Raw genomic sequence first — 55,267 nt, forward strand, 5'->3', positions numbered from 1 at the left:
GCTAAGGGCTGTCCCGTAATCCCTGGCGGGCGCGCAACGACGGCTACGGCACCTCGGGGCGCTGTCGGAATGTCCGGATACGTCCGGTGGCTGCTCGCCGGGTCGCTGAAGGGTGGCTACTCGCCCGGCCACTGCGGGCTGCGCTTCTCGTTGAACGCCGCCACTCCCTCCGCCCGGTCCCCGGAGAACGCCACCGAGCGCCATGCCGCGTCCTCGACCTCGAGACCGGCGCGCAGGTCCAGGCCGTGCCCCAGCCGCAGGGCGCGCTTCGCGGCGCGCAGGCCCACGGGGGAGTTCGCAGCGATACGGGCCGCCAGGGCGAGCGCCTCGGCGCGGTCCTGGCCCTCCGCCACGAGGTCGTCGACCAGGCCCAGCTCCCGCGCCTCCGCGGCCTCCAGGCGCCGCGCGGTGAAGATCAGCTCCGCCGCGCGCGCCGCGCCCACCCGGCGGGGCAGCAACTGCGTGCCCCCGCCGCCAGGGATCACGCCGACGGACACCTCGGGCAGCCCGACCACCGCCGTGCGGTCCGCCACGATCAGGTCGCAGGAGAGCGCCAGTTCGAAGCCGCCGCCGAGGGCGAAGCCGTGCACGGCGGCGAGCGTCGGCATCGGCAGCTCCAGGACGCCGGTGTAGGCGGCGCGCGCGAGGGGCCGCTGGCGCATCAGGTCGGCGTCCGTGAAGGAGTTGCGCTCCTTCAGGTCGGCGCCCACGCAGAAGGCCCGCTCGTGCGTCGACGTCAGCACGGTCACCCGGGCGTCCCGGTCGGCGGCCAGATGCGCGCACGCCTCCGTCAGCGAGCGCGCCATCTGCGTGGACACCGCGTTCATCGCCTTGGGCCGGTCGAGCGCCAGCTCCGCGACGTACCCGTGCCGTCGTACGACGACGTGTTCGCCGAACCGCCGCTCGTCGCCCTGCTCCGCCATGACACCCTCCCGGTTAACGCGGGTTAACAACCTGTGCGTCGATCATCGCAGCCGAAGCCGCCCCGGCGGAAGCCTCATGGAGTTCCCGTGAGAGGGAACCGCACACCCCCGTTCGGGTGACATCCGGGCCGTCTCCGCCTCCCTGGCCGCCCCCGGCCCATAGCCTGCGCACCGTCATGACCCACATGACCCATGGGGGGAGTGCGGACACATCGGGGAAGGGCGACCATGACGGACACGGCCACCACGCCGACGACGCACGACGCTGCCCTTCGCCGCCGGTCCGCGGGCCGACACCGCAAGCCCCGGCCCCGGCGCATGGCCCGCACCGTCGGGGGGCTGGCGCTCGCCGCCGGGGCGTTGAGCCTCGTACGCCTCGCCTCCCCGTCGGCGACGGGCGGCAGTCAGACCGTCGAGACCGAGCCCAGGATCGACCCCACCGGGGTCGCCACCAGCGCGGCGGACCCGCTCGCCGCCACACCGCGCCCGCGGCCCGCGAGCCGCTCGGCGACCGCCGTACCGGGCGAGGCGAGCGCGCGCCCGAGCCCGAGGGCGCGCACCACACAGCGCCCCGCCTTGTCGGCCCCACGCCTGAGCGACCCCGCGACCGGTATCCCCGAGGCACCCTCGACCCCCACGGCCGCACGGACCCGCGGCCTCCCGAGCCCGACGGCACCCGCGCCGCCGCGCCCCGCCCCCGTACCGTCCCCCACCACGACCACCCGCGCCCCGGCCCCGACCCCCGCCCCGCACCCGAGCGCCTCGGACCTGTGCGTCCCGGTCATCGGGCTGTGCGTCACCGACCTGTCCCCGTCGAACGGTTGAGGCAGCGAGAGCGAGGAGGCAGGACGGGCTACGACGGCGTTCCGTCGCGCCGCGCCAGCAGCCAGGGTTCGATCACGCCGAGACCGCGCACCGGGCGCTGCCACATGGGCTGGAGCGCGAACCGGTAGGAGGGCGGCTCCTCGCCTTCCTTCTCCGCGGTGGTCACGGCCTCGGCGGCCTCCGCCTCGGAGGCGGGCGCCTCGGCCGTACGGATCAGCTCCTCCGCGAACGCGCCGTCGACCAGGACGGCGTCCCGCGGGGCTATCGAGGTGAGCCGGCTCGCCAGGTTCACCGTCGTACCGAAGACATCGCCCATGCGGGTGGTCACCGTGCCGAAGGCTATGCCCACGCGCAGCTCCGGCATGGTCTCGTCGTGCGCCATCGTCTCGATGAGCCGCAGGGCGATCTCCCCGGCCGTACCGGCGTCGTCCGCCACGTACAGCACCTCGTCGCCCAGGGTCTTGATCAGCCGTCCGCCGTGCGCGGCGACCAGATCGGCCGCGGTCGTCTCGAACGCCTCGACGAGTTCGCCGAGTTCCTCTTCCTCCAGGCGACGGGTCAGCCGCGTGAACCCCACGAGGTCCGCGAAGCCGACCGCGAGCCGGCGGTCGACCATCTCCTCGTCGTCCGCGGCCTGGACGACCCTGCCGGTCGACGCGGCGAGCTGGCGCCGCCAGACGTAGACGAGGAACTCCTCCAGCTCCGGCAGGAGCAGTTCGACCAGGGGGTACGTCACCTCGGTACGGGTCATGCCGGGCTCGGGGGGCTCGGTGAGGCCCTCCAGAAAGGAGTCGATCTGCCACTCGGCCAGCCGGGCGGTGGTCTGCCCCGTCGAACGGGCCACCTGCACCGCCATCGCCTCGCTCAGCAGGCCCGCCTCGACCAGACCGGCGAGGCGGCGCAGCGCCAGCACGTCGGCCTCCGTGAGCGCCTTGGCCTGGCCGATGTCCGCGAAGCCCATCGCCCGCCAGAACCGGGACGCCAGCTCCATCGAGACGCCCGCGCTGCGGGCCGCCTGGAAGGGGGTGTAGCGGCGCTCGGCGCCCAGGATGAGCTGTTCCAGGCGGAGCGCGAGAGGGTTCTCGTCGGATTCGGCCTCTGCGTCCCGCTCCGGCTCACCGTCGGGGGCGAGGGGTCCGCCCGTGCCCGAGCCCGTGTCGTCGACGGTCACGCGTGCTGCCCTTCCGATCTGCCGCGGTCAGGTATCGACCGCGGTCAACTCTACGGCAGGTGTGCGGTAGCTCACTCCTCAACCGGTTGCTTCCGGCGGCCCGACGCCTCCCGGGCGCTCGGCCCCGTTTGCCGAGGTGACCGCGTTCCGGGGCCGCGCCGCCGCCTCGCTAGGCCAGTCGCAGATGCACGATGTCCCCCGCGCCCACCGGTTCCTGCACCCCGTCCGCCGTCGCGAGCACCAGGCGGCCGTCGCCGTCGATCGCGACCGCCTCTCCGGTGAGGAAGCGGTCGCCGGGCAGTTCCGCCCGCACCTGGCGGCCCAGGGTCGCGCTGCCCGCCGCGTACGTCTCCTGGAGGCCGCTGGCCACCGGGTCGCCGCCCGCCGCGACCCAGCGGCCGTACCAGTCCTCCAGGGAGCGCAGCAGGGCCCGCAGCAGCGGGTCGCGGTCCGTGGTGCGGGCGCCCGCCAGGGCCAGCGAGCCCGCCGTGGGCACCGCGAGTTCCTCCGCGCGGACGGAGACGTTGATGCCGATGCCGATCACGATCCCGTGCTCGCCCGCGCGCTCGGCGAGGATCCCGCCCGCCTTGCGCTCCTCCCCGCCCACGGTGACGAGGAGGTCGTTGGGCCACTTGAGTGCCGTGTCCACGCCCGCGGCCCGCGTGAGCCCGGTCGCCACCGCCACCCCGGTCAGCAGCGGCAGCCAGCCCCAGCGGGCGACGGGCACCCCGGCCGGTTCGAGGAGCACCGAGAAGAACAGACCGGAGCGGGGCGGCGCCGTCCAGACGCGGTCGAGCCGGCCGCGGGCGGCGTTCTGCTCCTCGGCGACCAGGACCGTGCCCTCGGCGGCGCCACCGGACGCGGCGAGGGCGACGAGATCGGTGTTGGTGGAGCCCGTGCGGGGCACCACCTCGATACGGGTCCACAGCCCGCCCTCCCGCACCAGCGCCCGGCGCAGCGCGGTGGCGTTCAGGGGCGGTCGGTCCAGGTCGGACCAGCGGCCGGGGCCGCCGGATTCGTTCGCGTCAGAGGCGTCTCGGGGCGTCATGCAAGCCACCCTAGGTGTGTTGAACACCGCACTGCTGATCGGTAGGCACAGCACTACGCTACGGATGAGTAACCGTTCGCCCTTCTGAGCATCCTCCTAGCACCTCACCCCCCTCGTCCCCCATGAGCAAGCAGGGAGCCGCATCCCGATGGCAGAGCCGGAAGAGATCGACATCCACACCACCGCGGGCAAGCTGGCGGACCTCCAGCGCCGGGTCCAGGAAGCTACGCACGCCGGCTCTCAGCGCGCCGTCGAGAAGCAGCACGCCAAGGGCAAGCTGACGGCCCGTGAGCGGATCGAACTGCTCCTCGACGAAGGCTCGTTCGTCGAACTGGACGAGTTCGCCCGGCACCGTACGACCAACTTCGGGCTGGAGAAGAACCGGCCGTACGGCGACGGGGTCGTGACCGGTTACGGCACGGTCGACGGCCGTCCGGTCGCCGTGTTCTCCCAGGACTTCACGGTCTTCGGCGGCGCCCTCGGCGAGGTCTACGGCCAGAAGATCGTCAAGGTCATGGACTTCGCGCTGAAGACGGGCTGCCCGGTCATCGGCATCAACGACTCCGGTGGCGCGCGGATCCAGGAGGGCGTCGCCTCCCTCGGCGCGTACGGCGAGATCTTCCGCCGCAACACCCATGCCTCCGGTGTGATCCCGCAGATCAGCCTGGTGGTCGGGCCGTGCGCGGGCGGCGCGGTCTACTCCCCCGCCATCACCGACTTCACGGTGATGGTCGACCAGACCTCGCACATGTTCATCACCGGCCCCGACGTGATCAAGACGGTCACCGGTGAGGACGTCGGCTTCGAGGAGCTGGGCGGCGCCCGCACCCACAACACCGCCTCCGGCGTGGCCCATCACATGGCCGGGGACGAGAAGGACGCCATCGACTACGTCAAGCAGTTGCTGTCGTACCTGCCGTCCAACAACCTCAGCGAGCCTCTGGTCTTCCCGGAGGAGGCGGACCTGTCGGTCACCGACGAGGACCGCGAGCTGGACGCGCTCGTCCCGGACAGCGCGAACCAGCCGTACAACATGCACACGGTGATCGAGCACGTCCTGGACGACGCCGAGTTCTTCGAGACGCAGCCGCTGTTCGCGCCGAACATCGTCACCGGCTTCGGCCGGGTCGAGGGGCACCCCGTGGGCATCGTCGCCAACCAGCCGATGCAGTTCGCCGGGTGCCTCGACATCGACGCCAGCGAGAAGGCCGCGCGCTTCGTGCGGACCTGCGACGCGTTCAACGTGCCCGTGCTCACCTTCGTCGACGTGCCCGGGTTCCTGCCCGGCGTCGGCCAGGAGCACACCGGCATCATCCGCCGCGGCGCCAAGCTGATCTTCGCCTACGCCGAGGCGACGGTCCCGCTGATCACGGTCATCACCCGCAAGGCCTTCGGCGGCGCCTACGACGTCATGGGCTCCAAGCACCTGGGCGCGGACCTCAACCTGGCCTGGCCGACCGCCCAGATCGCCGTCATGGGCGCGCAGGGCGCGGTCAACATCCTGCACCGCCGCGCGATCGGCGAGGCGGACGAGCCGGAGGCCACCCGCGCCCGGCTGATCCAGGAGTACGAGGACACGCTGCTCAACCCGTACATCGCGGCCGAGCGCGGCTACATCGACGCGGTGATCATGCCGTCCGACACCCGGCGCCACATCGTCCGCGGGCTGCGCCAACTGCGGACGAAGCGCGAGAACCTGCCCCCGAAGAAGCACGGCAACATCCCCCTGTAGGCCCCCTGAGCTGTGGGAGCTGAGATGACGATCAAGGTCGTACGGGGCAACCCGACCCCGGAGGAGCTGGCCGCCGCACTGGCGGTGGTCCGAGCGCGCGCCGCGGCGGCGGCCTCCGTGCCGCCGGGCGCGGCGCGCGCACAGGACGCCTGGGCCGACCCGGCCCGCATCGCGGGCCACCGACTGCCCCAGCCGGGACCGGCGTCCTGGTCACGCACCTACTGGCCGGGCTAGCGCACCCAAGGGGGCGTGGGCGTGATCGTCCGCGCCCCCTGCGCGCGCTCGGGCGCAGGTCAAGTTGAGTACGCGTACTCAGGCGCCGGAGCACCTCGCCGCGTCACGATCGACGGCATGCTGTGGTCCGACCCCGAGAACGAGCCGCCCGACGAACTCCGTCGCGCTCAGGACATGTTGCGGCGGCTGGGGGTCCTCATGGCGCTGGCCATGGTGCTGGCGATGATCGTCATCGGCGCCCGATGAGGGGCGCGCGACCGAGGGGCGCCGATACGCTGAGCACATGACCGTTCAGCCCCGCCGCCGTCTCGTCCTCGCGTCCCAGTCCCCCGCCCGGCTCGGACTCCTCCGTCAGGCCGGATTCCGGCCCGACGTCGTGGTGAGCGGGGTCGACGAGGACGCCGTCACCGCCCCCACCCCCGCGGAACTCGCGCTCGCGCTGGCCGAGGCGAAGGCCTCCGTCGTGGCGGCGAAGCCCGAGCTCATGGGCGCGCTGGTGATCGGCTGCGACTCCGTGCTCGAACTGGACGGCGAGGCCCTCGGCAAGCCCGCGGACGCGGAGGAGGCGACGGCCCGCTGGAAGGCGATGCGCGGCCGTGCGGGCACGCTCCAGACCGGCCACTGCGTCTACGACACGGTCAGCGGCCGGTACGCGTCCGCCACCGCGTCCACCGTGGTCCGCTTCGGCGAGCCGACGGACGAGGAGATCGCCGCGTACGTCGCCTCCGGTGAACCCCTGTACGTGGCCGGGGCGTTCACGCTCGACGGCCGCTCGGCGCCCTTCATCGACGGCATCGACGGCGACCACGGCAACGTCATCGGCATCTCGCTGCCGATGGTGCGCCGACTCCTCGCCCAACTGGGCGTCCAGATCACGGAGTTGTGGGCGACCGACGAGGAGTGAGCCGGGCGGCGGTCAGGAGGCGACCGCCTCGGTGCCGCCGTTCTCCGGGGTCTTCGGGGCGTCGCTGTCGCCCGGCCCGTCGGTGCGCGCCGGGCGGTCGTACGTCATCAGGGTGAGCAGGATCAGCCCGAGCACGAGCATCATGCACGCGAACACGCCCCAGCCGAGCGGGCCGATCGCGAAGGCCCCGAGCAGCGCGTGCACCACGGCGGCGGTGACCAGCAGCACGCGCCAGAAGCCGGACGGAGCGCGGTCACGCACGGCGACCAGCAGCGCGGCCAGGGCGCACAGCGCGAAGTAGAGCCCGAAGACGACACCGGCCGCCTTCGACGACACGGACATCGTGTGCGGGTCGAGCCCGGCCAGGGACATGTCCTGCCGGTCGACGACCACACCGAGGAACCAGTTCACGAACGCGAGGCCGAGCGCCTCCACGAAGAGGACGGCCGCCACGACCCCCGCCACCGGCCTGCGGACCACCGACCCCACCCACCTTCGCGCGCGCCACGTGTTACCGCGAGTAGTTTTGAGATGCCCCGAACGCTACTCATGGGTAAACCACGGGGCAAGGGGTTCGGCGGAGGCAAAGAATCGTTGGGCCATTAGTAGGGACTCCACAAAGAAACACGAGCTGCGGCGGGACTAGTTCATAGAGACCTCGACCACGTCGGAGGGCTAGGGTTTTCCGGTGGATCCCCATGTGCGGCGGCGCGACAAGGGATTTCACAGCTTGAGTGAGCCTGGTTTCACGCTCCGTGTGGGCAAGCTCACCACTGGGGACGGGTCGAAACCTCGTGTCGGCAGTCCCTAAACTCGGCTTGTTTCAAGGAGAGGGAGCCATCGTGCGCAAGGTGTTGATCGCCAACCGTGGCGAAATCGCTGTCCGTGTCGCTCGGGCCTGCCGTGACGCGGGGATCGCGAGCGTGGCCGTGTACGCCGACCCGGACCGGGACGCCCTGCACGTCCGTGCCGCGGACGAGGCGTTCGCCCTGGGCGGTGACACCCCGGCCACCAGCTACCTGGACATCGAGAAGGTCCTTCAGGCCGCCAAGGACTCCGGAGCGGACGCCATCCACCCCGGCTACGGCTTCCTCTCCGAGAACGCGCACTTCGCCCAGGCGGTGCTGGACGCCGGGCTGATCTGGATCGGCCCGCCGCCGCAGGCCATCCGGGACCTCGGTGACAAGGTGGCCGCCCGGCACATCGCCCAGCGCGCCGGTGCCCCGCTGGTCGCCGGTACGCCCGACCCGGTCTCCGGCGCCGACGAGGTCGTGGCGTTCGCCGAGGAGAACGGCCTGCCGATCGCCATCAAGGCCGCCTTCGGCGGCGGCGGGCGCGGTCTGAAGGTCGCCCGCTCACTGGAAGAGGTTCCGGAGCTGTACGAGTCGGCGGTCCGCGAGGCCGTCGCCGCCTTCGGCCGCGGTGAGTGCTTCGTCGAGCGCTACCTCGACAAGCCCCGCCATGTGGAGACCCAGTGCCTGGCCGACCAGCACGGCAACGTGGTCGTCGTCTCCACCCGTGACTGCTCGCTCCAGCGCCGCCACCAGAAGCTGGTCGAGGAGGCCCCGGCGCCGTTCCTCTCCGAGGCGCAGACCGCCGAGCTGTACCGCGCGTCGAAGGCCATCCTCAAGGAGGCCGGCTATGTGGGCGCGGGCACCGTGGAGTTCCTCGTCGGCGTGGACGGCACGATCTCCTTCCTGGAGGTCAACACCCGGCTCCAGGTCGAGCACCCGGTCACCGAGGAGGTCGCCGGTATCGACCTCGTCCGCGAGATGTTCCGCATCGCCGACGGCGAGGAACTCGGCTACGGCGACCCCGAACTGCGCGGCCACTCCTTCGAGTTCCGCATCAACGGTGAGGACCCGGGCCGTAACTTCCTGCCCGCCCCCGGCACCGTGACCACCTTCGCCCCGCCGACCGGGCCCGGCGTGCGCCTGGACGCCGGCGTGGAGTCGGGTTCCGTCATCGGCCCGGCCTGGGACTCGCTCCTCGCCAAGCTGATCGTGACCGGCCGTACCCGCGAGGAGGCCCTCCAGCGGGCCTCCCGCGCCCTGGAGGAGTTCCAGGTCGAGGGCATGGCCACCGCCATCCCGTTCCACCGCGCGGTCGTCAAGGACCCGGCCTTCGCACCGGAACTGACCGGCTCCGCCGAGCCGTTCACGATCCACACCCGCTGGATCGAGACCGAGTTCGTCAACGAGATCAAGGCCTTCACGGCGCCCGCGGAGGCGGAGGCCGAGGAAGAGGCGGGCCGCGAGACGGTCGTCGTCGAGGTCGGCGGCAAGCGGCTGGAGGTGTCCCTGCCCTCGTCGCTCGGTATGTCCCTGGCGCGTACGGGGCTGGCTGCGGGCGCCAAGCCGAAGCGGCGGGCGGCCAAGAAGTCCGGCCCCCTCGCCTCCGGTGACGCCCTCGCCTCGCCCATGCAGGGCACGATCGTCAAGGTCGCCGTGGAGGAGGGCCAGGAGGTCAAGGAGGGCGACCTGGTCGTCGTCCTTGAGGCGATGAAGATGGAGCAGCCGCTGAACGCGCACAAGGCGGGCACCATCAAGGGCCTGGGCGCCGAGGTCGGCGCGTCCCTCACCTCCGGCGCCGTCATCTGCGAGATCAAGGACTGACGCAGGCGTAGGTAGTACGAGGCGCCCGGCGGACCCGCACAGAGCGGGTGCGCCGGGCGCCTCGCGTGGTCCCGTGGCTCAGCGGCGGCGCAGATCCGCCACGCGCGCGCGTTCTCCCGTGGGCGGCTCCCCCAGGACCGTCGCGCTGCGCAACTGCGGACCGCCCCCGGGACCCTGGCTGCGGCGCTGGCCGGGCAGGGGCACGTCCCGGCGCTGACGGCGCTCCGTGGGGGCGGGGTCGCCGCCGACCGTACCGCCGCCCGCGGCCCCGGCGACCGCGATCTGGACGCCCTGGTCGGCCAGGGCCTGGAGTTCGGTGGCCGCACGGTCGTCGTGCGCGGGCGGGTCGTCCGTCACCAGATGCGTGATGACGTCCGTGGGCACGGTCTGGAACATCGTGTCCGCGCCGAGCTTGGTGTGGTCGGCGAGGACGACGACCTCCGCGGCGGCCTGCACCAGCGCGCGGTCGACGGACGCCGAGAGCATGTTGGACGTGGACAGGCCGCGCTCGGCGGTGAGCCCGCTCCCGGACAGGAAGGCTCTGGAGACCCTCAGCCCCTGGAGGGACTGCTCCGCACCGCTGCCGACCAGGGCGTAGTTGGAACCGCGCAGGGTGCCGCCGGTCATCACGACCTCCACGCGGTTGGCATGGGCCAACGCCTGGGCCACCAGGAGGGAGTTGGTGACCACGGTCAGCCCCGGCACCCGGGCGAGCCGGCGTGCCAGTTCCTGCGTGGTGGTACCGGCCCCGACCACGACGGCCTCGCCTTCTTCGACGAGGCTCGCGGCGAGGTCGGCGATGGCCGTCTTCTCGGCGGTCGCGAGATGCGATTTCTGCGGAAAGCCGGACTCTCGCGTGAACCCGCCCGGCAGTACCGCACCGCCATGCCGGCGGTCGAGGAGTCCTTCTGCCTCCAGTGCGCGCACGTCCCGCCGTACGGTCACTTCGGAGGTCTGGACGACGCGGGCGAGCTCACGGAGCGACACGGCACCGTTCGCTCGCACCATTTCGAGGATCAATTGGCGACGTTCTGCAGCGAACACGAAACTGACAGTAACGCCGACGACCGTCTGGTTTCAGCAGTTTGCGCCGAATAACAGAAGTTGTTCGCAGCGGAGGGCGGGAGATGGTATAGGGGCCTGTCCCGCCCTCGACGCCGGTGATGTCAGGACTCGGCCGTGAGCTTCCGGGTGTGCAACTGCCGTGCCACCTCGGCGATCGAGCCCGACAGGGACGGGTACACGGTGAAGGCGTTCGCGATCTGTTCGACCGTCAGGTTGTTGTCGACCGCGATCGAGATGGGGTGGATCAGCTCGGACGCGCGCGGCGCGACGACCACGCCACCGACCACGATCCCGGTGCCGGGGCGGCAGAAGATCTTGACGAAGCCGTCGCGGATGCCCTGCATCTTGGCGCGCGGGTTACGCAGCAGCGGCAGCTTGACGACCCGGGCGTCGATCTTGCCCGCGTCGACGTCCGCCTGGGTGTAGCCGACGGTCGCGATCTCGGGGTCGGTGAAGACGTTCGAGGAGACGGCCTTCAGGTCGAGCGGGGCCACCGCGTCGCCCAGGAAGTGGTACATGGCGATACGGCCCTGCATGGCGGCGACGGACGCGAGGGCGAAGACGCCGGTGACGTCACCGGCCGCGTACACGCCCGGAGCCGTCGTACGGGAGACCTTGTCGGTGTAGATGTGCCCGGACTCGCGCAGCTTGACCCCGGCCTCCTCCAGGCCCATCCCGCTGCTGTTGGGGATGGCGCCGACGGCCATGAGGCAGTGCGAGCCCGTGATCACGCGGCCGTCGGAGAGGGTGACCTCGACCCGGTCGCCGACGCGCTTGGCGGACTGGGCGCGCGAGCGGGCCATCACGTTCATGCCGCGCCGCCGGAAGACGTCCTCGAGGACGGCGGCGGCGTCGGGGTCCTCACCGGGCAGCACGCGGTCGCGCGAGGAGACGAGGGTGACCTTGGAGCCGAGGGCCTGGTACGCCCCGGCGAACTCGGCGCCCGTGACACCGGATCCGACGACGATGAGTTCCTCGGGCAGCTCGTCGAGGTCGTAGACCTGGGTCCAGTTGAGGATGCGCTCGCCGTCGGGCTGGGCGTCGGGCAGTTCGCGCGGGTGACCGCCGGTCGCGATGAGCACGGCGTCGGCGGTGAGGGTCTCCTCGCTGCCGTCCGCCGCCCGGACGACGACCTTGCGCGAGCCGTCCAGGCCCTGCATGCCCTCCAGCCGGCCACGGCCGCGCAGGACCCGGGCGCCGGCGCGCGTGACGGACGCGGTGATGTCGTGGGACTGGGCGAGCGCGAGCCGCTTCACCCGGCGGTTGACCTTCCCGAGGTCCACCCCGACGACACGCGCGGTCTGCTCCAGCGGCGGGGTGTCGTCGGCGACCAGGATGCCCAGCTCTTCGTACGACGAATCGAAGGTGGTCATCACCTCGGCCGTGGCGATGAGGGTCTTCGAGGGCACGCAGTCGGTGAGCACCGACGCGCCGCCCAGACCGTCGCAGTCGACGACGGTCACCTCCGCCCCGAGCTGCGCGGCCACCAGCGCCGCTTCATATCCGCCGGGTCCGCCACCGATGATCACGATCCGAGTCACGTACCCCATTGTCCCGCACGTCCGGCGCAGTGCTCCCCCGGGGGAGGAGAGCGCCGGTTCCGACACCCCGGGGACGGGCGGGGTGCTGTCGTACCCTCGTCTCCATGTCGCTCTATGCCGCGTACGCCGGCAACCTCGACGCCCGGCTGATGTCCCGCCGCGCACCCCACTCCCCGCTGCGCGCCACCGGCTGGCTGAACGGCTGGCGGCTGACCTTCGGGGGCGAGCAGTGGGGCCTGCCCAGCTCGACCGCGGCCGAGGGCGCCGGGACCGGCTGGGACGGCGCGCTCGCGACGATCGTCGAGGACCCGCTCACCCAGGTCTTCGTCGCGCTGTACGACATCGCCCCCATGGACGAGGACTCCATGGACCGCGCGGAGGGCGTGAGCCTCGGCGTCTACCGCCGCCTGCGCGTCCGCGTGCACACGCTGGACGGCGAGGAGACGGCCTGGACGTACGCCCTGAACGGCTACGAGGGCGGCCTGCCCTCGGCCAGCTATCTGGGCGAGATCGCCGACGCCGCCGAGTCCGCCGGGGCGCCCCACGACTACGTGATGGAGCTGCGCAAGCGGCCCTGCTGACGGCCGGTCACCGGTGAGCCGAAGTGGCGCCGGAAGCGCACGGCGCGCGGTGGCGCCGGAAACGACAACACAACGATCGCGTTGCCGTCACCGCCCTCATCTACGCGCGTAGGCACCGACCGGTTACTCTCGTGCGCGTGAACGCATCTCTTCTTCCGGACGACATCCAGGGCGACCCCTACGCCGCCGCCGACACCGCCGCCGCGCGCCTGCGCGAGCTGACGGGCGTCGAGACCCACGACGTCGCCCTCGTGATGGGCTCCGGCTGGGCTCCGGCCGTCGACGCCCTCGGCGCACCCGAGGCCGAGTTCCAGGTCACCGAGCTGCCCGGCTTCCCGCCGCCGGCCGTCGAGGGTCACGGCGGCAAGATCCGCTCGTACCGGATCGGTGAGAAGCGGGCCCTGGTCTTCCTCGGGCGTACGCACTACTACGAGGGCCGCGGGGTCGCCGCCGTCGCGCACGGCGTCCGTACCGCCGTCGCCGCCGGGGCCAAGACCATCGTCCTCACCAACGGCTGCGGCGGTCTGGGCGAGACCATGCGCCCCGGCCAGCCGGTCCTGATCAGCGACCACCTCAACCTGACCGCGACCTCCCCGATCGTGGGCGCCAACTTCGTCGACCTGACGAACCTGTACTCGCCGCGCCTGCGCGCCCTGTGCAAGGAGGTCGACCCTTCCCTGGAGGAGGGCGTCTACGCGCAGTTCACCGGCCCGCACTACGAGACCCCGGCGGAGATCCGCATGGCCCGGGTCCTCGGCGCCGACCTGGTGGGCATGTCGACGGTCCTGGAGGCGATCGCCGCACGCGAGGCGGGCGCCGAGGTCCTCGGCATCTCCCTGGTGACGAACCTGGCCGCCGGGATGACCGGTGAGCCGCTGAACCACGAGGAGGTCCTCCAGGCGGGCCGCGACAGCGCGACGCGGATGGGCGGGCTGCTGGCGCAGGTGCTGGAGCGGATCTAGACCTGTCCTACGAGGCCGCCGACAACAGGTGACAGGCCTCGAAGACCTGTGACGGGCCTCGAAGACATCGAGCGTCTCTGACCACACAAGGAGAGGTTGACCCACGTGCACGACGAACTCATCGCACGGGCCAAGGCGTGGCTGGCCGAGGACCCCGACGCGGAGACCCGTGAGGAACTCGCCGAGCTCCTCGCCGCCGGGGACCACGAGGAGCTCGCCGCGCGCTTCGGCGGCACCCTCCAGTTCGGCACCGCCGGGCTGCGCGGCGAACTCGGCGCCGGGCCCATGCGGATGAACCGCTCCGTGGTCATCCGTGCCGCCGCCGGGCTCGCCGCGTATCTGAAGGCGAAGGGCCAGGGCGCGGGCCTCGTGGTCATCGGCTACGACGCCCGCCACAAGTCGGCCGACTTCGCGCGGGACACCGCCGCCGTGATGACCGGCGCGGGCCTCAAGGCCGCCGTCCTCCCGCGCCCCCTGCCCACGCCCGTCCTCGCCTTCGCCATCCGGCACCTCGGCGCGGTCGCCGGTGTGGAGGTCACCGCCAGCCACAACCCGCCCCAGGACAACGGCTACAAGGTCTACCTCGGCGACGGCAGCCAGATCGTGCCCCCCGCGGACGCCGAGATCGCGGCCGAGATCGACGCCCTCACCACCCTCGACGCGATCCCCCGCCCGGACTCCGGCTGGGAGCCGCTGGACGACAGCGTGCTCGACGCGTACCTCACGCGGACGGACACGGTCCTCGCGCCGGGCTCCCCGCGCACCGCGCGCACCGTCTACACGGCGATGCACGGGGTCGGCAAGGACGTCCTCCTCGCCGCCTTCGCCCGCGCCGGGTTCCCGGAGCCGGTCCTGGTCCCCGAACAGGCCGAGCCGGACCCCGACTTCCCCACCGTCGCCTTCCCCAACCCGGAAGAGCCCGGCGCCATGGACCTCGCCTTCGCGACGGCCCGTGCGTCGGACCCCGACCTGGTGATCGCCAACGACCCGGACGCCGACCGCTGTGCGGTGGCCGTCAAGGACGGCGAGAGCTGGCGGATGCTGCGGGGCGACGAGGTCGGCGCGCTGCTCGCCGCGCACCTGGTCGGGCGCGGTGCGCAGGGCACCTTCGCCGAGTCGATCGTCTCCTCCTCCCTCCTCGGCCGGATCGCCGAGAAGGCGGGCCTGCCGTACGAGGAGACCCTGACCGGCTTCAAGTGGATCGCCCGGGTCGAGGGGCTGCGCTACGGCTACGAGGAGGCCCTCGGCTACTGCGTCGACCCCGAGGGGGTGCGCGACAAGGACGGCATCACGGCCGCGCTGCTGATCACCGAACTCGCCTCCGTACTCAAGGAGTCGGGCACGCCGGGCTCCGCAGAGGGCGGCCGTACTCTTCTCGATCTCCTCGACGACCTCGCCGTGGAGCACGGGCTGCACGCCACGGACCAGCTCTCGGTGCGGGTCGAGGACCTGTCGGTCATCGCGAACGCGATGCGCCGCCTGCGCGAGCAGTCCCCGGCCCGGCTCGCGGGCCTGGCGGTCACCCGCTGCGAGGATCTCAGCGCGGGCACGGACAAGCTGCCGCCCACGGACGGGCTGCGCTACACGCTCGACGGCGCCCGTGTGATCGTCCGCCCCAGCGGTACGGAGCCGAAGCTGAAGTGCTACCTGGAGGTCGTGCTCCCGGTCGCCTCGCACGCCGACCTCCCGGCGGCCCGCGCGCGGGCGACCGAACTGCTGGCGGCGATCAAGCGCGACCTGTCGTCGGCGGCGGGCATCTGACCGAACGACCGAGGCCGCCGTACCCATGCCCTTGCCGGGCTCCGGGTACGGCGGCCTCGGTCGTCTCTTGAGCGGACTTCCTTCGAGGGGACGCCTGTTGCGGCTGGCGCGGGCGGTTCAGCCCACTATCAGCAGGATCGCCAGCAGCACCGCGCCCGCCACCGCGGGCGCCATCACCTCGTACGCCCAGCGCACCGTCGGCTCGCCCTGGGCGCGCTCGGACTTCTCGTGGCGGTCGGCCAGTTCGCGCAGGTCGTGCATGATCTTGTCGCTCTGCGCGCGGATGGGCGCCTCCGAGGCCGCGGCGGACGAGCCCGAACGGCCCTTCTTACCCGCCTGGGCGGCCTCCACGGTGGCCTTGGCCTGCCGCCGCGCCGCCTTCTTGCGGGCGCGCAGCGAGACGGGGACCGCCCAGATCTGGAACTTGGTGCCGGTCGTCACGATGACTTCGTTCGAGTAGCCCGAGCGGAGCGAGCCGACCGAGGACCAGGGCAGCACGATCACACGGAACGGGTTGCGGATGCGCAGCCGCTCCTCGTTCGCGTACACCGCCGGGCGCACGGTGAAGGCCATGATCAGCGGGATGAGCAGGATCAGCCCGGCGAGCGCCAGCCAGGGGGTACGGCCGTGCCCCGTGACCAGCGCGTCGATGCCGAGCCAGAGCACGAGGCCGAGCAGCAGCACGCCGCCCACGATTCCGGCGGGCGACCGGTAGATACGGTCCCGGGACTCGGGTGCCGAGGTGTCCGGCGCGGGCGACTGGCGATCGGGGGTCGTCATGGACTGATTCTGCACGACGGGTGTGAGGCACTCCCCGGCCGGTCCCGGCTGGTACGCAACCGTGGCCCGCGCGCCGCCCGGCCGTGTCCGGTCGCGAAGGCGGCGACCCACGCCCCCGGGCGGCCCCGGCGGGAGACCCTCCCCGGGGTGTACAGCCGCTACGCGCGTAGATATGCTCGCCTGGTGACCATGCCCCCTTCTGCACCCACTGCTGCACACGCACTCACGGACGTCACCGCGTCCGACAGCTCGCTGCGCCGCTTCCTCCATGGGCTGCCCGGCGTCGATGCGGTCGGCCTGGAGGCGCGCGCCGCCTCCCTCGGTACCCGTTCCATCAAGACCACCGCGAAGGCGTACGCCATCGACCTCGCCATCTCGATGGTCGACCTGACGACGCTGGAAGGCGCGGACACCCCGGGCAAGGTCCGGGCGCTCGGCGCCAAGGCGGTGCACCCCGACCCGACGGACCGTACGACCCCGACGACCGCGGCCGTCTGCGTCTACCCCGACATGGTGGCCGTCGCCAAGGAGGCCGTCGCGGGCTCCGGCGTGAAGGTCGCCTCGGTCGCCACCGCCTTCCCGGCGGGCCGCGTCGCGCTCGACGTGAAGCTGGCCGACGTGCGGGACGCCGTGGCCGCGGGCGCCGACGAGATCGACATGGTCATCGACCGCGGGGCGTTCCTCGCGGGCAGGTACATGAAGGTGTACGACGAGATCGTCGCCGTCAAGGAGTCCTGCGGGTCGGCCCGGCTGAAGGTCATCTTCGAGACGGGCGAGCTGTCGACGTACGACAACATCCGGCGCGCGAGCTGGCTCGGCATGCTGGCGGGCGCCGACTTCATCAAGACCTCGACGGGCAAGGTCGCCGTCAACGCGACCCCGGCCAACACCCTGCTCATGCTGGAGGCCGTGCGTGACTTCCGCGCGCAGACCGGCATCCAGATCGGTGTGAAGCCCGCGGGCGGTATCCGTACCTCCAAGGACGCCGTGAAGTTCCTGGTCCTCGTCAACGAGACGGCGGGCGAGGACTGGCTGGACAACCACTGGTTCCGCTTCGGCGCCTCCTCGCTGCTGAACGATCTGCTGATGCAGCGTCAGAAGCTGGCCACCGGCCGCTACTCCGGCCCCGACTACGTGACGGTGGACTGAGACCCCATGGACATGGAAATGCTGACATCCGCATTCGAGTACGCCCCCGCGCCCGAGTCCCGCTCGGTCGTCGACATCGCGCCCTCCTACGGCCTCTTCATCGACGGCGAGTTCACCGAGGCGGCGGGCGGCAAGGTCTTCAAGACGGTCAGCCCGTCCACCGAGGAGGTGCTCTCCGAGGTCGCCCAGGCCACCGCTGAGGACGTCGACCGCGCGGTGAAGGCCGCCCGCAAGGCGTTCGAGAAGTGGTCGGCGCTGCCCGGCTCCGAGCGCGCCAAGTACCTGTTCCGTATCGCCCGCATCATCCAGGAGCGCAGCCGTGAGCTGGCCGTCCTGGAGACGCTGGACAACGGCAAGCCGATCAGGGAGACCCGCGACGCGGATCTCCCGCTGGTCGCCGCGCACTTCTTCTACTACGCGGGCTGGGCCGACAAGCTGGATCACGCCGGGTTCGGCGCGAACCCCCGGCCGCTGGGTGTCGCGGGCCAGGTCATCCCGTGGAACTTCCCGCTGCTGATGCTGGCGTGGAAGATCGCCCCGGCGCTCGCGACCGGCAACACGGTCGTCCTCAAGCCCGCCGAGACCACGCCCCTGTCGGCGCTCTTCTTCGCGGACATCTGCCGCCAGGCGGGCCTGCCCAAGGGCGTCGTCAACATCCTTCCCGGCTACGGCGACGCGGGTGCCGCGCTCGTCGCGCACCCGGACGTGAACAAGGTCGCCTTCACCGGCTCGACCGCCGTGGGCAAGGAGATCGCCCGTACGGTCGCGGGGACGCGGAAGAAGCTCACGCTCGAACTGGGCGGCAAGGGCGCGAACATCGTCTTCGACGACGCACCCGTGGACCAGGCCGTCGAGGGCATCGTGACCGGCATCTTCTTCAACCAGGGCCAGGTCTGCTGCGCGGGCTCCCGGCTGCTGGTCCAGGAGTCGATCCAGGACGAGCTGCTGGACGCCCTGAAGCGGCGGCTCGGCACGCTCCGCCTGGGCGATCCGCTCGACAAGAACACGGACATCGGCGCGATCAACTCCGCCGAACAGTTGGCCCGGATCACCGCGCTCGCCGACCAGGGCGAGGCGGAGGGCGCCGAGCGCTGGTCGCCGGCCTGTGAACTGCCCACGTCCGGCTACTGGTTCGCGCCGACGCTGTTCACGAACGTCACACAGGCGCACACCATCGCCCGTGACGAGATCTTCGGCCCCGTCCTTTCGGTCCTCACCTTCCGCACGCCGGAGGAGGCCGTCGCCAAGGCCAACAACACCCAGTACGGCCTGTCGGCGGGCATCTGGACGGAGAAGGGCTCCCGCATCCTGGCGGTGGCGAACAAGCTTCGCGCGGGTGTCGTCTGGTCCAACACGTTCAACAAGTTCGACCCGACCTCGCCGTTCGGCGGCTACAAGGAGTCGGGCTTCGGCCGCGAGGGCGGTCGCCACGGCCTGGAGGCGTACCTCGATGTCTGAGAAGACCGAAACCACTGAGCGACTCTCCGTCTTCAAGACCTACAAGCTGTACGTGGGCGGGAAGTTCCCGCGTTCCGAGAGCGGCCGGGTGTACGAGGTGACCGACGCAAAGGGCAAGTGGCTGGCGAACGCGCCCCTCTCCTCCCGCAAGGACGCCCGGGACGCCGTGGTCGCGGCGCGCAAGGCGTTCGGCGGCTGGTCGGGGGCGACGGCGTACAACCGCGGTCAGATCCTCTACCGCGTAGCCGAGATGCTGGAGGGGCGGCGCGAGCAGTTCGTGCGCGAGGTCGCCGACGCGGAGGGCCTGTCGAAGGCGAAGGCCGCGGCGCAGGTGTCCGCGACGATCGACCGCTGGGTCTGGTACGCGGGCTGGACCGACAAGATCGCCCAGGTGGTCGGCGGCGGCAACCCGGTCGCGGGCCCGTTCTTCAACCTGTCGTCGCCCGAGCCGACGGGCGTGGTCGCGGTCCTGGCCCCCCAGGAGTCGTCGTTCCTGGGCCTGGTCTCGGTGATCGCCCCCGTGATCGCGACCGGCAACACGGCGGTCGTGGTGGCGTCGGAGCGGGCTCCGCTCCCCGCGCTCTCCCTGGGCGAGGTGCTGGCCACCTCCGACCTGCCGGGCGGCGTAGTGAACGTCCTCTCCGGCCGTACGGCGGAGATCGCGGCCCCCCTGGCCGCCCACCAGGACGTCAACGCGATCGACCTGGCCGGGGCCGACGAGTCCCTGGCGAAGGAGCTGGAGATCGCGGCGGCGGACAACCTGAAGCGCGTCCTTCGTCCACAGCCTGTGGACTACGCCGCGACGCCGGGCATCGACCGCCTGACGGCGTTCCTGGAGACGAAGACGGTCTGGCACCCGACGGGGTCGCTGGGCGCGTCGGGTTCGTCGTACTGACGCCCGCCTCTGTCAGCGGGCCGTGACTCTCTCCGTACGGAGGGGCCACGGCCCCGCTGCTTCGGTGCCGTGGGCTCAGTGCAGCGAGCCCAGCAGTCGGCCGACCAACGGCACGCTGCCGATGGACGGGGCCTGGGCCACCGGGCGGGTGAGGGCCTGGGAGGTCAGGGGCTTGAAGTCGGAGAGCTGGGTGCCGACTCCGTTGTCGAGCGGGTCGACTCCCGTGCCCGCCAAGGGATTCGGCTTGAGGTTCGCGAGCGGGCCGGTGACGTAGCCCACGGTTCCCGTCAGCGCCTTCAGCCCCGCCTGCGGGTCGGCCTGGCCGAGCGACGTGGGCCCGCTCCGCGGCGCGGTGCGGACGGTTCCGGTGTCCGCCGAGGCGGCGCCCGCGCCCACTCCCAGGGCGACGCCCGTGGTCGCGAGGGCCACGAGGACGCGTCGGGCGGTGGGGGCGTGGGGGGAGGCGTGTCGTGCCATGACTGCTGCCACCTTCTGGTCGCTGAGAGTAATACGTGCAACGCGTAGGGTAGTTGAGGTGTGATGTCCGCTCCAACGTCGACCCGCAGGGTCGGCTCGGGGCGCGCGATACGTCAGACTGGTGACTCGTGAGTTCCCAACCCTCAACCCCGGGCCCGGCCCGCGTCGTGCTGCTCTGCGGCCCCTCCGGATCCGGCAAGTCCCTTGTCGCCGCGCACTCAGGGCTGCCCGTGCTGCGGCTCGACGACTTCTACAAGGAGGGCGACGACCCCACGCTGCCGCTGGTGGCGGGGAGTTCGGACATCGACTGGGACCACCCGGAGTCATGGGACGCGGACGCCGCCCTCGCGGCCATCACCGAACTGTGCGCCAAGGGCCGTACGACGGTGCCCGTGTACGACATCTCGCTGAGCGCGCGGACGGGCGAGGAGGCCCTGGACATCGACCGCTCGCCCGTCTTCATCGCGGAGGGCATCTTCGCCGCCGAGATCGTGCGGCGCTGTCGTGAACTGGGCGTCCTGGCCGACGCGTTGTGCCTGTCGCGGGGGCCCTTCACCACGTTCCGCCGCCGCTTCGTGCGCGATCTCAAGGAGGGCCGCAAGTCGGTCCCGTTCCTGCTGCGCCGCGGCTGGCGGCTGATGCGTACGGAGCGGTCGATCATCGCCCGGCAGACGGCGCTCGGCGCGTACGCCTGCGACCGGGACGAGGCGCTGGCCCGGCTGGCGGCGGCGACCGCGGGGCGGCACATACCGCCGGTGAGCACCAGCGCGTAGGCACGGGAAGCGGGGCTGGACGGACCCCCCGGCCCTCCAGCCCCGCTGTGTTGCTCCCCCGTACTTCCCCCGTGTTCCCCGTTGTTCCCCCGCGAGCGCTCCCCCGCGCCCCCGTGGTCCCTCGCACTTCCCCCCGGTAGTGCTCCCCCGTGTTTCCCCCGTACCCCCGTACTTCCCCCGTGTCCCCCCGATCCCTCAGGCGACCAACTCCCCGAAGGACTCCTCCTCGTCACGGCCGAAGCTGAGGATCTCGTCCCCGCGCAGCCGGCGGAGCGACCGCCAGATGCTCGACTTCACCGTGCCGACACTGATGTCGAGGATCTCCGCGATCTCCGGGTCCGTGCGGCCCTCGTAGTAGCGCAGGACCAGCATGGTGCGCTGGAGTTCCGGCAGCCGGGCGAGCGCCTGCCACAGGACGGCGCGCAGTTCGGTGCCGCGCATCGCGTCCGTGTCGCCGACGGTCTCCGGCAGCTCCTCGGTCGGGTACTCGTTCAGCTTGCGGCGGCGCCACGCGCTGATGTGCAGATTGGTCATCGTCCGCCGCAGGTAGCCCCCCACGGCGGCCTTGTCCGTGATCCGGTCCCATGCCCGGTAGGTCGAGAACAGCGCGCTCTGGAGCAGGTCCTCGGCCTCGAAGCGGTCACCGGTCAGGTGGTAGGCGGTCGCGTACAGGGAGGCGCGGCGCTCCTCGACGTAGGCGGTGAACTCCGCCTCCGCCGCCGAGCGACGCTCCCCGTTGCCCTCCCCGTACGCGGCTCCCCCGTGAGCCTCTCCCCCGAGCGCGTCAACCACCGTCATGTAGGGCGGACGCCCTTGCACGGATCCGGTGTGCTGACGCCCGGTACCGCGAGCGCACCCCCGCCCGCTCACGGCACCGGACTTCTCGTGCCGGGTCACATCATGCAGACGCGTGACAACTGCGCTCGTGCTGGTGCCGTGCAGCGTGTTCATCTCGCGCCCCCCGTCATGGAGTCCCGGTCTGACTGCCGCCCTGCGGAGGCGGCCTTGCTCATGTCGAAAAGCTTGCCGAAGCGACTTCATGGCGATGTCCGGCGACTGTCACAGGGCTGTCACAGAGGGCGTTCCAGGTCACGTCGGAGCGTCACACTGAGGAGTTGAACGGCTACGGAGACGAGCCATCGGGCCCCGCTCTGTGCGCGGGATGTGAGGGAGCGCTCAGGCAGTCGATACATGTCCGTGGTTTGAGCCAGAATGGCCCTCGTGCCTTCCCTGTTGCTGATCGAGGACGACGACGCCATCCGAACGGCCCTGGAGCTCTCTTTGACGCGCCAGGGTCATCGCGTGGCCACTGCTGCCACCGGCGAGGACGGTCTCAAGCTGCTGCGTGAGCAGCGCCCGGACCTGATCGTGCTGGATGTGATGCTGCCCGGCATCGACGGCTTCGAGGTGTGCCGGCGCATCCGGCGCACCGACCAGTTGCCGATCATCCTGCTGACCGCGCGCAGCGACGACATCGACGTGGTGGTCGGGCTGGAGTCCGGCGCCGACGACTATGTCGTCAAGCCGGTGCAGGGGCGGGTGCTGGACGCCCGGATCCGGGCCGTGCTGCGGCGCGGTGAGCGCGAGGCCAGCGACTCGGCGACGTTCGGCAGCCTGGTCATCGACCGGGCGGCGATGACCGTCACGAAGAACGGCGACGATCTCCAACTGACGCCCACCGAGCTGCGGTTGCTCCTCGAGCTGAGCAGGCGGCCCGGTCAGGCGCTGTCGCGGCAGCAACTGCTGCGGCTGGTGTGGGAGCACGACTACCTGGGCGACTCGCGGCTCGTCGACGCGTGTGTGCAGCGGCTGCGCGCCAAGGTCGAGGACGTACCGTCGTCCCCCACGTTGATCCGTACGGTCCGTGGGGTCGGCTACCGGCTGGACGCTCCTCAGTGACGGACGCGCACGTGACGGATTCGCAAGTGACCGATCCGCAAGGAGCCGATGCGCACGTGGCCGATGCGCACGGAGCGCCCCGCGGCTGGGCGGCGGCCCGCAGGGTCCTGGCGTCCCGGCTGCGCTTCACGAGTCTCCGGCTGCGCCTGGTCGTGGTGTTCGGGCTCGTCGCGCTGACCGCCGCCGTGTCGGCGTCCGGCATCGCCTACTGGCTCAACCGCGAGGCCGTGCTCACCCGTACCCAGGACGCGGTGCTGCACGACTTCCAGCAGGAGATGCAGAACCGGGCGAGCGCGCTGCCCGCGCACCCGACGCGGGACGAACTCCAGCACACCGCCGGGCAGATGGCGGGCAGCGGGCAGCGCTTCAGCGTGCTGCTGGTCGCGCAGGACGAGCGCGGCAAGGCGGTGGTCGGCAACTCCGAGCTGGGCACGTTCACGCTGCAGAACGTGCCGAAGTCCCTTCAGCGGGCGGTGAACGAGCAGCAGCCGGTGTCCTCGTCCAACAAGGACGCCTACCACCTGTACTGGCAGCGCATCGACGACCACGGCAAGCCGTATCTGGTCGGCGGCACGAAGGTCATCGGCGGCGGCCCCACCGGCTACATGCTCAAGTCCCTCGAACCGGAGGCCAAGGACCTCAACTCCCTTGCCTGGTCGCTCGGTGTCGCCACCGCTCTCGCGCTGATCGGCTCGGCGCTGCTCGCGCAGGCCGCCGCGACGACCGTCCTGCGGCCGGTGCACCGCCTCGGCAGCGCGGCCCGGCGGCTCGGCGAGGGCAAGCTGGACACCCGGCTGCGCGTGTCCGGCACGGACGAACTGGCCGATCTGTCACGGACGTTCAACCGCGCGGCCGAGTCGCTGGAGAAGAAGGTCGCGGACATGAGCGGTCGCGAGGAGGCATCCCGTCGCTTCGTCGCCGACATGTCCCATGAACTGCGTACTCCGCTCACGGCGATCACCGCGGTCACCGAGGTGCTGGAGGAGGAGCTGGACGCCGAGACGGGCAGCGTCGACCCGATGATCGAGCCGGCCGTGCGCCTGGTGGTCAGCGAGACCCGGCGGCTGAACGACCTGGTCGAGAACCTGATGGAGGTCACCCGCTTCGACGCGGGCACGGCCCGGCTGGTCGTGGACGACGTGGACATCGCCGACCAGATCACCGCCTGCATCGACGCCCGCGCCTGGCTGGACGCCGTCGAACTGGACGCCGAGCGCGGCATCATCGTCCGCCTCGACCCGCGCCGCCTCGACGTGATCCTGGCGAACCTGATCGGCAACGCGCTCAAGCACGGCGGTTCGCCGGTACGGGTCCGCGTGCGCGAGGAGGGCGAGGACCTCCTCATCGCGGTGCGCGACCACGGTCCCGGTATCCCCGAGGACGTCCTGCCCCATGTCTTCGACCGCTTCTACAAGGCGAGCGCCTCGCGCCCGCGCTCCGAGGGCAGCGGCCTCGGCCTGTCCATCGCGCTGGAGAACGCGCACATCCACGGCGGCCGGATCACGGCCGCCAACTCGCCCGAGGGCGGGGCGGTGTTCACACTGCGCCTGCCGCGCGACGCCTCGCCGCTCATCGAGGACGGGACGCGGGAGGCGAACGGCACCGAGGAGAACGCCCGATGACGCTACGCGGCGCCCATGCCTGGCTCGCCGTCCCGCTGCTGGCCGTCCTGTTGGCCGGCTGCGGCATCCGCCCGACCCAGGTGCCGACGGAGTTCGGTCCCGCGCCCTCCCGGGTGCCCTGCGCGCTGTCGGGCACGGATCTGTCCGCGCAGAGCGCCGGCGGCCTGCCGGTCCAGGTCTTCCTGCTGTGCTCCTCGCAACTGGTGGCCACGGACCGCTCCGTACGCATCCCGGACGGACCGGCCGAGGGCCAGCGCCGGGTGCAGGTGGCCCAGGGGCTGCTCGACCAGCTCGCCGCGCAGCCGCCGGCCGGGGAGGCGCAGGCGGGCTACTCGACGGACGTGCTCGGCGGGATCCGGGTGAGCGGCCCACGCGACAAGGACCCGGAGGACACGTTCCGGCTGAGCACCCCGCCGGAGGACCTCGGCTCGTACGCCCTCGCGCAGATCGTCTGCACCTTCGCGGGCTCCGAGGCGACCGCCGCCGAGGACGGGTCCGTCGTGCTCGGCGGCCCCGGCCGGCCGCTGCGCCGCTACGAGTGCACCACTCAGGTGCGCTCGCGGCCGGGCGCGGTGACGCCGCCCTCCGGCAAGGTCGCCTGAGTCACACGCGCCCCGGCGCATCCGCCGGGGCGCGCACGGCTCGTACGTGCGCCGCGCCACTCACCCGTCCCGGTGCATTCCGGAACCGATCCCCCTGAGGCCCGCGTCTAGGGGGGCGTGCAGCGTCAAGGCTCAAACGGCGGCAGCGCCGCGAACCGCGTCCGTGTGGCAGGGGGTGTCCTCCTCGTCGCACACCTCGCGCTCGTCGCCTGGATCATGTTGCGCCCGCTGGACGTCCCGTGGGTCAGGCCCGCCAATCTGCATCCGTTCGCCGGGATCAGGGCCGATCTCGCGCTCGGCTGGCCGCAGGCGACCCGTCGCGTAGGGAAGGGGCTCGCGCTGCTGGCGCCGCTCGGGGTGCTGCTGCCCATGGCCGGGGGGCGGCTCGACGTCTCGCCGCTCGCCTCGCTGGCCCGTACGGTCGGCGCGGGCACCCTGATCTCCCTGGGGTTCGAGCTGCTGCAGACCGGGGTGCCCGGTCAGGTCGTGGACATCGACGCGGTCCTGCTCAACACGGTCGGCGTGGCCCTCGCGCATCTGCTGGTCGTGCCCGCGGGCCGCGCCCGGCTGCGCCGCCGGGCCCGGGGCCGGCAGCGGACCGCCGTGCTCCACTCGGAGGAGCCGTCTCAGGGGCGCACCCCGACGATTCCCAGGGTGGGAATCGCTCCTTAGAGGGACGCTTGCCCCCCTTCGTCCTCGTAGCGTGGACGATGTCGAGTTCACGCTACGGTTCGCGAAGGAGCCCTCCCATGGCCGCACTTGCCCGCCCCACGCACGGACGGATGATCGGCGGAGTGTGCGCAGCGCTGGCACGGCGCTTCGGCACCTCCGCGACGACGATGCGCGTGATCTTCCTGGTGTCCTGTCTGCTGCCCGGCCCGCAGTGCCTGCTCTATCTGGCGCTGTGGATGCTGTTCCCGTCGGAGGAGCGCGCGGCGGCGGACAGCCTGCGCTGGTGACGCCTCGTCCGCGTCCCGACCTGCCGACATGCCGATGGGCGCCCCGGATCGGGGCGCCCATCGGCATGTCGTACGAGCGGGTGGCCTCAGCCGACCGGGATGCCGTTCACCGGCAGGCCGTGCGTCGGCAGCCCCTTGACGGGCAGGCCGCCGAGCAGGCCGGTCACCGGCGCGGCCGGGCCGTCGGCGAGAACTCGCTGGGTGGCGGGCTGAGTAGCGGTCAGCGCCATGCCGAGCGCCCGCTGCCCCTGGCCGAGCGCCTCACCGGCGCCCGGCAGCGACTGGGTGAGCTTGCCCGTCGGCAGCGCCTGGGTGGCGTTGACCGGCCCTGCGGCGGGCGGCGCGGCCGGGGCGGCGCTCGCGACGCCCGCGCCCGCGGCGGCGAAGGCGGCACCGAGAGCGGCGACACCGAGGGTCTTGGCAGCAGACTGCTTCATGCGATGCGTCCTTGGATCCGATGACGGGGAGCTGAGCGGTCCAAGACCGTAGACACCCCGGGGCGGGGGCCGCAAACACCTCGTGGCGGCCGGACACCACGCTCCAGGCCGCCACGGACAGGGTGCTTCTCAGCCCTCGGAGCCCACAGAACCGCTGGTCGAAGCGGTCTGCTGGAACAGCCATGCGGACTTCAGCTCGGCGTAACCGGGCTTGATGACGTCATTGATCATCGCCAGTCGTTCATCGAAAGGAATGAACGCCGACTTCATCGCATTGACGGTGAACCACTGAAGGTCGTCGAACGTGTAGCCGAAGGCGTCGACCAGGTGCACGAACTCCTGGGTCATGCTGGTGCCGGACATCAGCCGGTTGTCGGTGTTGACCGTGGCCCGGAAGTGCAGCCGCCGCAGCAGCCCGATGGGGTGGTCGGCGTACGAGGCGGCGGCGCCGGTCTGGAGGTTGGAGCTGGGGCACATCTCCAGCGGGATCCGCTTGTCCCGTACGTACGAGGCCAGGCGCCCGAGCCGCACCGAGCCGTCCTCGGCCACCTGGATGTCGTCGATGATGCGCACCCCGTGCCCGAGCCGGTCGGCGCCGCACCACTGCAGGGCCTGCCAGATCGAGGGCAGCCCGAAGGCCTCGCCCGCGTGGATGGTGAAGTGGTTGTTCTCGCGCTTGAGGTACTCGAACGCGTCGAGGTGCCGGGTGGGAGGGTAACCGGCCTCGGCACCGGCGATGTCGAAGCCGACGACCCCGAGGTCCCGGTAGCGGTTGGCGAGTTCGGCGATCTCCAGGGCGCGGGCCGCGTGCCGCATGGCGGTGAGCAGAGCGCCCACGCGGATGCGGTGGCCGTTCGCCCGCGCGCGCCGCTCGCCTTCCCGGAAGCCCTCGTTGACCGCCTCGACGACCTCTTCGAGGGTGAGCCCGCCCTCGAGGTGCTGCTCGGGCGCGTAGCGCACCTCGGCGTAGACGACGCCGTCCGCGGCGAGGTCCTCCGCGCACTCGGCCGCCACGCGCACGAGCGCCTCGCGGGTCTGCATCACGCCGACGGTGTGGGAGAAGGTCTCCAGATACCGCTCCAGGGAGCCGGAGTCGGCGGCCTCCCGGAACCAGATGCCGAGCTTCTCCGGGTCGGTCTCGGGGAGTTGCGTGTAGCCGGTCTGCCGCGCGAGTTCGACGATCGTGGCGGGGCGCAGGCCGCCGTCCAGATGGTCGTGCAGCAGGACCTTGGGTGCCCGGAGGATCTGATCCCGGTTCGGGGTGTTCTGGTGCTGACTCGTCATTTTCGCACCCTAGCCCCTACGCGCGTAGATGTTCAGACAGGGGGTTGTGTCGATATCCAAAGGTGATCCACCGGACGGTTCCGTACCCGAGCGCTTCTGACACTGTCGCTTCTGACACTGTTCTGGACGACTCCGCTCCCGTACGTCCGCTCCGGTGGGGCCGTCCAGCACGTCCGCACCAGTACGTCCGCTCCCGTACGACAGGCCAGGGAAGCATTCCCCCACCGGCCGACGCCGGTGGTCCCTCACTAGGAGACTGATGGCACAGCAAGCGACGCCGGTTCGCAGAGCCCGGCTGGGCAGAGCGCTCGGTCCGGAGCCGAGGGCGGTGAGCGGCGCGGTGCTGCTGCTGCCGGGCGGCGAGGAGGCCTCCACGCGCGGCCCGTCCCCCTGGACGGCGACCGCCCCCGTGCGCGGGCTCGGCCGCCGTCTCGCGCGCGCGGGGCACCGCGACGGTCTCGTCAGCCACGCGGTGCACTACCGCTACCGGGGGTGGAACGACGCCGAGGCACATCTGGCGCAGGACGCCACCTGGGCTGCGGACGAGGTCGTACGGCGCTACGGGGACGTACCGGTCTGTCTCGTCGGCCTCGCCATGGGCGGCCGGGCGGCGCTGCGCGCGGCCGGGCACACGGCCGTCACCTCGGTGCTGGCGCTCGCGCCCTGGCTGCCCGAGGACGGCAGGACGGCGACGCTCGAACCGGTCAAGCAGCTCGTCGGGCGACGGGTGATGATCGTCCACGGCACCAGCGACACCCGGGCGGACCCGGAGCTGTCGTTCCGGCTCGCGGCGCGCGCGAAGAAGGCGAACCGCGACATCTGCCGCTTCGAGGTGCACTCCGACGGGCACGGGCTGCGCCACTACCGGTCCGAAGTGCACGCGCTGGCCGAGAACTTCGTGCTGGGCGCGCTGTTCGGGCGGGCCTTCGCCCGGCCGGTGGAGGACGCCCTCGCGGCCCCGCCGCCGCTGGGGCTGCGGATGCCGCTCGCGGCGGGGTTCGGGCGGACGCTCAAGAAGTGAGGACCCCGGATCCCCTTCGTCAGCCCGGCAGCAGCCGTCCCCTCCGCGACAGCAGGAACTTCTTGAACGCCGCGACCGGCGGGGTGTCGACATGTCCCTCCAGCCACGCCACCCCGATCTCCCGCACCGCCCGCGGCGCGGTGACCGTCAGCTCCACGACGCCGGGGCGCGGCACCGCGGGCGGCGGCAGCAGCGCCACGCCGAGCCCCGCCGCGACCAGCCCGCGCAGCGTCTCCGCCTCCTCGCCCTCGAAGGCGACCCGAGGGGCGAACCCGGCCTGGCGGCACAGGTCGTCGGTGATGCGCCGTAGTCCGTAGCCGGGTTCGAGGGTCACGAAGGCCTCCTCGGCGGCCTCGGCGAGACGGATGCGCTTGCGGCCCGCGAGCCGGTGGTCGGCGGGGACCACGAGTCGCAGCTTCTGCTCGTCGATACGGCGGGCGACCAGGCCGGGGGCGTCGGGCACCGGGGAGGTCAGGCACAGGTCCAACTCGCCCGCGCGCAGGCGTTCGAGCATCGCCTCGCCGTAGTTCTGCACGAGGCTGAAGCGCACGCGCGGGTGGTCGGCGCGGAAGGCGTGGATCAGCGAGGGCACGGTCTCGGCGCCCATCGTGTGCAGGAAGCCGAAGGCGACCTTCCCGGCGGCCGGGTCGGTGTCCGCGCGTGCCTCCTCGGCGGCCCGCTCGATCTCCGCGAGGGCGCGCTCGACGGCGGCGAGGAACGTCCGGCCGACCGGGGTGAGCGCGACCGTACGGCCCCGGCGGGCGAACAGCTCGACGCCCAGGTCCTCTTCGAGCCGGACGAGCGCGCGGGACAGCGTGGACTGCGGGACCTGCATCTCCTGCGCGGCACGCGTGACGTGCTCGGTCCGGGCCACTCCGGCGAAGTACGCCAGGCGTGGCGCGAGGAGCGCGACGATGTCTTCTGTGTCACCGGACGGTGACAGGCGAGCCGCTGGCCTCTGCTGATGCACCATGGGAATGATTATGCGGATTCTGTGCATTGGACGCATGAGCGGCGGGTCCGTACGTTCGAAGCATGCCTGCCGCTGATACCAAGGCGTCCACTCCCGTGGGCGCCGACCCCGTCCCCGCCGTCGACTCCCGTATGACCCCGGGCGGCCCCGGTTACCGCCGGATGAGCCTCGCCCTGTTCCTGGCGGGGGTCGCGACCTTCGCCCTCCTCTACTCCACGCAGGCCCTGCTGCCGCTCGTCTCCCATGACTTCGGGGCCTCGGCGAGCGCGGCGAGCTGGACGGTGTCGGGCGCGACGGGCGCGCTGGCCCTGTTCGTCCTCCCCATGAGCGCCCTGTCCGAGCGCTTCGGACGGCGCACGCTGATGACGGCGTCGCTGGCGGTCGCGGTGACCGTCGGTCTGCTGGTCCCCTTCGCCCCGACGCTGGGCGCGCTGATCGCGCTGCGGGCGGTACAGGGCGCGGCCCTCGCGGGACTGCCCGCGTCGGCGACCGCGTATCTGGCGGAGGAGGTCAGCCCGCGGGCCCTGATCACGGCGATCGGCCTGTTCGTGGCGGGCAACAGCGTCGGCGGGATGAGCGGCCGGATCATCACCGGCTGGGTCGCGCAGGAGTGGGGCTGGCGGGTGGCCGTGGGCACCGTCGGGGTGATCGCGGTCGGCTGCGCGGTGGCCTTCCGCCTCCTGCTGCCGGCGCCGAGGCACTTCGAGCCGGGCTCGCTGCGCCCGCGCGTGCTCGCCCGCTCGGTCCGCGACCATCTCTCCGATCCGCTGCTGCGCAGGCTGTACGCGATCGGCGCGCTGTTCATGATGGTGTTCGGCGGGGTCTACACGGTGATCGGCTACCGCCTCACCGAGGCGCCGTTCTCCCTGCCGCAGGGCATCATCGGCTCGATCTTCCTGGTGTATCTGGTGGGCACGGTGTCGGCGTCGACCGCCGGGCGGCTGGTGGGCCGGCTGGGCCGCCGCGGCGCGCTCTACCTCGCGGGCGGTACGACGACGGCGGGCCTGCTGCTCTCCCTGGTGCCCGTGCTGCCGCTGGTGCTGCTCGGTCTGGTCCTGATCACGGCGGGCTTCTTCGCGGGCCACGCGGTCGCGTCGTCGGCGGTCAGCCACACGGCGAAGCGGGGCCGCGCCCAGGCCGCCGCCCTGTACCAGTCGTCGTACTACATCGGCTCCAGCGCGGGCAGCACGCTCGGCGCGGTCGCCTTCCACGCCTCCGGCTGGGACGGGACGGTCGGCATGGGTCTGCTGGCGGTGGCCGGCGTCGTGACGATCACGGTGCTGGGGTCGAGGGCGGCACGAGCCGAGCGGTGCCTCGCGACGGCCTGATCCAAAGCGACGTTCCCCCTGGTCGGCGCCTGTTGTCAGTGGTCGCGTATAGCGTCCGCCCGAACGACTGGGCCGAGCAGGGGGTTTCGTACATGCAGTTCCGGATCGACCGTGGCGATCTCACGGAGGCCGTGGGGTGGGCGGCCCGTGTGCTGCCCGCGCGGACGACCGTGCCGGTGCTGGGCGGGCTGCTGCTGGAGGCGGCCGACGGGTGGCTGAGCGTCTCGGGGTTCGACCTGGAGACGGCGGCGTGCGTCGAGACCGAGGCGGAGACGACGGTCGGCGGACAGGTGATCGTCCTCGGGCGCAGGCTGCTGGACATCTGCCGGGTCCTGCCCGCCGGGCCGGTCAGTTGTGCCCTGGAGGGCAGCCGGTTCACGGTGGAGGCGGGCGGTACGCGCTTCGGGCTCTCGACGCTGCCGCGGGAGGAGTACCCGACGCTGCCGACGGCGCCGCGGCCGTACGCGAGCGTGGACGCCGCCGCGTTCGCGACCGCGGTCGGCCAGGTCGCCGTCGCCGCGGGCCGCGACGACACGCTGCCCGCGCTGACCGGGGTCCAACTGACCCTGGACGGCGGGACGATGACGCTGGCCGCGTCGGACCGCTACCGGTATGCCGTACGGCGGCTGGAGTGGAAGCCGGAGGCCGCCGCCGGTGACGGCCCGGTGGAGGCGCTGCTGCCCGCGCGCCGACTGCTCGACGTGGCACGGTCGTTGTCGCGCTCCGGGCGGGTGCGTATCGGGCTCGACGGGGGTCTGATCGGCTTCGCCGGGGGCGACATACGGGCGACGGTGCGGCTGCTGGAGGGGCGACTGCCGCGCTACGGCTCGCTGTTCGACATGACGGGAGCCACGGTCGCCGAGGTGGCGTGCGAGGACCTGGTGGAGGCGGCGCGACGGGTCGCGGTGGTGGCGGAGGCCAGCAACCCGGTGCGGCTGGACTTCTCGGCGGACGGGTCCGTGCTGCTGGGGGCGGGCTACGGGGACGACGTCGCCGCGCAGCGCCTGCCCGCCACGCTGAGCGGCGCGGAGGAGGCGTCCGTGGCGTTCAATCCGGCGTATCTGCTGGACGCGTTGGGCTCCTTCGACGCGCCGCGGGTGCGGATGGAACTGCTGGGGGTGGGCCAGCGTGCGCTGCTCACCGGGCTGGGGTCCGAGACGGACGGTGACGGCGGGGCGCGCCCGGTCCACCAGCATCTGCTCATGTCCGTACGGCAGTTGGGCTGACCTGGGCGTTCCTCTGCTTCGGGGGCCGTTGTCAGTGGGCTGTTGTAGGTTCCGAAGTGCTGGGGCGCCAGGCGCGAGCGAGTACGGCCACAGGGGTGGGTGGACCATGAGTGACGGTACGGCGGCGGTGGAGGACCTCGATGTCCGGCTGGAGAAGCACCGGACCGAGCTGACGGGGTACTGCTACCGGATGCTCGGGTCGTCCTTCGAGGCCGAGGACGCGGTGCAGGACACGATGGTCCGGGCCTGGCGGAACTATGAGAAGTTCGAGGGCCGCTCCTCCCTGCGCTCCTGGCTGTACCGGATCGCGACCAACGTCTGCCTGGACATGCTGAACGCGGGCAACAAGCGGGCCCGCCCGATGGATCTGACGGACGCCACGCCGCTGGCCCAGGCGGCTCTCGCCCCCCGCCCGGACCACACGTGGCTGGAGCCGATGCCGGACGCGCGCGTGCTGCCGACGGTGGGCGACCCGGCGGAGGCCGCGGTGGCGAAGGAGTCGGTGCGGCTCGCGTTCATGGCCGCCTTGCAGCAACTGCCGCCCAAGCAGCGGGCGGTGCTCATCCTGCGCGAGGTGCTGGCGTGGAAGGCGAGCGAGGTCGCCGAGTTGCTCGGCACGTCGGTCGCGTCGGTCAACAGTGCGCTCCAGCGGGCCCGCGCGACGCTGGCCGAGCGGAGCGAGCAGGGCGCCGACGCCGCCGTGTCCGACGTCCTGGACGAGGAGCAGCGGGGGCTCCTTGAGCGCTATGTGGCGGCCTTCGAGGGGTACGACATGACGGCGCTGACGGCGCTGCTGCACGAGGACGCGGTGATGACGATGCCGCCGTTCGACCTGTGGCTGCGTGGCACGCCGGACATCACGGGGTTCATGACCACGCTCGGTTCCGCCTGCGCGGGCTCGCGTCTGCTGCCCGTGGAGGTCAACGGCCTGCCGGGCTTCGCGCAGTACAAGCCGGATCCGGAGACGGGCGGTCTCACGGCGTGGGCGATCCAGGCCCTGGAGACCTCAGGGAGCAGGATCACCGGGCTCCACTGCTTCCTCGACACCCAGCGGTGGTTCCCGCTGTTCGGCCTGCCCCTCCAGTTCGAAACGGAGGCCGACGAGGTCCAGCAGGGCGAGTAGCCCGGGGTCGGGGCCGCGCAGCAGGATGCGGCCCCCGGCCCGCCGCGCGGTGAGCCGCATCCTCGCCAGCAGTTCGACGGCGCCCAGGCAGGGCGGTCCCAGCCCGCCCACATCGCACACCACGGCCCCGGCCCGGCTCGCTCGCAGCAGCCCGCGCACGTCGTCGCACCGCCTGGGCACCTCCTCCCGGGTGACGGGTCCGGTGAGTACGAGCACGGCGGGTGTTGTGGTCTCCACGGTCCCTAGACCGGCGCGTCGGGCGTAACTCATCGGAATCGGAGGCGAGGGAGGCCGCGTGCAGGGGGTGTTGACCGGGTTCGCGGTGATCGCGGTCGTGATCGGCGTCGGCTATGTCCTCGGGCGGCGCGGCTCACTCGGCGGCCAGGGCGGCGAGGTGCTGACCCGGCTGGCCTTCCAGGTGGCGACCCCCGCCCTGCTGTTCACCACGCTGGCGCGGGCCGATCTGTCGGTGGTCTTCTCCAGCCGCCTGCTGGTGACGGCGCTGAGCACGGCGGCGGCCGGGGGCGTCTTCGTGGTGGTCGGCGCCGTCCGCCGCTGGGGCGTGGGCCGCACGACGATCGGCGCGCTGTGCTCCGGCTACGTCAACTCCGGCAATCTCGGTATCCCGATCGCCGCGTACGTCCTCGGCGATGCCTCGCTGGTGGCGCCGGTCCTGCTGTTCCAGCAGATCGTGGTCTCCCCCATCGCCCTGACGGTCCTCGACCTCTCGGGCACGGGCGACCGACTCCCCCTGTGGCAGCGGGTGTTGACCCCCCTGCGCAACCCGATCGCGGTGGGCGCGCTGAGCGGGGTCCTGGTCTCGGCGAGCGGTGTGCGTGTCCCCGGCCCGGTCATGGAGCCCCTCACCCTGATCGCCGACATGTCCGTCCCGGCCGTCCTGCTGGCCTTCGGCATCGCCCTGCACGGCAGCGGCACCCCTGGCCGGGGCGACGACCGCCCGCTGGTCCTGCTCTCGGTCGCCCTGAAGTCACTGGGCCAGCCCCTGGCGGCCTGGGCCCTGGCAACAACGGCGTTCGACCTGCACGGCGCCCGCCTGCTCGACGTGGTGGTCACCTCGGCCCTCCCCGCAGCCCAGAACCTCTTCACCTACGCCAGCCGCTACCGGGTAGGCGAGTCCCTGGCCCAACAGTCGATCCTGCTGTCGACACTGCTGTCGGTACCGGTGTTGGTGGGGGTGGCGGCGTGGCTGGGGTGAGGGCGGCCGAGGGGGAATCCGCCGATGCCGGGTTGAGCGCCGAACGGGACCGGTGGCAGTCCACCGGTCCCGTTCGCCCGAAAGGGGAAGTGCCTGGTCAGGCGATGCGTTCCAGGACCACCGGCGACGCCGTGAAGTCCGTGCCCGGGGCCGCGATGTCGTACGAACCTTCGAGCGACTCCAGGGCGTACGTGAAGCGCTCGGGGGTGTCCGTGTGCAGGGTGAGCAGGGGCTGGCCCGCCGTCACCGTGTCGCCCGGCTTGGCGTGCATCTCGACGCCCGCCGCCGCCTGCACCGGGTCCTCCTTGCGGGCGCGGCCCGCGCCGAGGCGCCAGGCGGCGACGCCGATGTCGTAGGCGTCCAGCCGGGTCAGGACACCCGACGACGGCGCGGTGATCACGTGCTGCTCGCGGGAGGTGGGCAGCGACGCGTCCGGGTCCCCGCCCTGGGCGGAGATCATGCGGCGCCACACGTCCATGGCCGAGCCGTCGGCGAGGGCCTTGGCCGGGTCCGCGTCCTTCAGTCCGGCCGCGTCCAGCATCTCGCGCGCGAGGGCCAGGGTCAGCTCGACCACGTCCGCCGGGCCGCCGCCCGCCAGGACCTCCACCGACTCGCGGACCTCCAGCGCGTTGCCCGCGGTCAGGCCGAGCGGCGTCGCCATGTCCGTGAGCAGCGCGACCGTCTTCACGCCGTGGTCCGTGCCCAGGCCGACCATCGTGGAGGCCAGTTCCCGCGCGTTCTCGATCGTCTTCATGAAGGCGCCGCTGCCCACCTTCACATCGAGGACCAGCGAGCCCGTCCCCTCCGCGATCTTCTTGGACATGATGGACGAGGCGATCAGCGGGATGGCCTCCACCGTGCCCGTGACATCGCGCAGCGCGTAGAGCTTCTTGTCCGCGGGCGCGAGCCCGTCGCCCGCCGCGCAGACCACCGCGCCGGTGGTGTCGAGGACGTGCAGCATCTCCTCGTTCGACAGCAGCGCGCGCCAGCCGGGGATCGACTCCAGCTTGTCCAGCGTGCCGCCGGTGTGGCCGAGGCCGCGGCCCGACAACTGCGGAACGGCCGCGCCGCACGCGGCGACCAGCGGCGCGAGCGGCAGCGTGATCTTGTCGCCGACACCGCCCGTGGAGTGCTTGTCGGCCGTCGGGCGGGACAGCGACGAGAAGTCCATCCGCTCGCCCGAGGCGATCATGGCGGCGGTCCAGCGGGCGATCTCGCGCCGGTTCATGCCGTTCAGCAGGATCGCCATGGCCAGCGCGGACATCTGCTCGTCGGCGACCTCGCCCCGGGTGTAGGCGTCGACGACCCAGTCGATCTGCTCGTCGCTCAGCTCACCGCGGTCCCGCTTGGTACGGATGACGGAGATGGCGTCCATGGCATTCCTTCCGGCAGGTTCTGCACGTACGTACGGGACTCTACGCGCATAGAGACAGCGTGCGAAGCGGCCCCTCGCACACAAGTGGAGGGGCCGCGAGGCTACTTCAGATGGTCGGGACCGAACGCCTGCGGGAGCATCTCCGACAGCGTCAGAACGCCCGCCGGGGTCTCCAACAGCAGCTCCGGACCGCCGAATTCGTACAGCAACTGGCGGCAGCGACCGCACGGCACCAGCACCGCGCCCTCGCCGTCGACGCAGGTGAAGTGCGTCAGCCGCCCGCCACCGCTCAGTTGCAGCGCCGAGACCAGACCGCACTCGGCGCACAGCCCGAGACCGTACGAGGCGTTCTCGACGTTGCAGCCGGTGACCGTACGGCCGTCCTCGACCAGCGCCGCCGCACCGACCGGGTAGCCGGAGTACGGGACGTACGCCCGGGACATCGCCTCTCGGGCCGCCTCGCGCAGCGGCTTCCAGACCATGGGCTCGCTGGAGGTCACTTGCCCTGTCCCTTCCGGTAGCGCATGCCGTCCGCCTTGGGCATCCGCAGGCGCTGCGCCGAGAGCGACAGCACCAGCAGCGTGACGACGTAGGGGGTGGCGCCCACGAAGTCGCCGGGCACCTCCTTCGTCAGCAGGTACCAGACCAGGATCAGTACGGCGATGCCCGCGGTGATCGCGCCCTGCCACAGCGCCTTGCGATACAGCTTCCACAGGGCGAGCAGCGCCAGCAACACGAAGAGCAGGAGCAGCAGCGCGTGCACGGTCTCGCCGCCGTTGCGCAACTGGAGCGCGTCGGAGAAGCCGAACAGGCCCGCGCCCATGGCCACTCCGCCGGGCCGCCAGTTACCGAAGATCATCGCCGCGAGACCGATGTAGCCGCGCCCGCCCGTCTGGCCTTCCAGATAGGTGTGCGAGGTGACCAGCGCGAGGAAGGCACCGCCGAGCCCGGCGAGACCGCCGGAGACGGCGACGGCCGCGTACTTGTACGAGTAGACGTTGACGCCGAGCGACTCCGCGGCGGTCGGGTTCTCACCGCAGGAGCGCAGCCGCAGGCCGAACGCCGTGCGCCACAGGAGCCACCAGCTCCCGACGAACAGCACCAGGGCGAGGAGGGTCACCACGGAGACATTGGTGACCAGGCCGCCGAGGATGCCGGCGAGGTCGGAGACGAAGAACCAGTGGTGCTTCTCGATCGAGGAGAGTCCGTCGGACAGCCCCGGCACGGTGACATCGGGCAGGCTGTCGACGGGCGGGGACTGCTTGGGGTTGCCGCCCTTGGTCGCGGGCGTGCCGTCCGCGAAGAAGAGCTTGGCGAGGTACTGGGTCGCGCCGAGCGCGAGCAGGTTGACGGCGACACCGGAGACGATGTGGTCGACGCCGAAGGTGATGGTGGCGACGGCGTGCACCAGACCGCCGAGGACACCGAAGCCGATACCGCAGAGCAGACCGAGCCAGGGGTTGGTCTGCCAGCCGAGCCAGCCCGCGCCGAAGGTGCCGAGGATCATCATGCCCTCGAGGCCGATGTTGACCACACCGGCCCGCTCGGACCACAGACCCGCGAGACCGGCGAGACCGATCGGCACGGCGAGCCCGAGCGCGGCGCTGATCTGGCCGCCGGAGGTGAGCTGGTCGGCGCCCGTGATGACACGGATGGCGGCGACGAGGATCAGCGCGCCCATGATGATCAGCAGGATCTGGGCGAGCGAGAAGCGGGAGCCCTTGGGCTGCCGCGCGCCGCTCGCCTTGGCCGCCGCGGGAGGCGGCGTGTCGGTCATCGTGGCAGTCACTTCGCCACCTCCTGGTTCTCGGTCGAAGCGACGGCCGGGGCCGGGGCGGCGGCCTGCGCCGCGAGTTCCGCGCCGACGCGGTGCTGCTGACGCATGAGGCCGTAGCGGCGTACGACCTCGTAGGCGATGACGACGCACAGCACGATGACGCCCTGGATGACGCCCAGGATCTCCTTGTCGTACCCCTGCATCTCCAGGTGGTTCGTGGTGCGCTCCAGATAGCCCCAGAGCAGGGCGCCCAGCGCGATGCCGACCGGGTGGTTGCGGCCGAGCAGCGCGATCGCGATGCCGGTGAAGCCGATACCGACCGGGAAGCTGTTGTCGAACTGGTGGCTGTCGTTCAGCAGGGTCGGCATGCCGATCAGACCGGCCACCGCGCCCGAGATGAGCATGCTGGTGGCGACCATCCGCTTGACGCTGACGCCGCTCGCCGACGCCGCGCTCTCGGACTGGCCGACGGTGCGCAGGTCGAAGCCGAAGCGGGTACGGCCGAGCACGAACCAGTAGGCGAGGCCGACGATCACGGCGACCACGAAGAAGCCCCACACCGTGCCCGCCGGGCCCGCGTCGACGGTGAAGAACCAGGAGCCCTCCGGCAGCGGCTTCGTGGAGACGAGGGTGCCGCCCTGCTGCAGCTCGCCGAGCCGCTCGGGCTGGAGGAAGTAGCCGATGACCGCCGTGGCGATGGAGTTCAGCATGATGGTCGCGATGACCTCGCTGACGCCGCGGGTCACCTTGAGGATGCCCGCGATGGCCGCCCACAGGGCGCCGACGCCCATCGCGCACAGGATGATCAGCGGGATGGCGATGAACCCGGGCAGGGTCAGCGCCCCGCCGAGGACAGCCGCGATGAACGCGGCGAGCCGGTACTGGCCGTCCACACCGATGTTGAACAGGTTCATCCGGAAGCCGATGGCCACCGCGACGCCCGCGAGGTAGTACGTGGTCGCCTTGTTCAGGATGTAGACCTGGCTGTCACTGGCGGAGCCGTACGTGATCATGTCGCTGAAGGCGGCGAACGGGTCCTTGCCGGTGCTGAGGATCACCAGGGCGGTGACGACCAGCGCGGCGACGACCGCGAGCAGCGGCGCCGCTATGCCCAGGAGCAGGCGCTCCTTGTCGATCCGTGAGGTCAGCTTGTTCATTCGGCGGCGTCCTCTACCTGCTCCGGGTCCGTGGGGCGCTCCAGGCGGCCGGTGGCCGCACCCGTCATGGCGGAGCCCAGCTCCTCGGGGGTGATGGTGGCGGGGTCGGCGTCGGCGACCAGACGGCCGCGGAACATCACCCGCAGGGTGTCGGAGAGCCCGATCAGCTCGTCCAGGTCGGCGGATATCAGCAGCACCGCCAGGCCGTCGCGGCGGGCCTCGCGGATCTGGTCCCAGATCTGCGCCTGCGCGCCGACGTCCACGCCACGCGTGGGGTGGGCGGCGATGAGCAGCTTGGGGTGGTGGCTCATCTCGCGGCCGACGATCAGCTTCTGCTGGTTGCCGCCGGACAGGGACGCGGCGGTCACGTCGATACCGGGGGTGCGCACGTCGTACTCGCGCACGATGCGCTCGGTGTCGGCGCGCGCGGCCTTGATGTCGATCAGGCCGCCCTTGGAGTTGGGCCGCTCGGTGACATGGCCGAGGATGCGGTTCTCCCACAGCGGGGACTCCAGCAGCAGGCCGTGCCGGTGCCGGTCCTCGGGGATGTACCCGATGCCGCCCTCACGGCGCCTGCGGACCGGCGCCTTCGTGATGTCCGCACCGTCCAGAGTGATCACACCGGCGTCCGGCGTGGTCATACCCATGAGCACTTCGATCAGCTCGGTCTGGCCGTTGCCCTCGACACCGGCGATCCCGAGGACCTCGCCCTTGTGGATCGTGAAGTCGACGTCGTCCAGCAGCAGTCGGCCGGCCTCCGCGCCTTCGTCGACGTAGGTGTCCTTGGGCGACACCATCCGCGCGGCGGACACCTTCGGTACGGGGGTCGCACCGGTCTCGGCGACGCGCAGGCCCTTGACCGTCAGCATCGGGACGTCCGTCACCGTCGACTCACGGGTCTCCGGCGAGGGCAGTTCGCTGCCGACCATCAGCTCGGCGAGCTGCTTGGTGGTGGTGGTCTTCGGGTCGGCGTTGCCGACGGTGGTGCCACGCCGGATGACGGTGATCTCGTCGGCGACGTGCAGCACCTCGCCCAGCTTGTGCGAGATGAAGATGACCGTGAGGCCCTCGGACTTGAGCCCGCGCAGGTTGTCGAAGAGCGCGTCGACCTCCTGCGGCACGAGGACCGCGGTGGGCTCGTCGAGGATGAGGGTGCGGGCGCCGCGGTAGAGGACCTTGAGGATCTCCACGCGCTGGCGGTCGGCGACGCCGAGTTGCTCGACGAGCGCGTCGGGCCGCACGTTGAGGCCGTACGCGTCCGAGATCTCGTTGATCTTCTTGCGGGCCTTGGCACCGATGCCGTACAGCTTCTCCGCGCCGAGGACGACGTTCTCGAGGACGGTGAGGTTGTCGGCGAGCATGAAGTGCTGGTGCACCATGCCGATGCCGCACGCGATGGCGTCGGCGGGGTTGTGGAACGAGACCTGCTCACCGTCGACGGTGATGGTGCCCTCGTCCGGCTTCTGCATGCCGTAGAGGATCTTCATCAGCGTGGACTTGCCGGCACCGTTCTCACCGCAGAGGGCGTGCACGGTGCCCTTGCGGACGGTGATGTCGATGTCGCGGTTGGCGACAACGCCGGGGAAGCGCTTGGTGATGCCGCGCAGTTCGACGGCAGCGGGAGGGCTGGACGCGTTGATGGCGCACTCTCCTCGGGGGAAAGGGGCTTCGGGGGAGGGCGGGCGTCGGCGACGCTAGCGCGGCAACTCGATGCTACACGCGTAGAGTTGACACATTGTTATGGCTCGGTGAGGGGGCGGGCGCCGCCCCTCTCACCGAGCCGTGGTCCGCCGGGACCGTCAGGTCACGGAAGGGTCCGCACGATCCCGTGCGCCGTCCCGCGACCGCCGCGGGTCACGGGGTCGTCTTGACCTTGGTCTTGCCGTCGACGATGTCCTTCTGGGCGGCGTCCAGCTTGGCCTTGAGGTCGTCGATGAAGCCACCGCTGGTGGCGAGCGTGACGCCCTTCTCGGCGAGGGAGTAGCTGTTGGTGCCGGTCAGCGGCTTGCCGTCCTTGACGGACTTGATCAGGTCGTAGACGCCGACGTCGACGTTCTTGACGACCGAGGTCAGGATCGAGTTCTTGTACTTGGCCAGACCCGGGATGTTGTACTGGTCCGAGTCGACGCCGATGGCCCAGGCGCCCTTCTTGCCGCTGACGGCCTCGATCGCACCGTTACCGGAGGAACCGGCGGCGGTGTATATGACGTCGGCGCCCTTGTCGAGCATGCCCTGCGCGGCTTCCTTGCCCTTGTCGGGGGAGGCGAAGCCGGAGGTGTCCGAGCCGTGGCTCAGGTACTGGCGCTCGATCTTGATCTTCTTGTCGGTGTCCTGGACACCCTGGACGAAGCCCGCCTCGAACTTCTTGATGAGCGGGACGTCCACGCCGCCGATGAAGCCGACGTGGTGGCTCTTCGACTTCAGGGCGGCGGCGACACCGGCCAGGTAGGAGCCCTGCTCCTCGGTGAAGACGATGCTGTCGGTGTTCTTCGCGTTCACCACGGAGTCGACGATGCCGAAGGTGGTCTTCGGGTACTTCGCCGCGACCTTGGTCATGGAGTTCGCGTAGGCGTAGCCGACACCGATGATCGGGTTGTAGCCCGCGTCGGCGAGGTCCGAGAGACGCTGCTCGCGGTCGGCCTCGGTGTCCGAGGTCTTCGCGGTCAGCTCCTTGAGGGAGCCGCCGAACTCGGTCTTGGCCTTGTCGGCACCGCGCGCGGCGGAGTCGTTGAAGGAGTGGTCGCCACGGCCGCCGACGTCAAAGGCGAGACCGATCTTGACACCGTTCTTGTCCGAGCCGGACGACTTGCCCGACTCGGAGTCCTTCTCGGACGACGTACTGCCACACGCGGTGGCGGAAAGCGCGAGCGCCGCGGTGGCGAGACACGCGGCAGAAATCTTGGCTACCCGGCGCAAGGGGGGCTCCTTCGACCTGACCGAAGCGCCACTTCTGGCGCTGGTTTTCGCCGCATCGTAACGCGCGTAGATGCCAGATAAAGCCCTCTTCGGAAGCCGTTATCGGATTGACGCGAACAGGTCTTGAACGTCGGCGCGACCTCGGGTTACGAACGTGCCGCGTCCAGGAGCGCGGCGGCCGTGAACAGCTCGACACCGACCGTGATCGCGGCCTCGTCCACGTCGAAATCGCCCTGGTGGAGGTCGCGTACGGTGCGCTCACCGGGGACGCGGACACCGAGTCGGGCCATGGCGCCGGGGACCTGCTCCAGATACCAGGAGAAGTCCTCGCCGCCGAGGCTCTGTTGGGTGTCCTCGACGGAGTGCACCCCGCGCCGGGCCATCATCGCGTCCCGCAGCAGCTCGGTGACCCCGGCTTCGTTGACGACCGGCGGCACTCCCCGGACGTAGTTGATCTCGGACTTGGCCCGGTAGATGCCCGCGATCTCGTCGATGGCGGCATGCACCAGGTCCGGCGCCTGCCGCCAGGCCTCCAGGTCGAGGCAGCGGACGGTGCCGGACAGCTCGGCGTGCTGCGGGATGACGTTGCAGGCGTGGCCCGACTCGATACGTCCCCAGGTCACCGCGAGCCCGGAGCGGGCGTCGATCCGGCGGGCGACGAGCGTGGGGACCTCGGTGGCGACCTTGGCGGCGGCGGTGACCAGGTCCGTGGTCAGATGCGGGCGGGCGGTGTGCCCGCCGGTGCCGTTCAGCGCGACCTCGAGGCGGTCGCAGGCGGAGGTGATGGGGCCGTTGCGCAGCCCGATCCGTCCGGCGTCCACGCGCGGGTCGCAGTGCACGGCGATGATCTTCCCGACGCCGTCGAGCACCCCGGACTCGATGGCGTCGGTCGCCCCGCCCGGCAGCACCTCCTCGGCGGGCTGGAAGATCAGCCGTACGGGCCGCGGCAGGGCGCCCTGCCGCGCCAGCTCGGCGAGGACGAGTCCGGCGCCGAGGACGACGGTGGTGTGGACGTCATGTCCGCAGGCGTGGGCGCGACCGGGGACCGTGGAGCGGTAGCCGCACTCCGTCTTCGTGTCCGGGATGGGCAGCGCGTCGATGTCGGCGCGCAGCGCGAGCATGGGCTCCGCCGGGCCGTCCGCCTCCTTGCCGATGTCGCACACGAGCCCCGTACCGATGTCGAGCACCCGCGGGGCGAGCCCGGCCCGCTCCAGCCGCTCCTTGAGCGCGGCGGTGGTACGGAGCTCCTGGTGGCCGAGCTCGGGGTGCATATGCAGATCACGCCGGAAGGCGACGAGCTCGGCCCGCAGCTCCTCGGACAGCACACCGGGCAGCACGGCGTCCCCGGAATCCCCGGGCAGGTCGGCGTCGAACTCGCGGGACATCAGTTGGTTCACCCTTTGAAGGGTAGGCCTGAGGGGGATCAACTGCCGGGCGATCAAGAAAAGTTCAGCCGGATTGATGTAAGAATCCGGGCACGCGCCCGCATGGTGAGACTCACAAGGGGGTAGAGGCTCCGTTTACGCCTCTTCGCCCACCTCGTGGTCCCTCCCCGCACGGTCCGTCCCTTGCCCGAGGTGAGCGCCCTCGCACCCGGATGAGGGCCCCGCGCCCCTACGCCGTCCCCGGTGTCGCCGAGCGCAGGCGGTGGGCGTCTCGGGCCGTTCCTGTCACGCCTGCCAGGAAGCCCTCGGCTCGGGGGGAGGCTGTGTCGGTGAGCCAGGTCGGGTCGATGTCGCAGACCGCGACGCGCACCCCGGTGCCGGTCAGGGCCAGGGGCAGGGTGTGGACGACCGTCGACGGGAAGCTCAGGATCGTACGGCCGATGGGGCCCCGGCGGGCGATCAGTTCCAGGGGCAGGTCCGGGCGGACCACCTCCAGGCCGGTCTCGACGGCCAGCCGGTGCAGCTTCTCGGAGCTTTCGCGGCGGTGGGCGAAGTAGCGGGCGGCGCCGTGGGCGCGGGCCAGGGAGCGGACCGCTTCCAGGTAGCGGTCCGGATCGACCACGCCGGTCTCCACCAAGGAGGTGCCCACCAGGTCGGCGCCGCGCGCGACGCGCGGCGGGCCGAAGCGGGCGCGGGTCCAGGCGAAGTCGTTGACGGTGAGGCGGATGCCGTCGGGGGCCGCGTCGATCGGCATGGCGGAGAACACCTCGACGCCGCGCCGCCCGGACGGCGTGAGGCGGCGCCGGGCCGCGCCGGAGACCGGGGCGAAGAGCAGATCGCGGGGCCCTGGGCGGCTGCCGCGCCGATGCCAGCGCACCAGCCGCTCGCCCCGCGCGAGCTGCGCCACGAACTCCATGGTCGCGGTGCCGTCGTCCACGACGACGAGGTCCGGCGCCCGGGTGATGGTCAGCAGGAGCTGTACGTAACGGGAGAACGGGTCGCCGATGACGATCCGCGCGGCCTCGCGCAGCAGGGGCGCCAGGCCGCCGATCGTCCGGAACGGGGCGGTGACGCCCCCGCGCGCCTCCTCCCAGCGCACCTCGTGGCCCTCGCCGCGCGCGAGTTCGGCCATGCGGCGCAGTTGACCCCGGGTCATGGGGTCGGTGGGCGACAGCACCACCAGGGTCAGGGGGTCCCCGGCCGGGCCGGCGGCTCCTGGCGCCCGGGTGTCTGCCCGGGTGTGCGCCCACTCCAGCACGTTCAACAGCTGGACGGGGCTCTCGACGAAGGCGAGCGTGGAGGTGGGGCCGGTCGGCCCGACACGGGGACTCATGGTCGTACGACCGTTGCCTTTCGGGCGGTGAGGGGCGGGAGGACCGTCAGACCGCCACCGGCTCACCGGCCGCCGCGGCGATCTCCGCCTCGATGACCGCACCGGCGACACGGCGCAGCTTCTTCATCGGGCCCAGCTCGGAGTCGTAGACCCGCTTCACGCCGTCGCCCAGCGAGGTCTCGATGGTGCGGATGTCGCGGACCAGGCGCCGCAGGCCCTGCGGCTCCACCGAGGCGGCCTGGTCGGAGCCCCACATCGCGCGGTCCAGGGTGATGTGGCGCTCGACGAAGGTGGCGCCGAGGGCGACCGCGGCCAGCGTGGTCTGCAGGCCCGTCTCGTGGCCGGAGTAGCCGATCGGGACGTTCGGGAACTCGGCCTGGAGGGTGTTGATGACGCGGAGGTTCAGCTCGTCGCCCTTCGCCGGGTACGTCGACGTGGCGTGGCAGAGCAGGATGTTGTCCGAGCCGAGGACCTCGACCGCGTGACGGATCTGCTTCGGGGTCGACATACCGGTGGACAGGATGATCGTGCGGCCGGTGGCGCGCAGGGTGTGCAGCAGTTCGTCGTCCGTGAGGGAGGCGGAGGCCACCTTGTGCGCGGGCACGTCGAACTTCTCCAGGAAGGCGACCGCCTCGGTGTCCCACGGGGACGCGAACCAGGCGATGCCCTTCTCCTTGCAGTACGCGTCGATCTGCCGGTACTCGTCCTCGCCGAACTCCACGCGGTGGCGGTAGTCGATGTAGGTCATCCGCCCCCAGGGGGTGTCGCGCTCGATGTCCCACTGGTCGCGCGGGGTGCAGATCTCGGGGGTGCGCTTCTGGAACTTGACGGCGTCGCAGCCGGCCTCGGCGGCCACGTCGATCAGCTTGAAGGCGTTCTCCAGCTCGCCGTTGTGGTTGATGCCGATCTCACCGCAGACGTACACCGGCATACCGGGGCCGGCCGTACGCGAACCGAGCTTGCGGAGACGGGAGTTGGTGCTCATGACGGGAAGTTCCTTAACTGTGGAGGGAGTCGAGAGAGGGGCCGAGGATCCAGGTGGCGATCTCTCGGATCGCGCCGTCACCACCTGGGGCGGTGGTGACCGCGCGTGCGGCGCCGCGCACGACGTCGTGGGCGCTCGCGACCGCCACGGGCCAGCCGGCGAGGCCGAAGCACGGGAGGTCGTTGACGTCGTTGCCGACGTAGAGCACGCGCTCGGGCGCGATGCCCTGCTCCTCGCACCACTGCTTCAGTGCGAGGTCCTTGCGGTCGATGCCGTGCAGGACCGGGATCCGCAGCTTGCGGGCCCTGGCGGCGACGACCGGGTTCTGTTCCGTGGACAGGATCAGCAGCGCCAGGCCGCTGCGGCGCAGCGCGGCGATCCCGAGGCCGTCCCCGCGATGCACGGAGACGAACTCGCGTCCGTCGGAGTCGATCAGCACCCTGTCGTCGGTCTGGGTGCCGTCGAAGTCGAGTACGACCGCGTCGAGGTCGGCGCGGGTGGGGAGCGCACCGGGCCGGTGCGCGTCGAACAGCGGGGCCAGCGCGCGGGCGCGGGCCAGCTCGTGCGGGTCGTCGATCTCCAGCACGCGGGCCGGGTCGGTGCGCACGAGGTCGGTACGGCCGAAGAAGCGGTGGCGGTGCGCGCGCAGCCCGGCGGCGTCCATGGCGTACGCGGCGCCGGTCTCCAGCAGGTCCTCGGGGCGGTCCTGGCGGCGCGGCCGGAAGGACTTGTCGTGGTTGACGCCGTGACCGCCCTCGGTGGCCGAGGCGTCGTCGGTCGCGGCGTCGTCGGTCGCGGCGCGCCAGAGGAAGCCGTGGAAGGGGGCCACGGTCAGCGCGGTGTCCGCGCCGTTCTCGACCACGGCCGCGGCCACCCCGTCGATGTCCTCGCTGACGAGGAACGGGCTGGTGCACTGGACCAGCAGCACCACGTCGACCGGCGTCCCGTGCAGCGCCTCGTGGGCGTCCACGGCGTGCAGGACCGCGTCCTCGGAGGTGGCGGTGTCCCCGGCGATGGCGGCGGGGCGCCGTACGATCTCGGCTCCGGCCTCGCGGGCGGCGGCGGCGATCGCCGCGTCGTCGGTGGAGACCACGACGTCGGTGACCAGCCGGGCGGCCCGGCACTCGCGCACCGCGCGGGCGACCAGCGGCACACCGCCGACCGGGGCGAGGTTCTTCGCGGGCACGCCCTTGGAGCCGCCGCGCGCGGGGATCACCGCGAGCACACGGCGCACCGGCGGCGCCTGTCCCGTTGCCGGGTCGGACATGGGGTCAACTCCTCGGAGTTCTCGGGGTATCGGGCTCGTCCCGCTCACAGCTCGCCCATCCGCCGGATCATGGGCGCCACGCGCTGCACGCCATGGCGGTAGGCACCTCGGGCGGCGCGGCGGACGATCCGGCGCACCGGTCCGGGCGCATGGTCGGCACTCGGCGCGCCCGGCAACGGGCTGCCGTCCGGGGCGAGATGGTGGCGGGCGAGGATGCCGGGCTGATAGCCGGGCGCGGTGACGGGGGTGTAGTAGGGCCGCAGCGACGGGAGTTCGGCGGTGGCGAGCAGTCCGGCGATCCGGGCGCGCGCCTCGTCGAAGGCGGCGGCGTGCGAGCCTCCCCCAGAGGGGGGACCCGCAGCCGCGACGCCCTGCCGGGCCACCCACCACGGGTCCGGCAACGGCTCGTGTCCGGCGTCGAGTTGGTCCCAGGAGGCCAGGCAGCCGGAGCCCACGAAGTGGTGGTTGCCGAGCGCCTCCCGCACCCCGAGGTCGGTCAGGACGACGGTGGGGACACCGCGGTGCAGCGACTCCAGTGCGGCGGTCGAACTGACCGTGACCAGCAGGTCGGTACGGTCGAGGACCTCGCCCATGTTCCCGTACACCAGGCGGAAGTTGGCGGGCAGATCCGGTTGCCGGGCGAGCTTCTGGTAGGGCAACTCCTCGATGTGCGTGGTGTGTTCGCCCGGCTGGGAGCGGAGCTTGAGCAGCACCTCGCGCTCGGGGTGCCGACGCGCGTGCCGGATCAGCCGGTCCAGCAGATACGTACGGTCCCTGCGGTTGTCCGGCACGGAGGGCTGCGCGGCGAAGACGACCGTGTACGGGTCCTTCTTCTCGTAGGGCGCGCCGCCGAGGAAGGGCAGTGCCACCTCGGTCACCGACGTGGCGTCGGCGCCCACGCCCTCGTAGACGTCCCGGAAGCGGTCGGCGTCCTGGCGGGAGTTGGCGAGGACGAGGTCCGCGCCGTGCCGTAGCAACAGGCCGTCGGCGAGCTTCTCGTAGACGACGCCGACATAGCCGGTGACGACGACGGGGCGCCGGGTCCGCCCCTGCCAGGCATGGGCGAGGCCGTGCAGCATGGCCTGGACTCCCCCGCCGACCAGGGCGAGGACGAGGAGGTCGTACGGCTCCTTCGCCATCGTGTGCAGGAACTCGGCGGCGGTGACCTCGCGCAGGGAGTCCGCGCGCACGCCGACCTCGTCGAGCTGGCGGGCGGTGGGGGTGGCGCGGCCTCGCAGGAGGAAGCCGTCCAGGACAGGTTCACCGGACGCGCTCTCACTCGGTCCGGCGTCCGGGTCCGCGGTGAGACGGTCCGCGGTCAGCGCACCCCATTTCCATCGGGTGTCGGAGTCCGCGAGCACGGCGATCCGCAGGGGCTTCGTATGACTGGCTGGCACGGTTCAAGACCGTAGGAATCAATTCCGAGGACGGAGCCAACCCCGATTCAACAATCAGTTAACAGCGGCACACCGAGAGGCGAACTGGCCCGCCGGGGAGCGGAATGCGCGCGGGGTGCACCGATTCGACACGTCGAGTTCACTCTTCGTAGGTTCACCGGACAGTTCACCGGCCGGGCCGCCCCCTACGCTCTCCAGGGTGCCCAAGCTTTCCGTGATCGTGCCCTTCTGCAACGTGCAGCACTACGCGCCGGACATGTTGAGAAGTCTCCGCCTCAATGCCCGGCCCGAATTCGAATTCATCCTGGTCGACGACCATTCGCGAGACGAGACGCCGACCATTCTCGAACGGGCTGCCGAAGACCTCTCGGATGTCGCCGCCGTGCGCTTCATCCACCGAAAGGAGAACGGCGGACTCGCCACCGCGCGCAACACCGGACTGGAGGCGGCGCGGGGCGAATACCTGACGTTCCTGGACGGCGACGACTGGCTGGCCCCGGGCTATCTCGGCCGGCTCGTGGCGGCCGTCGAGGAGCTGGGCTGCGACTTCGTACGGACCGATCATGTGCAGGCCTCCGCCCGCGCCCGTACCGTGCACCGGGTGCCCCAGGGGCGGCGCTGGGAGGTACTGAACCCGCGCGAGGCGATCCTTCCCGCCGAGCGGTCGACCTCGGTGGACTACCCCTTCGCCTGGGCCGGTGCCTACCACCGGCGGCTGCTCGACAAGGGACTGCTGCACTTCACCGACGGTCTGCGCACCGCGGAGGACCGGCCGTGGATATGGAAGCTGCACCGTGAGGCGGAGTCGTTCGCCGTACTGAGCCTGCTGGGCGTCTTCTACCGGCGCGGGGTGGCCACGTCGCTCACCCAGATCGGCGATGTGCGCCAGCTCGACTTCATCCGCGCCTTCGACCAGGTGATCGAGGAGACCGCGGCCGACCCCGAGGCCGACCGGCTGCTGCCGAAGGCGGTGCGCACGTACTGCGCGATCATCGCCCATCACCTCGCGGAGATCGACAAGTTCGAGCCGGCCGTGGCCCGGCAGTTCCGCACGATGAGCGGCGCGGCGATGGCACGTATGCCGCAGGACCTGCTCACCGACGTCCTCGACACCATGGACCTGGCCCGCGCCTCCCGGCTGCGCAGGCTGCGCCGTCGGGGCACCACGCCGAAGGCGGCCGCCTGATGTCCCGAACCACACGGATCTTCTGCGCCTCGACGCTGTACGGCGTCGCCACCCTGGCCGCCGCGATCGAGTCCGGCTGCTTCCCCGGCACGGAGCGCCGCCTGCTGCTGGTGTGCAACAACGCCACGACGCCGGAGACGACCCCGGCCGTCGACGAGATGCCGGGCTTCGCCGCGCTGCGCGACCACTTCGACGCCGTACTGTCCTGGAACGACGCCATCCGGCCCTTCCACCCCGGAGCCTGGTCCCCGCGCGCCGACGACATCCCGCTGATCGAGCGCTATCTGCGGCTGCTGTGGGACCTGGGCGACGACCGGGTGGCCCTGGTGATGGAGTCCCTCCAGGTCAACCCGGCCCAGGCCATCGCCCGCTCGTTCACCGACGCGCCCATCGACGTCTACGCCGACGGGCTGATGAGCTACGGCCCCACCCGCAACAAGATCGACCCGCTGATCGGTACGCGCGTACGGCGGCTGCTCCATCTGGATCTGGTGCCCGGTCTGACCCCGCTCCTGCTGACCGAGTTCGACGTGCCCGCGCGGATCGTGCCGACCGGCGCGTTCCTGAAGGTGCTCGACCGGCTCGGCGACGCCGTGCCGCGGCTTCCGTCGCTGCCCGAGCGGCCCGCGGTCCTGCTCGGCCAGTATCTGTCCGCGCTGGACATCCTCTCCCCCGAGGAAGAGGAGGACCTGCATATACGGATGCTGCGGGGCGCGGTCGCCCGCGGGCACCGTGCCCTCGTCTTCAAGCCGCACCCGACCGCACCGGCCCGCTACAGCCGCGCGCTGGAGGCCGAGGCCGAGCGGCTCGGCGTGGACCTCACCGTCCTGGACCTGCCCGTCCTCGCCGAGGTGCTGTTCGAGCGGGCGCGGCCCGCGCTGGTGGTCGGCTGCTTCTCCACGGCGCTGTTCACCGCCACCGCGTTCTACGACCTCCCGGTCGCCCGCGTGGGCACCGAGGCCCTGCTGGAGCGGCTGACGCCGTACCAGAACAGCAACCGCGTACCGGTCACCCTGACCGACGCGCTGCTGCCCGACCTGGAGGGCGAGCCGCAGGGCGCGCCGGAGGGCGGGGTCCTGGCCACCGAACTGCTGGCCGGTCTGCTCACCGCCGTCGGCTTCACCATGCAGCCGCAGATCTATCCGGACCTGCGCCCGGCCGCCGAGCAGTACCTGGGCACGCATCTGGACCAGTCCACCTGGCGCTACTTCAAGCGCCGCCGCCTGACCTCGCTGGCGCTGCCCGGCGGGATCCCGCCCCAACTGGCCTTCATCCCGCGCAACGCGACGGTACGGCGGGTGGCTCGGCGCGCCCGCTTGCTGAGGCGAGCGGTGGGCCGCTGAGCCTCGCTCCCGACGGGAGCGGCACGACGCGCACGCGCCGGGCGCGAGGACCGGGTCCGATGTCCCGGTCCTCGCCGCTCCCGTGTGTCCGCCGCGCCGAACCTGTCCACCCACCCGCCGGACCAGCGTTCTGAGGGCTGTCCGCGTGTCACCGCCACCGAAGGAGAGCCCGTGATCGACCCACCCGTGGACGCCCGAACGACCTCCCCGGGCACCCTGGCCGCCCCCGCCCGCCCGTCGGCCGTCGCGCCCGGCACCCCGAAGCCGGGCAGGCCCCGGGAGTCCCGGCTGCGCGCCCTGGACGGGCTGCGCCTGGTGGCAGCGCTGATGGTGGCGGCGTACCACTACGGTGGCCGGGACGGGGAAGTGGCCCGCGCCTGGGGCGCCTCGCCGAGTCAGGAGTTCCCCACGCTGTCCCCGTACTTCGCCTACGGCTGCCTCGGTGTGCAGATCTTCTTCGTGATCAGCGGCTTCGTCATCTGCATGAGCGGCTGGGGTCGGCCGCTCCGCTCCTTCTTCGCCTCCCGCGCCTCCCGGCTGCTGCCCGCCTACTGGGCGGCGATCATCCTGGTGACCGCGGTCTTCGCGTTGCCGATGGTCGCTTTCAAGGCGGTCGCGCCGAGCGACGTACTCGTGAACCTGACGATGCTCCAGCAGCCGCTGGGCGTGGACCGGGTGCTGGGCGTGTGCTGGACCCTGTGGGCGGAGATACGGTTCTACGCCCTGTTCGCGCTGTGCATCGTGCTGCCGGGCGCGAACCGGCGGCGGGTGATCCTGTTCTGCGCCTGCTGGACACTGGCGGCGGCGATCGCGCAGGGGGCCGGGCAGCCGCTGCTGGACATCGTCCTGATGCCTCAGTACGCGCCGTTCTTCATCGGCGGTGTCGGCCTGTACCTGGTACACCGGGACCGGCGTGACGCGTACGCCTGGGGCATCGTCGGGGTCAGTTGGCTGCTCGGCCAGCACACGGCGGTCAAGGACCTGTGGCACGCCCCGACCGTGCACGCCTTCTCCTACCGCACCACCTTCGGCATCGTCCTCGTCGTCACCCTCGGTTTCGTCGCCGTCGCGGCGATCGCCCTCGGCTGGCTGAACCGGGTGAACTGGCGCTGGCTGACGGTCGCGGGCGCGCTGACGTACCCCTTCTATCTCGTCCACGAGCACCTGGGCTGGGTGGTCATCAAGGGCCTGCACCAGAGTCTGGGCATCCCGTCGTACGGCACCTTCCCGCTGACGGTCGCCGCGATGCTGCTGCTGGCCCGGCTGCTGAACCGGTACGTGGAGGAATGGCTGACGCCGAGGCTGCGTACGGTGCTGTCGCGGCCACGGCCGTAGGCGAACGCCCCGGCCGCCGCCCGATGACTACGCGCTCGCGAGCGACAGCTTCACCGCGAAGCCCAGGAAGAGGGCGCCCGCGGCCGAGGTCGCCCCGGCCGAGAGCCGCTTGCGTCGGCGGAAGGCCGCCGCGAGGCGGGTTCCGCTGAATATCAGGGCCGTGAGGTAGAGGAAGCTGGCGGCCTGGGCGAAGGCGCCGAGGACGACGAAGGAGAGCGCCGGGTAGGCATAGCCCGGGTCGACGAACTGCACGAAGAAGGCCACGAAGAAGAGGATGGCCTTGGGGTTGAACAGGCTGACGACGAACGCACGGCGATAGGGCCGCTCCGAGTCGACGGCGCCGGCGGCGGCCGGGTTCTCCGGCACGGTCTGCTCCCGCCGCGCCCGCCACATCCCCCACGCGGCCCGCATCATGCCGATCGCGAGCCACGTCAGATAGCCCGCACCCGCGTACTTCACGATCCCGAACAGCACGGCGTTCGTCTGGAGCAGCGAGGCGACTCCGGCCGCGGACAGCGTCATCAGCACGGTGTCCCCGCACCAGACCCCGGCCGCGGCCGTATACCCGGCCCGCACCCCGCGCCGGGCGGCTACGGAGAGGACGTACAGGGAGTTGGGCCCGGGGAGCAGGATGATGAGAACGAGGCCCGCCAGGTAGGTGGGGAGGTCGATGACGCCGAACATGGACAGGAGTGTCGCACGGGGGTACGACACTCGGAATCCGCGTTTCGCGGGACGAGACGGACAGCCACCGTGGAGCGCCGCCCATGGACGGGTGGACGGCTCGGCGCCGACTCCGAAGGTCTCTGTCCCAGCCGCCCTCCACACGCGGGGGCGTATGCGGCAAGATGATCACTGACCCGTCGTCAGCCGTACGGACGGCGGGCGTGGTTCGGGAGAGACCGAAGAGACGGCCGGGGCCGCCACCCCCCACAGGAGAGGCCCCGGCCGTCGCACGGTACGGGTCGCTGGGCGGCCCGTACTCTCTACTGCGTCGCGGATGCGTTTTCTGTCACACCCGGCGTTGTCATGGGTCGGCCGTACGGTGTGGGGGACATGGACGGCCGGCGGTTTCAACCCGTAACGTGCCGTTCGCGCCGACGCGGACGACCAGTCAAAGACCCGGGCCGCCGAAGCGGTGCCGGTACGGGCGCACAGAGGGGCAGTTCGGGGTAGTGGGGGACGACGCGGAGCTGACGGCCGCGGTACTCGCGGCACGGGGCGGGGACGAGACCGCGTTCCGGACCGTGTACCGCGCGGTGCACCCGCGGCTCCTCGGATACGTACGGACGCTGGTGGGTGAGCCGGACGCGGAGGACGTCACCTCCGAGGCGTGGTTGCAGATCGCCCGTGATCTGGAGCGGTTCGACGGTGACGCCGACCGGTTCCGCGGCTGGGCCGCGCGGATCGCCCGCAATCGCGCGCTCGATCACATACGGATGCGGGGGCGCCGTCCCGCGATCGGCGGCGACGAGAGCGAGCTGACCGGGAAGCCCGCCGAGTCGGACACGGCGGGCGAGGCGCTCGAAGCCCTCGCCACCGGCCGTACGCTCTCCCTCATCGCCCAACTCCCGCAGGACCAGGCCGAGGCCGTGGTGCTGCGCGTGGTCGTGGGGTTGGACGCCAAGAGCGCCGCCGAGACGCTCGGCAAGCGCCCCGGCGCCGTACGGACAGCCGCGCACCGCGGTCTGAAGCGCCTCGCGGAGCTGCTCGGCGCGGGGCCCGGGACGGATTCGGAATCGACCGGCGTACTCGGCGCGATGCCTCCCCAGCGGGATGTGCGACGGCGCGCGGTGTCGCCCGCCGGTGTGACGCATTTGCGTTCGCGGACGCAGAAGGACATGTGATGGCCGACGAGCAGTACGAGTGGCTGGACAGCGACGCGGCGGAGCGTCTGCTGCGCGGTGAGCCGCTGGACGCCGTCGACGCCGACGCGCGCGCGCACGCCGCGAGGATCGCCGAGGCCCTCGCCGCGCTCGCCGGACCGCCCTCGGCACCCGAGGCCGAACTGCCGGGCGAGAAGGCCGCGTTGGCCGCGTTCCGGGCCGTCCACGCGAACGGCGCGGAGACGGCGCCCGGTCGCGCCGCCTCCGGGCAGGTGGCCGACGCCGGGGTCGTCCGGCTCGGGGACCCCGGCCGGGGCGGGCGCCGGGTCCGCTGGGCGCGTCCGGTGCGCTTCGGGATGGCCGCCGCGGTGGCCGCCGCGATGATCGGCGGGGTCGCGGTGGCGGCCGGCACCGGAGTCCTGCCGACGCCGTTCGACCACGAGCCGGGACCCGCCACGTCCGTGTCGGTCGCCGAGACCCCGGAGCCGCTCACCTCCACCCCGACGCCCGGCGACACGGAGACCGGACTTCCGGCGCCGCCGCCCGACAGGCCGAGCGGCGACTCCGGGAAGAGCGGCTCCTCCCCCGCCGACGCGCGCGAGGACACCACCGCCACCGGGCAGCCGCAGGGCGGCTCCTCCGACGACGCCACCAAGGGCCGGACCCGCGCGTGGTGGACCGCGGTGCGCTCCTCCTGCCGCGACATCGCCGACGGCCGCGAACTCGGCGCGGACCGACGGCGCGACCTGGAGGACGCCGCCGGCAGCGGCGGCCGGATCAGGGCGTTCTGCAAGGGCGTCCTGAACGGCGGCGACGACCGCGGCGGTACGGGCGGCAACCAGGGGCGGGGCGGCAACAGCCACAACGGGAACCACCAGGGCGGCGGCAACGAGAACGACCAGGGTGGCGACCAGGACGGCAACGGCGGTGACGGCGACAGCCACCAACGCCCCGGCCGCGGCGGCATGGGCGGCAGGACCGACACCTCGTCCGACACGCACACCCTGGACCCGGTCACGCCGGGCGAGAGCGAGACGGGCCGCCCGAGCCCGGCGTACAGCGCGGTCACCCGGCCCGCCGGGGCGGCATCCGCTCTCGCCGACCGACGCACCACCACCCGCTGACCTGCGGTTTCCCGAGTCTCCCGGTCCGCTTCGAGCCTGCCGTGACGCATGGTGTGACACTTTCGGCCGCCCCGGCGCAGTAGTAAGTGAGCCGACTGGTCATCGGCGCTCGCACAGAGCCGGGGTTCCCCCCGTACCCACGGCTCGGTGCAATCGGCGCGGGCGGGACACGTTCCCCCGGTCCCGCCCGCGCCCCCGTGCCTCTCCCGGACCCCTGCGCCTCACCGGTAGACGACGACCTTGTCACCGGTCCGCACCTGGGAGAACAGCGCCGCGA

Annotated in this window: 54 protein-coding genes (1 of these 54 cut by a window edge); 28 read left to right on the forward strand and 26 right to left on the reverse strand. The window is 71.8% G+C overall.

The window, feature by feature from the left end; translation table 11 throughout:
- Nucleotides 1-116 precede the first annotated feature (116 nt).
- Complete coding sequence (locus ACZ60T_RS09520; protein ID WP_469665421.1) at nt 117-923, reverse strand: enoyl-CoA hydratase/isomerase family protein; 807 nt, start codon at nt 921-923, stop codon at nt 117-119.
- A gap of 228 nt (nt 924-1,151) precedes the next feature.
- Between ACZ60T_RS09520 and ACZ60T_RS09525 the strand changes: the two genes are divergently transcribed.
- On the forward strand, nt 1,152-1,748 hold the full coding sequence (locus tag ACZ60T_RS09525; protein WP_469665422.1) for a hypothetical protein: 597 nt from the start codon (nt 1,152-1,154) through the stop codon (nt 1,746-1,748).
- A gap of 28 nt (nt 1,749-1,776) precedes the next feature.
- Here the strand turns inward: ACZ60T_RS09525 and ACZ60T_RS09530 are convergent, their stop codons facing one another.
- A complete protein-coding gene (locus ACZ60T_RS09530) occupies nt 1,777-2,919 on the reverse strand; it encodes an adenylate/guanylate cyclase domain-containing protein (RefSeq protein WP_365621420.1) in 1,143 nt (380 codons plus the stop codon).
- A gap of 169 nt (nt 2,920-3,088) precedes the next feature.
- Entirely contained in the window at nt 3,089-3,967 is an 879-nt protein-coding gene (locus ACZ60T_RS09535; RefSeq protein ID WP_365621418.1) for a biotin--[acetyl-CoA-carboxylase] ligase, read from the reverse strand.
- A 148-nt stretch (nt 3,968-4,115) separates the two neighbouring features.
- Between ACZ60T_RS09535 and ACZ60T_RS09540 the strand changes: the two genes are divergently transcribed.
- From ACZ60T_RS09540 to ACZ60T_RS09555, 4 genes are all read left to right on the forward strand, one after another.
- The gene (locus ACZ60T_RS09540; RefSeq protein WP_469665423.1) at nt 4,116-5,699 is read left to right on the forward strand and encodes an acyl-CoA carboxylase subunit beta; all 1,584 of its coding nucleotides are present in this window, start codon (nt 4,116-4,118) and stop codon (nt 5,697-5,699) included.
- Nucleotides 5,700-5,723: 24 nt separating this feature from the next.
- The gene (locus ACZ60T_RS09545) at nt 5,724-5,933 is read left to right on the forward strand and encodes an acyl-CoA carboxylase epsilon subunit (protein WP_365621412.1); all 210 of its coding nucleotides are present in this window, start codon (nt 5,724-5,726) and stop codon (nt 5,931-5,933) included.
- 117 nt (nt 5,934-6,050) lie between these two features.
- Nucleotides 6,051-6,179, forward strand: coding sequence for a morphogenic membrane protein MmpB (gene mmpB, locus ACZ60T_RS09550; RefSeq protein ID WP_365621410.1), 129 nt, complete (start codon nt 6,051-6,053; stop codon nt 6,177-6,179).
- A 37-nt stretch (nt 6,180-6,216) separates the two neighbouring features.
- Nucleotides 6,217-6,837, forward strand: coding sequence for a Maf family protein (locus ACZ60T_RS09555; protein ID WP_469665424.1), 621 nt, complete (start codon nt 6,217-6,219; stop codon nt 6,835-6,837).
- 12 nt (nt 6,838-6,849) lie between these two features.
- Here the strand turns inward: ACZ60T_RS09555 and ACZ60T_RS09560 are convergent, their stop codons facing one another.
- Complete coding sequence (locus tag ACZ60T_RS09560; protein ID WP_469665425.1) at nt 6,850-7,326, reverse strand: hypothetical protein; 477 nt, start codon at nt 7,324-7,326, stop codon at nt 6,850-6,852.
- A gap of 353 nt (nt 7,327-7,679) precedes the next feature.
- Between ACZ60T_RS09560 and ACZ60T_RS09565 the strand changes: the two genes are divergently transcribed.
- Complete coding sequence (locus tag ACZ60T_RS09565; RefSeq protein WP_365621401.1) at nt 7,680-9,452, forward strand: acetyl/propionyl/methylcrotonyl-CoA carboxylase subunit alpha; 1,773 nt, start codon at nt 7,680-7,682, stop codon at nt 9,450-9,452.
- Nucleotides 9,453-9,530: 78 nt separating this feature from the next.
- Here ACZ60T_RS09565 and ACZ60T_RS09570 read toward each other — a convergent pair whose 3' ends face one another.
- The gene (locus ACZ60T_RS09570; RefSeq protein WP_469665426.1) at nt 9,531-10,496 is read right to left on the reverse strand and encodes a DeoR/GlpR family DNA-binding transcription regulator; all 966 of its coding nucleotides are present in this window, start codon (nt 10,494-10,496) and stop codon (nt 9,531-9,533) included.
- A 122-nt stretch (nt 10,497-10,618) separates the two neighbouring features.
- Nucleotides 10,619-12,067, reverse strand: a complete 1,449-nt coding sequence (locus ACZ60T_RS09575; protein WP_469665427.1) for an NAD(P)H-quinone dehydrogenase — start codon at nt 12,065-12,067, stop codon at nt 10,619-10,621.
- A gap of 95 nt (nt 12,068-12,162) precedes the next feature.
- Between ACZ60T_RS09575 and ACZ60T_RS09580 the strand changes: the two genes are divergently transcribed.
- The 3 genes from ACZ60T_RS09580 to ACZ60T_RS09590 all read left to right on the forward strand — a co-directional run bounded on the left by ACZ60T_RS09580 (nt 12,163) and on the right by ACZ60T_RS09590 (nt 15,362).
- Nucleotides 12,163-12,639, forward strand: coding sequence for a gamma-glutamylcyclotransferase family protein (locus tag ACZ60T_RS09580; protein ID WP_469665428.1), 477 nt, complete (start codon nt 12,163-12,165; stop codon nt 12,637-12,639).
- 137 nt (nt 12,640-12,776) lie between these two features.
- Complete coding sequence (locus tag ACZ60T_RS09585) at nt 12,777-13,601, forward strand: purine-nucleoside phosphorylase (RefSeq protein WP_365621389.1); 825 nt, start codon at nt 12,777-12,779, stop codon at nt 13,599-13,601.
- A gap of 105 nt (nt 13,602-13,706) precedes the next feature.
- Nucleotides 13,707-15,362 carry a phospho-sugar mutase gene (locus ACZ60T_RS09590; protein WP_469665569.1) on the forward strand — a complete coding sequence of 552 codons (1,656 nt, stop codon included), beginning with the start codon at nt 13,707-13,709 and terminating at the stop codon, nt 15,360-15,362.
- 117 nt (nt 15,363-15,479) lie between these two features.
- Here the strand turns inward: ACZ60T_RS09590 and ACZ60T_RS09595 are convergent, their stop codons facing one another.
- Nucleotides 15,480-16,142: a PH domain-containing protein gene (locus ACZ60T_RS09595; RefSeq protein WP_365621383.1), complete on the reverse strand. Its 663-nt coding sequence runs from the start codon at nt 16,140-16,142 to the stop codon at nt 15,480-15,482.
- A gap of 189 nt (nt 16,143-16,331) precedes the next feature.
- On the opposite strand from ACZ60T_RS09595, the gene deoC reads away from it, so the two are divergent.
- Genes deoC through ACZ60T_RS09610 form a run of 3 tightly spaced genes read left to right on the forward strand, consistent with a single transcriptional unit; the run spans nt 16,332 to nt 19,644 of the window.
- On the forward strand, nt 16,332-17,291 hold the full coding sequence (gene deoC / locus ACZ60T_RS09600; protein WP_469665429.1) for a deoxyribose-phosphate aldolase: 960 nt from the start codon (nt 16,332-16,334) through the stop codon (nt 17,289-17,291).
- 21 nt (nt 17,292-17,312) lie between these two features.
- The gene (locus tag ACZ60T_RS09605; protein ID WP_469665570.1) at nt 17,313-18,749 is read left to right on the forward strand and encodes an aldehyde dehydrogenase family protein; all 1,437 of its coding nucleotides are present in this window, start codon (nt 17,313-17,315) and stop codon (nt 18,747-18,749) included.
- Nucleotides 18,742-19,644 (forward strand): aldehyde dehydrogenase family protein, encoded by a 903-nt coding sequence (locus ACZ60T_RS09610; protein ID WP_365621377.1) that lies wholly within the window; start codon nt 18,742-18,744, stop codon nt 19,642-19,644. The genes ACZ60T_RS09605 and ACZ60T_RS09610 overlap by 8 nt, the downstream gene beginning before the upstream one ends.
- Nucleotides 19,645-19,719: 75 nt before the next feature.
- Here the strand turns inward: ACZ60T_RS09610 and ACZ60T_RS09615 are convergent, their stop codons facing one another.
- The gene (locus tag ACZ60T_RS09615; protein WP_469665430.1) at nt 19,720-20,121 is read right to left on the reverse strand and encodes a hypothetical protein; all 402 of its coding nucleotides are present in this window, start codon (nt 20,119-20,121) and stop codon (nt 19,720-19,722) included.
- A 128-nt stretch (nt 20,122-20,249) separates the two neighbouring features.
- On the opposite strand from ACZ60T_RS09615, the gene ACZ60T_RS09620 reads away from it, so the two are divergent.
- Entirely contained in the window at nt 20,250-20,894 is a 645-nt protein-coding gene (locus tag ACZ60T_RS09620; protein WP_365621372.1) for a uridine kinase family protein, read from the forward strand.
- A gap of 195 nt (nt 20,895-21,089) precedes the next feature.
- On the opposite strand, the gene ACZ60T_RS09625 is transcribed toward ACZ60T_RS09620, so the two are convergent.
- On the reverse strand, nt 21,090-21,845 hold the full coding sequence (locus ACZ60T_RS09625; protein WP_365621369.1) for a SigE family RNA polymerase sigma factor: 756 nt from the start codon (nt 21,843-21,845) through the stop codon (nt 21,090-21,092).
- A gap of 270 nt (nt 21,846-22,115) precedes the next feature.
- On the opposite strand from ACZ60T_RS09625, the gene afsQ1 reads away from it, so the two are divergent.
- The 5 genes from afsQ1 to ACZ60T_RS09650 all read left to right on the forward strand — a co-directional run bounded on the left by afsQ1 (nt 22,116) and on the right by ACZ60T_RS09650 (nt 25,976).
- On the forward strand, nt 22,116-22,793 hold the full coding sequence (gene afsQ1 / locus ACZ60T_RS09630; protein WP_199836043.1) for a two-component system response regulator AfsQ1: 678 nt from the start codon (nt 22,116-22,118) through the stop codon (nt 22,791-22,793).
- Nucleotides 22,691-24,415 carry an ATP-binding protein gene (locus tag ACZ60T_RS09635; protein WP_469665431.1) on the forward strand — a complete coding sequence of 575 codons (1,725 nt, stop codon included), beginning with the start codon at nt 22,691-22,693 and terminating at the stop codon, nt 24,413-24,415. The genes afsQ1 and ACZ60T_RS09635 overlap by 103 nt, the downstream gene beginning before the upstream one ends.
- Complete coding sequence (locus ACZ60T_RS09640) at nt 24,412-25,017, forward strand: hypothetical protein (protein ID WP_469665432.1); 606 nt, start codon at nt 24,412-24,414, stop codon at nt 25,015-25,017. Before ACZ60T_RS09635 ends, ACZ60T_RS09640 begins: the two co-directional genes overlap by 4 nt.
- 117 nt (nt 25,018-25,134) lie before the next feature.
- Nucleotides 25,135-25,689, forward strand: coding sequence for a VanZ family protein (locus ACZ60T_RS09645; protein WP_365621360.1), 555 nt, complete (start codon nt 25,135-25,137; stop codon nt 25,687-25,689).
- Between the two features lie 77 nt (nt 25,690-25,766).
- Nucleotides 25,767-25,976, forward strand: coding sequence for a PspC domain-containing protein (locus ACZ60T_RS09650; RefSeq protein WP_365621357.1), 210 nt, complete (start codon nt 25,767-25,769; stop codon nt 25,974-25,976).
- An 86-nt stretch (nt 25,977-26,062) separates the two neighbouring features.
- On the opposite strand, the gene ACZ60T_RS09655 is transcribed toward ACZ60T_RS09650, so the two are convergent.
- The gene (locus ACZ60T_RS09655; protein ID WP_469665433.1) at nt 26,063-26,413 is read right to left on the reverse strand and encodes an ATP-binding protein; all 351 of its coding nucleotides are present in this window, start codon (nt 26,411-26,413) and stop codon (nt 26,063-26,065) included.
- 129 nt (nt 26,414-26,542) lie between these two features.
- A complete protein-coding gene (locus tag ACZ60T_RS09660) occupies nt 26,543-27,697 on the reverse strand; it encodes an adenosine deaminase (RefSeq protein ID WP_365621351.1) in 1,155 nt (384 codons plus the stop codon).
- A 259-nt stretch (nt 27,698-27,956) separates the two neighbouring features.
- Between ACZ60T_RS09660 and ACZ60T_RS09665 the strand changes: the two genes are divergently transcribed.
- Nucleotides 27,957-28,718: a dienelactone hydrolase family protein gene (locus ACZ60T_RS09665; protein ID WP_469665434.1), complete on the forward strand. Its 762-nt coding sequence runs from the start codon at nt 27,957-27,959 to the stop codon at nt 28,716-28,718.
- Between the two features lie 19 nt (nt 28,719-28,737).
- On the opposite strand, the gene ACZ60T_RS09670 is transcribed toward ACZ60T_RS09665, so the two are convergent.
- Nucleotides 28,738-29,691: a LysR family transcriptional regulator gene (locus tag ACZ60T_RS09670; protein WP_365621345.1), complete on the reverse strand. Its 954-nt coding sequence runs from the start codon at nt 29,689-29,691 to the stop codon at nt 28,738-28,740.
- 62 nt (nt 29,692-29,753) lie between these two features.
- Here ACZ60T_RS09670 and ACZ60T_RS09675 point away from each other — a divergent pair, with 62 nt between their 5' ends.
- From ACZ60T_RS09675 to ACZ60T_RS09685, 3 genes are all read left to right on the forward strand, one after another.
- Nucleotides 29,754-31,019: an MFS transporter gene (locus ACZ60T_RS09675; protein ID WP_469665435.1), complete on the forward strand. Its 1,266-nt coding sequence runs from the start codon at nt 29,754-29,756 to the stop codon at nt 31,017-31,019.
- A 92-nt stretch (nt 31,020-31,111) separates the two neighbouring features.
- Nucleotides 31,112-32,245: a DNA polymerase III subunit beta gene (dnaN, locus tag ACZ60T_RS09680; RefSeq protein ID WP_469665436.1), complete on the forward strand. Its 1,134-nt coding sequence runs from the start codon at nt 31,112-31,114 to the stop codon at nt 32,243-32,245.
- Between the two features lie 106 nt (nt 32,246-32,351).
- Complete coding sequence (locus ACZ60T_RS09685; RefSeq protein WP_469665437.1) at nt 32,352-33,368, forward strand: sigma-70 family RNA polymerase sigma factor; 1,017 nt, start codon at nt 32,352-32,354, stop codon at nt 33,366-33,368.
- Here the strand turns inward: ACZ60T_RS09685 and ACZ60T_RS09690 are convergent.
- Complete coding sequence (locus tag ACZ60T_RS09690; protein ID WP_365621333.1) at nt 33,252-33,638, reverse strand: STAS domain-containing protein; 387 nt, start codon at nt 33,636-33,638, stop codon at nt 33,252-33,254. The two genes, ACZ60T_RS09685 and ACZ60T_RS09690, sit on opposite strands and share 117 nt — an antisense overlap.
- 25 nt (nt 33,639-33,663) lie before the next feature.
- Here ACZ60T_RS09690 and ACZ60T_RS09695 point away from each other — a divergent pair, with 25 nt between their 5' ends.
- Nucleotides 33,664-34,584: an AEC family transporter gene (locus tag ACZ60T_RS09695; RefSeq protein WP_469665438.1), complete on the forward strand. Its 921-nt coding sequence runs from the start codon at nt 33,664-33,666 to the stop codon at nt 34,582-34,584.
- A 97-nt stretch (nt 34,585-34,681) separates the two neighbouring features.
- Here ACZ60T_RS09695 and ACZ60T_RS09700 read toward each other — a convergent pair whose 3' ends face one another.
- From ACZ60T_RS09700 to ACZ60T_RS09750, 11 genes are all read right to left on the reverse strand, one after another.
- Nucleotides 34,682-35,959, reverse strand: coding sequence for a thymidine phosphorylase (locus ACZ60T_RS09700; protein WP_469665439.1), 1,278 nt, complete (start codon nt 35,957-35,959; stop codon nt 34,682-34,684).
- Between the two features lie 101 nt (nt 35,960-36,060).
- Nucleotides 36,061-36,441: a cytidine deaminase gene (locus tag ACZ60T_RS09705; RefSeq protein WP_365623021.1), complete on the reverse strand. Its 381-nt coding sequence runs from the start codon at nt 36,439-36,441 to the stop codon at nt 36,061-36,063.
- 14 nt (nt 36,442-36,455) lie between these two features.
- Nucleotides 36,456-37,748: an ABC transporter permease gene (locus ACZ60T_RS09710; RefSeq protein WP_469665440.1), complete on the reverse strand. Its 1,293-nt coding sequence runs from the start codon at nt 37,746-37,748 to the stop codon at nt 36,456-36,458.
- Nucleotides 37,745-38,893, reverse strand: a complete 1,149-nt coding sequence (locus ACZ60T_RS09715; RefSeq protein WP_365621318.1) for an ABC transporter permease — start codon at nt 38,891-38,893, stop codon at nt 37,745-37,747. Before ACZ60T_RS09715 ends, ACZ60T_RS09710 begins: the two co-directional genes overlap by 4 nt.
- Nucleotides 38,890-40,533 carry an ABC transporter ATP-binding protein gene (locus ACZ60T_RS09720; protein ID WP_469665571.1) on the reverse strand — a complete coding sequence of 548 codons (1,644 nt, stop codon included), beginning with the start codon at nt 40,531-40,533 and terminating at the stop codon, nt 38,890-38,892. The genes ACZ60T_RS09715 and ACZ60T_RS09720 overlap by 4 nt, the downstream gene beginning before the upstream one ends.
- Before the next feature lie 214 nt (nt 40,534-40,747).
- A complete protein-coding gene (locus ACZ60T_RS09725) occupies nt 40,748-41,809 on the reverse strand; it encodes a BMP family lipoprotein (RefSeq protein WP_365621315.1) in 1,062 nt (353 codons plus the stop codon).
- 146 nt (nt 41,810-41,955) lie between these two features.
- Nucleotides 41,956-43,194 (reverse strand): M20 family metallopeptidase, encoded by a 1,239-nt coding sequence (locus ACZ60T_RS09730; protein ID WP_365623017.1) that lies wholly within the window; start codon nt 43,192-43,194, stop codon nt 41,956-41,958.
- Nucleotides 43,195-43,423: 229 nt separating this feature from the next.
- Entirely contained in the window at nt 43,424-44,527 is a 1,104-nt protein-coding gene (locus tag ACZ60T_RS09735) for a hypothetical protein (protein WP_469665441.1), read from the reverse strand.
- A gap of 46 nt (nt 44,528-44,573) precedes the next feature.
- Entirely contained in the window at nt 44,574-45,512 is a 939-nt protein-coding gene (locus ACZ60T_RS09740) for an N-acetylneuraminate synthase family protein (RefSeq protein ID WP_469665442.1), read from the reverse strand.
- 13 nt (nt 45,513-45,525) lie between these two features.
- Nucleotides 45,526-46,779 (reverse strand): cytidylyltransferase domain-containing protein, encoded by a 1,254-nt coding sequence (locus ACZ60T_RS09745; protein WP_469665443.1) that lies wholly within the window; start codon nt 46,777-46,779, stop codon nt 45,526-45,528.
- 44 nt (nt 46,780-46,823) lie between these two features.
- A complete protein-coding gene (locus ACZ60T_RS09750; RefSeq protein ID WP_469665444.1) occupies nt 46,824-48,176 on the reverse strand; it encodes a DUF6716 putative glycosyltransferase in 1,353 nt (450 codons plus the stop codon).
- A gap of 199 nt (nt 48,177-48,375) precedes the next feature.
- On the opposite strand from ACZ60T_RS09750, the gene ACZ60T_RS09755 reads away from it, so the two are divergent.
- From ACZ60T_RS09755 to ACZ60T_RS09765, 3 genes are all read left to right on the forward strand, one after another.
- The gene (locus ACZ60T_RS09755) at nt 48,376-49,362 is read left to right on the forward strand and encodes a glycosyltransferase family 2 protein (protein ID WP_469665445.1); all 987 of its coding nucleotides are present in this window, start codon (nt 48,376-48,378) and stop codon (nt 49,360-49,362) included.
- Entirely contained in the window at nt 49,362-50,705 is a 1,344-nt protein-coding gene (locus ACZ60T_RS09760; protein ID WP_469665446.1) for an alpha-2,8-polysialyltransferase family protein, read from the forward strand. The genes ACZ60T_RS09755 and ACZ60T_RS09760 overlap by 1 nt, the downstream gene beginning before the upstream one ends.
- A 171-nt stretch (nt 50,706-50,876) precedes the next feature.
- Complete coding sequence (locus ACZ60T_RS09765) at nt 50,877-52,040, forward strand: acyltransferase family protein (RefSeq protein WP_469665447.1); 1,164 nt, start codon at nt 50,877-50,879, stop codon at nt 52,038-52,040.
- Between the two features lie 27 nt (nt 52,041-52,067).
- Here ACZ60T_RS09765 and leuE read toward each other — a convergent pair whose 3' ends face one another.
- Nucleotides 52,068-52,724, reverse strand: coding sequence for a leucine efflux protein LeuE (gene leuE / locus ACZ60T_RS09770; RefSeq protein WP_469665448.1), 657 nt, complete (start codon nt 52,722-52,724; stop codon nt 52,068-52,070).
- A gap of 491 nt (nt 52,725-53,215) precedes the next feature.
- Here leuE and ACZ60T_RS09775 point away from each other — a divergent pair, with 491 nt between their 5' ends.
- Both ACZ60T_RS09775 and ACZ60T_RS09780 read left to right on the forward strand, forming a co-directional pair.
- A complete protein-coding gene (locus ACZ60T_RS09775) occupies nt 53,216-53,887 on the forward strand; it encodes an RNA polymerase sigma factor (protein ID WP_365621293.1) in 672 nt (223 codons plus the stop codon).
- On the forward strand, nt 53,887-54,990 hold the full coding sequence (locus tag ACZ60T_RS09780; RefSeq protein WP_469665449.1) for a hypothetical protein: 1,104 nt from the start codon (nt 53,887-53,889) through the stop codon (nt 54,988-54,990). The genes ACZ60T_RS09775 and ACZ60T_RS09780 overlap by 1 nt, the downstream gene beginning before the upstream one ends.
- A 221-nt stretch (nt 54,991-55,211) precedes the next feature.
- Here ACZ60T_RS09780 and ACZ60T_RS09785 read toward each other — a convergent pair whose 3' ends face one another.
- Nucleotides 55,212-55,267, reverse strand: the 3' end of a protein-coding gene (locus ACZ60T_RS09785) for a L,D-transpeptidase family protein (protein WP_469665450.1). It continues 778 nt past the right edge of the window; the window shows 56 of its 834 coding nt (coding positions 779-834); its start codon lies beyond the right edge, outside the window — the gene reads right to left on this strand; it ends in the stop codon at nt 55,212-55,214.

This window comes from Streptomyces sp. NPDC104371 (assembly GCF_055583785.1).

What these genes read in the sequence shown, in the direction of transcription:
- ACZ60T_RS09735 (WP_469665441.1), bottom strand. Translation starts at nt 44,527, where the DNA reads ATGAGTCCCCGTGTCGGGCCGACCGGCCCCACCTCCACGCTCGCCTTC.
- ACZ60T_RS09685 (WP_469665437.1), top strand. Translation starts at nt 32,352, where the DNA reads ATGAGTGACGGTACGGCGGCGGTGGAGGACCTCGATGTCCGGCTGGAG.
- ACZ60T_RS09650 (WP_365621357.1), top strand. Translation starts at nt 25,767, where the DNA reads ATGGCCGCACTTGCCCGCCCCACGCACGGACGGATGATCGGCGGAGTG.
- ACZ60T_RS09760 (WP_469665446.1), top strand. Translation starts at nt 49,362, where the DNA reads ATGTCCCGAACCACACGGATCTTCTGCGCCTCGACGCTGTACGGCGTC.
- ACZ60T_RS09655 (WP_469665433.1), bottom strand. Translation starts at nt 26,413, where the DNA reads ATGAAGCAGTCTGCTGCCAAGACCCTCGGTGTCGCCGCTCTCGGTGCC.
- leuE (WP_469665448.1), bottom strand. Translation starts at nt 52,724, where the DNA reads ATGTTCGGCGTCATCGACCTCCCCACCTACCTGGCGGGCCTCGTTCTC.
- ACZ60T_RS09660 (WP_365621351.1), bottom strand. Translation starts at nt 27,697, where the DNA reads ATGACGAGTCAGCACCAGAACACCCCGAACCGGGATCAGATCCTCCGG.
- ACZ60T_RS09615 (WP_469665430.1), bottom strand. Translation starts at nt 20,121, where the DNA reads ATGGCACGACACGCCTCCCCCCACGCCCCCACCGCCCGACGCGTCCTC.
- mmpB (WP_365621410.1), top strand. Translation starts at nt 6,051, where the DNA reads ATGCTGTGGTCCGACCCCGAGAACGAGCCGCCCGACGAACTCCGTCGC.
- ACZ60T_RS09525 (WP_469665422.1), top strand. Translation starts at nt 1,152, where the DNA reads ATGACGGACACGGCCACCACGCCGACGACGCACGACGCTGCCCTTCGC.
- ACZ60T_RS09540 (WP_469665423.1), top strand. Translation starts at nt 4,116, where the DNA reads ATGGCAGAGCCGGAAGAGATCGACATCCACACCACCGCGGGCAAGCTG.
- ACZ60T_RS09535 (WP_365621418.1), bottom strand. Translation starts at nt 3,967, where the DNA reads ATGACGCCCCGAGACGCCTCTGACGCGAACGAATCCGGCGGCCCCGGC.
- ACZ60T_RS09780 (WP_469665449.1), top strand. Translation starts at nt 53,887, where the DNA reads ATGGCCGACGAGCAGTACGAGTGGCTGGACAGCGACGCGGCGGAGCGT.
- ACZ60T_RS09745 (WP_469665443.1), bottom strand. Translation starts at nt 46,779, where the DNA reads ATGTCCGACCCGGCAACGGGACAGGCGCCGCCGGTGCGCCGTGTGCTC.
- ACZ60T_RS09675 (WP_469665435.1), top strand. Translation starts at nt 29,754, where the DNA reads ATGCCTGCCGCTGATACCAAGGCGTCCACTCCCGTGGGCGCCGACCCC.
- dnaN (WP_469665436.1), top strand. Translation starts at nt 31,112, where the DNA reads ATGCAGTTCCGGATCGACCGTGGCGATCTCACGGAGGCCGTGGGGTGG.
- ACZ60T_RS09555 (WP_469665424.1), top strand. Translation starts at nt 6,217, where the DNA reads ATGACCGTTCAGCCCCGCCGCCGTCTCGTCCTCGCGTCCCAGTCCCCC.
- ACZ60T_RS09545 (WP_365621412.1), top strand. Translation starts at nt 5,724, where the DNA reads ATGACGATCAAGGTCGTACGGGGCAACCCGACCCCGGAGGAGCTGGCC.
- ACZ60T_RS09610 (WP_365621377.1), top strand. Translation starts at nt 18,742, where the DNA reads ATGTCTGAGAAGACCGAAACCACTGAGCGACTCTCCGTCTTCAAGACC.
- ACZ60T_RS09640 (WP_469665432.1), top strand. Translation starts at nt 24,412, where the DNA reads ATGACGCTACGCGGCGCCCATGCCTGGCTCGCCGTCCCGCTGCTGGCC.
- ACZ60T_RS09595 (WP_365621383.1), bottom strand. Translation starts at nt 16,142, where the DNA reads ATGACGACCCCCGATCGCCAGTCGCCCGCGCCGGACACCTCGGCACCC.
- ACZ60T_RS09690 (WP_365621333.1), bottom strand. Translation starts at nt 33,638, where the DNA reads ATGAGTTACGCCCGACGCGCCGGTCTAGGGACCGTGGAGACCACAACA.
- ACZ60T_RS09580 (WP_469665428.1), top strand. Translation starts at nt 12,163, where the DNA reads ATGTCGCTCTATGCCGCGTACGCCGGCAACCTCGACGCCCGGCTGATG.
- ACZ60T_RS09740 (WP_469665442.1), bottom strand. Translation starts at nt 45,512, where the DNA reads ATGAGCACCAACTCCCGTCTCCGCAAGCTCGGTTCGCGTACGGCCGGC.
- ACZ60T_RS09705 (WP_365623021.1), bottom strand. Translation starts at nt 36,441, where the DNA reads ATGGTCTGGAAGCCGCTGCGCGAGGCGGCCCGAGAGGCGATGTCCCGG.
- ACZ60T_RS09715 (WP_365621318.1), bottom strand. Translation starts at nt 38,893, where the DNA reads ATGAACAAGCTGACCTCACGGATCGACAAGGAGCGCCTGCTCCTGGGC.
- ACZ60T_RS09730 (WP_365623017.1), bottom strand. Translation starts at nt 43,194, where the DNA reads ATGTCCCGCGAGTTCGACGCCGACCTGCCCGGGGATTCCGGGGACGCC.
- ACZ60T_RS09625 (WP_365621369.1), bottom strand. Translation starts at nt 21,845, where the DNA reads ATGAACACGCTGCACGGCACCAGCACGAGCGCAGTTGTCACGCGTCTG.
- ACZ60T_RS09670 (WP_365621345.1), bottom strand. Translation starts at nt 29,691, where the DNA reads ATGGTGCATCAGCAGAGGCCAGCGGCTCGCCTGTCACCGTCCGGTGAC.
- ACZ60T_RS09575 (WP_469665427.1), bottom strand. Translation starts at nt 12,067, where the DNA reads ATGGGGTACGTGACTCGGATCGTGATCATCGGTGGCGGACCCGGCGGA.
- ACZ60T_RS09665 (WP_469665434.1), top strand. Translation starts at nt 27,957, where the DNA reads ATGGCACAGCAAGCGACGCCGGTTCGCAGAGCCCGGCTGGGCAGAGCG.
- ACZ60T_RS09520 (WP_469665421.1), bottom strand. Translation starts at nt 923, where the DNA reads ATGGCGGAGCAGGGCGACGAGCGGCGGTTCGGCGAACACGTCGTCGTA.
- deoC (WP_469665429.1), top strand. Translation starts at nt 16,332, where the DNA reads ATGCCCCCTTCTGCACCCACTGCTGCACACGCACTCACGGACGTCACC.
- ACZ60T_RS09700 (WP_469665439.1), bottom strand. Translation starts at nt 35,959, where the DNA reads ATGGACGCCATCTCCGTCATCCGTACCAAGCGGGACCGCGGTGAGCTG.